We start from the raw sequence: 57,671 nt of genomic DNA, 5'->3' as shown, positions 1-57,671 counted from the left end.
TGTGATGTTACAAGCAGGGAATCGCTTGAGGAGCTGAAATACTGGATAAAGTCGATGGAGAGCATAACCGGCCACATACCGATGATTTTCATTGGCAACAAGTGCGATCTCACGGACAAGGCCACAGTGACAAAACAGGATCTGGAAAAGGTTGCAACTTCATATGGCTCGCCGGCAATGGTCACCAGTGCCAAAACGGGCGAAGGTGTGGAGAACGCGTTCATGCGGCTGGCTTCTATGCTGACATCAAGAAAGTAGGAATGGGCAATTGCTCCTTTGAATGGAATCCTTTGCTCCAACAAACGGCGGCGATTTAGGATGAGGTCTGGTCCAAATTTCAGAGGAATATCAATTGTGTTCATATCTCTCATCATTCTTCTCCCCGCATCATATTTCGTCGCGACCGCCACAGCCAAAGGATCGGTGCCTCAGCCGATTACCACGACATTCTACCTGCACGATGACCAGCATGGATCGGGTGATTATTCAAAGAGATTCGACTGGGCAAACACATCAGTGCCGTATAACCCGCCGAATCCCTACTTCATAAGCAACAGTTATCAGGGCATCGCCCTTAATGCGGACGCTCCTGACAACTCGTTTAAATGGATTGTTTTTCCGGCTGCCGGAGTGCCAATGGAACTGAGCGGGACAGTCAATGTAACCCTTTATCTGACACCATCAAACACATCAACAGGAAGTCCAGTGGATATCGCAATCAGTCTGCAGAATGTGACCAGTGGAAAATCTTACAATATATCTTCCGGCGCCACGGGGGATATTTCGCTTGTTCCGAACGAACGCGTCTATGTCGATTTGGCAAAAATTTCATCATATACTCTTGCGGCAGGGAGCAGCATTGTCCTGAATGCAACAAGAATCGACAGTAATGTTTTCACGAGCGTATATGTCGAGTTTGACTATAACAATGTCCCTTCGAACTTCAGATTAAACATTACACCGAGGATCTCCTCGCTGCAGGCTAATGTTAATGACGGAAACGCCGTGTATGATAATCAGAGTCTCCTGATTCAGGCAAATGTCACAGATGCGCTCGGTTACAGTGATATTGCGGGTGTTTCCCTCACCATAGTGAACAGTACGGGCTACGTGGTTGCTTCGGGCCTTATGACGAATTATTCAGCGGGAGGCTACTTCCGCATATTCAATTTCTCCTCAGCCCCCATCAGATACGGCAGCTACACCATCGAGTTCAGGGCGTTTACGGCGGCGAATCTGACGGGTTATCTGGAGTCTTATTACCTCAACAGCTCAATATACGTCAGACCGTCCCTGGAATATTTCTCTCTACCCGCAACAGTTAATGTGACTGCAGGAAGCACAGAAACTGTCAATTCCTACGCAGTTGCCGATAACGGTGCCGTAATGCAGTCATTTAATGGGACCGCTAACGTGATACTCCTGTCCGGGAACGGAAGCCGGGTCAGTGCTGCAGAATATGTTCCAGGAACAGCTATGTTCAGAAATGGCTATTCAGCCATGAATCTGACCATATACCTGTCAGGCAATTTCACGCTTCACATCGTATACGGTGCCGTTTACGGTTCGTCGTCCGTTGGCGTGGTCGCCTCTTACGTGAGCAGGATAGTGATCAGCCCGGGCAACTACTCTATGGTTGCGGGTGAAACTGAAACGTTCACTGCACAGGGATTTGACGTATACGGCAATCTGAACAACAGCTGGTCCCCGCAGTGGAATGTTACGGGGAATATAGGCAACATATCACGGACTGGCGTATTTCAGGCACTGAGAAACGGAACCGGAAGAGTGGTTGTTTCCGACACTGTCAGCGGTGCAAGCGGCTATGCGTCAGTCTCAGTGTCCTCGGCTCCGCTCTTCACACTTGAAATAAGTCCATCAAGCGAGACACTCATGGCCGGACAAACCTATTTCTTCAGTGCCATCGGGTACGATGCGTACGGCAATCAGGTGCAGGTTGAAAATGTACTCTGGACAACCAATGCCGGAACGCTTTATGTCAACGGGAGTTTTGCTGTGCTTAATGTATCGACGCAACCTCTCTCCTCAGGCTACTTAGAAGCAGCCTCTGCAGGCGTCACTGCTCAGGCGCGTCTTACGGTGGTGCCTTCAGCATTCAGTCCCCGTTTCATCTCAGCAATACCTGCAATGCAGGAGCCTTCTAACTACAGCTGGCAATTGAATCTGGCGCCCTATGTTCAGGATCCGAATGATCCGTACCTGGCAAATCTGCAGTGGTTTCTGTACGGCGGGAATAGCCTCTTCTATACATACGGCTCGGGTTCCTTCGGTGACGCAAATATTACATTCGTCTCATACCCCGGTGTCTACGGATTCGTCAATGCCACACTTGTGGTTGTAAACCGTGAGGGTTACTCTGCGTCAACCGAACTGCAGATAAAAGTGCTTCCCGTTCCGAAGTGGAACGCATCGATGCCGCATTATCTGGCAGTCCAGGACGGCGTTGCATTCTCATTGAATTTTACATATTTCCTGGGGTTCGCACCTTACGCGGTTAATGATATGAAAGTAACAACAACCTCCCCGTACGTTTCCAGGAACGCGGATATGCTGACATACCTTTTTCCATCCGCAGCAGTGCATCAGTCTTTTCCCGTGCTCATAACAGCGTCGGGACCGGACAACATGACTGCAGGTTTCATACAGATAGTGACGGTTTCACCGTCTGTCGCGCCTTCTGTCGATGTCAGGAACGCACCGCCTTCATTTATATCGATAGACAGGGGCGAGACTGAATCCCTTCCCTATACCCTCAACAGCTATTTCTACAGCACAACTTCCCTGTCCTACTCCGTCTATTCAACTGTCGTATCCGCGCATATTTCTAATTCAGGATCGCTAGAGCTGAGTGCACCTGCCATGCCTTCAACGCTTCAGGGCACACTCCTCATTGAGGCCAACAATACGCAGGGGGAGTTTGCCTTCCTTCTCATCAGAGTGGGAATTGCAGACATCGTTACACCGCCTGCCGTTGCGCCGATACCAGTAATCAGGGTCCATTATGCCACGGACGGCGGAACGAACTATGCTCTCTCACTGCTTCCCTATGTTTCGGACACATATGTTCCACTGGATCAGATATCAGTGCTCACGGGTTCGGACATGATTCTGTTCAGCAGGGGAAACTTCTCTCTGCTCTTCTCAATGCCGGCAAATTCAAGCGGCGGTTCGACCTATCTGGGTCCTTACTGGTACAACACTTCACTGCTCTTCATAGGAGGACCAATTTCACCGTCATCAAATGATTCGGTGAGCATCACCATCACAGTCTATGTATCATCGCTTGAACCGCCTGCGGTCATGGAAGGAGTTGTATTGCCGTCGATAATAAGCGTACCTGAAAACGGTGTTTCGCAATCCATCAATCTGTCTGCGCTCTTCTTCTCACCTCAGGGTGAACCGCTCAGTTTCTCAGGCAGCGCCTCCAATATTTCGATTACGATATCATCTGAAGGACTCGTGAACATTGCACCGTCAAAGTATTTTACCGGCAGCGTTAGGGCGGATTTTTTCATAAACTCAAGCGCAGGCTTCATCGACTACAGTGTTGTCATTTTTGTCTATCCGATCGAGATACCTCCTACAGTCTCCATTCCGGCATCCGTCTACACTAGGTCTTCTGTCTTCATCATCAATCTCTCACAATACATCAATAATCCCAATCATGAACCAATCTCGATCGCTGTTTCCGGCATGGGCGCTTCAGCAATAGGCAATGACATCCTGATATCGCTTCCGTCAGGTATTGACGAGGAAACAATCACGGTGTTCGTTTCAACTCTGCAGGGGCATGTGACGGTGAGCACAATATACGTTCATGTCAGGGCATCACCTGTTAACATCTATGCAGTCTCGTTCTATGCTCTGCTTTCGCTGGTTGCCGTCCTTGGTGCAGCGCTTTTGTATATGCGTTTCAAACCACATCTATTCCGGCTCGAGACCGTTCTTCTTATAAGCAACGACGGTCGGCTCATATCGTCACACAACAGGGAAGGGTACGAGGGAGTAGACCGTGACATCGTTGTAGGAATGTTTACGGCCATACAGGATTTTGTGTCAACTTCATTTTCCGGCACGGAAAATGCAGAATCCGTCAGGAGAATAGAACTCGGAAGATATTCCATTTCAATAGACAGGGGGAGGAACATATTCGCCATCTCCATTTATTCCGGTCAGGCACCAGGAGGGTGGAATGAAAGGATGAGTGCGTTCGTCTCTTCTGTTGAAAGGAGATATCAGTCGCTGGAAAACTGGGACGGCAGCCGCTCAAGTATCACGGGCATCGATGATATGATTTCTAAACTTTTTCAGTGAATCTTCTTCTAACGAGTGAAACCGTGCTCCTTCCGGGCATGTACTGCATATTATTTGCAATACTGATATTCTGGTTATATTGCTTTAATAGCCAATTCATGGATTAAGAAGCAAGGGACAGGCATGAGCAGTCAGGAATTGCTGATTGATACGGCGCTTCGTTTTCTTCGGGAACTCAATCGCGGAGAAATGGAAAGTGCGGTTAAGGTCGGATTTCTGCTGCTCGGACTTATGATGGGAAACACCTCAAAGAGCGACGCAACGAAGATGGTTTTGCCTACTCCTCCCCCTCGCAAGGCAGATAAATATCAAGTTGCCCCCTTTATCAGGTGATTTTCCCCGATAACCTGTCCCGTGATTTTTGCCTCAGGCAGTGCACGGCCAAACCGTGAAGAGCATAAAATATCGAGAGCGAATCAGTGGTATTATGTGTATACTCAGCGATTCACAGATCTTCCGGCTGGCTTCTGAAGGAAAACTCATTGCCGCCGGTTTCAGTGAGCAGTCCCTGACCCCCAACGGATACGACCTCCGCGTCTCTGAAGTCATGCTGCCTGACAGGTCAAAGGAATCCGCAGGGATCGCAAGAATTCCATCCCTCTCCAGATTTGCCGTATCGACGATTGAGAAGGTTCTTCTCCCGGCAGATATCACTGCTCAGCTCTGGCTGCGCAGCAGTTATGCGAGGAGAGGAATAATGGGCAGTTTCGGAAAGGTGGATGCCGGTTTCTCCGGCACTCTCACTCTTTCGTTCTTCAATTCTTCTTCGGAAGAGCTCATGCTTGAGCGGGGGGACAGGATAACCCAGATTGTATTCGAGAAGATGTGCGGTGAGGCGGAAAGAGGCTACGGCAGCCGCTCGGGACATTACCAGAACCAGAGTGAAATCAGACTCGAATAGCGCCGGCGGAGCTGTATTTCCTGAGAAGCAGATGATATATGCTCCCGCCGGCTGAATAAGTCTTTACCTTCCTGATATCCTCAACCCTGACGCCCATTAACCCTTCGAGTTCACCACATCTCTCATTAAGTGTGCTGTCTTCTATGAGTTCATAGTAGTCAATTACGCCGCCACCGGCAAGCATGGACAAAGCCTTCACCAGCATACCCGACGATCCCCTGGGCAGATTCATTATAACCCTGTCAAACTCTCCGACAGAGCTGATTTCGGCAGAATCCATCCTGTGCGCCGTTATGTTTGCAAGTTTGTTGATCCTGGCATTTTCCCTGAGGTAGGAAACAGCGTAATGATTGATGTCATACGCCTCTACGCTTCCGTCGACTGTTTTGGCCGCGGCATATATCGAAAACGGGCCCACGCCAGCAAACATGTCAAGTATTTTCTCATTTCTGCCTATCGTCGAGGCAACTCTATTTCGCTCAGATGCAAGGCGGGGGGAGAAGAATGTCTTCGAAACGTCAAGCCTGAACCTGAAGCCGTATTCTGTCAGCACTGTTTCGGTGCCGCCTTTTCCTGCGACAAGCTCTACAGTTCTTGTTCTGTATTTTCCACCTACTCCGTCATCCCTGAAAACACTGTCGACCGATCTGTGCATAGAAAGGAGGGCATTTCCTATATCGCTTTCAATGCCCCTGATTTCCCGAGGTATCTTTATCAGTATCTTCGTTCCTATGACGTCGTAGGAGGAAGGCAGCAGTTCCTCTCTGCCCTTATATCCGGTAATCAGTTCCCTGTAATCGCCGACAACCGGTCTCCTTTCCGAGAAATCGGCAAAGCATTTCTCCCACATCCCATCGGTATGCTTAGGGAATTCTGACACGGGAAATATCAGATACTCTCCATCCCTTACGATCTCGAGATTCCTCTGTATAAGTCCACTGCTGCGAAGAACATTCTTTGCCTTTTCAGCGTCCCTGAGCGATACTCTAATGCCCTTGTTGTACATCAACTGCCGGGAAAAATGGGAAGGCTTGTATTTGTAGGTGCAGGACTGAACGGAACGGGCAGCCTGACGGTTGACGCGCTTCAGGAGATATCGGAAGCCGACTGCATATTCATGGAAGCATATACGACTTTTATTCCGCGAGAATTCGAGGAAGAACTGTTCAGGCGGACGGGGAAAAGAGTAAAACGCCTTTCCAGAGGTGAAGTTGAACGAGGCAGTATCGTAATCGGGGCTGCGATGAAAAGCAGGTGTGTCTTTATCTCTGGCGGAGATCCGATGTCAGCAACGACACACGTTTCAATGAGGCTGTCTGCGAAGAAGCATGGCATCGACACAGTTATTATTCCTGCCCCATCCATCCTCACCGCCGCCGCATCATTCCTGGGTCTCCAGCATTACAGATTCGGCAGGATAGTCTCCATGCCGCAGTTCACCGCGTCCTTCAGACCGGCAAGTCCCATCAGAAATGTGGAATTCAACCTGAAAAACGGCCTGCATACACTCGTGCTGCTCGACGTCGACGAGTCAAGAAACTACTACATGCAGCCCGACGAATGCATGTCCCAGCTGCTGGAGCTGTCATCCAGGGAACGTTCGACAGCCTTCAGTGAGGAGCGTATAATTTGTGTGGTGTCGAGGGCCGGGATGAAAAGCATGGAGACAGTTGCAGGAACTGTTTCCTCAATGTTGAAAAGAGATTTCGGCGAACCGCCGCACTGCATTATTATACCATCGAAACTTCATTTTGAGGAAGCGGAAGCGCTTGTTGCATTTTCAGGTGCATCTATTGATGAACTGAGACATCTCATTGACTGATTAGCCATCAGTACAGTGCGATGGCTGAAACCCTGTTCCTTGATTCGCTGCCTTCCCTCCGGCTGAAGATCGTTATTTCCTCCGTTACCGCGAGTCTTTCAAACTCTTCTGCCAGCAGCATGCAGTTATCTGAGTGTCCGTCTGCACATTCCACGAACAGTCCTATCCTCTTCACATTTCTTGCTGATTCATGCATTTTTGAAAGGAGGCCGGCAACCGCCTTCCGCTCCCAGTTGCTGCCTATGATGTATTCAACCGAATAGCTGCCGCGGTAATGCCTCCCCTTCAGCGATCCCAGCCACTCCAGATCGGAGGCAATTGAAATGTCCTCAAGAGGGGAAACTATTATCCTGTTCATTATTGCAAGCGCCCTGGAGAGCGTCAGGTTCGGCGTGCCTTCCACCACCAAATTGTTGTCGAAAGAAATAGTTATATTTGCAGTTTTTTCTATCCTCAATAGCGCCCTTCGCGCTTCCCCCTTCCTCATTGCCCCCTCAACATTGAAAGGCATCGCTACGGATGCTATGGACGGAATCGAAAGGGCTGCTGCAATACGGGCAACCGACACACATGCTGCGCCTCCGGCGATCCCGCCGAGTCCAGCCACAATCATCAGACAGTCGTGTCCCTGGAGCGCACGCCTGAGTTCCCTGACAAAATGAAAATCAGCGAACTTTACGAATCTGTCATCCATGTCGCTGAGCGACAGGACTGCGGCATCAATCACAAGCTGCGCATCTTCTGTAACATCGACGCTCAGTTTTTCCGCATCTCCGAATGCCGACGCAATGTTTTTTCCGCCTCCTCCGCATGAAATCAAAAGCGGTCTGATTCTCCTCGCTTCAGGCGTACTTATCCTCACGACTGACAATATGCATCACTTTCAGGTTTCACTGTATTCAGCTTATCAGAAATGAAATTTTTGATATTACCTTTATAATGGAATATTTGGCTGGATGATCAGGTAGATCTTTGCCCTCTCTAGGATACGAAGGAATGGCCATACTCTTCACTGCAGCAGCAGTCGTCAGTATTCTGTTCAGGAAGCTGCGGCAGCCGCTCATTCTGGGATATATCGTAGCCGGCGTCTTTTCGGCATCCTTCCTGGTTTCCGACACAAACATCATTTCACTGATATCCGACCTCGGTATAACACTGCTTGCATTCACTATGGGAATGGAACTGAGCCTGAAGATTCTCAGAGAGATTGGCAAGAAAGTCATCATGGCAGGCATTATCGAGCTTACACTGATGATTCCTGCAGGTTACATCGTTTCCTATGTCATGGGATGGTCTCCAGCAACCGCAATATTCTTTGCGGCGGCTTTTGCGCTCACGAGCACAACGGTCGTCACGAAAACAATGAGGGACTGCAGACAGACAATAAAGTCTTACTCCGACCTTGTCCTGGGACTGCTTGTTGTCGAAGATCTGCTGACTGTTGTTATACTCGCATTCCTTTCGAGTGCCGGAACCCACAGGGCGATAAATCTCATACAGCTGCTGGAAGTAATGGGCGGAATGGCTTTCTTCGCGGCAGTCAGCATGATACTGGCAATAAATGTCATCCCGCGCATCATCAATCATATAGTAGATCTCGGGAGTGATGAGATCATAGTCATAACCTCACTTGGTCTGTGCTTTGCGCTCGCACTCTTTGCAAAGGAACTCGGCTTTTCCTTCGTAATCGGAGCATTCATCGTCGGAGTGGCTGTCGCAGAATCGGATCATAAGGACAGGATATATTCGAAAATGGTCCCTGTCAGAGACATATTTCTTGCTGTCTTCTTCGTATCTATAGGCACACTTATACAGACCTCCTACCTCATTTCCCTGATACCGGTCGCAGTTATCCTCGGCCTCTTTTTCGTATTCTGGAAATTTATTTCCGTCACATTTGGATTTTCGTCTATGGGTTACGGACTGCAGAATGCATCTTATGTCGGCATTGCAGCAGGCGCGATGGGCGAATTCTCATTTGTCATTGGCAGCCTCGGCCTGCAGTTCGGCGTATTCAGCGGAAAGATTTACACACTCATCGTTCTTATATCGACAGTCACAATAGTAATACTTCCACAGACAATCAGAAGAAATGAAAAGATATACGGCGCAATTAGAGGCAGAGTACCCAAATCCGTTGCGCTCTATACCCTTGCGATAAGAAATTTTTTTGACAGGGCACTCGGGCAGATCAGGAATCCTTTTAAGATGGACAGATCTTCGCGTGCAATGTTCGTCACGTTCCTTCTGAACATGATGGTTGTCATCGCGATACTGGTAATGACAAAGTATTTCGTCAGCTACACATCGAGTCTTTCCTTCAGGATCGGGGCGGATACGGTTCTCCTGTACCTGGGCTACGTGGTAGTTGTCGTCCTCCTTCTATACGCTTCGCTCAACACACTCATGAATGAGGCCGATTCATTCTTCGGAAGAGAGGAACTGAAATACAGTTTTGTATCCAGGCTCATCAAGAGGATACTGATGGCCCTCTACGTCATAATGGGATATATCGTGATTGCATCAGCGCTTTCAAACCTCTTTTACATCGAGCCGATGATTGCGGCAGTGTCTGTAATCGCCTCGGCACTGGTGATATTTCTCCTCTGGAAGGGTGTTTCGGATTTGCAGTTCTCCATACCCTCTGCCAGCGGCAAGCCGGCAGTCAACGGAAAGACGAAGACTGAACCCGTTACAATGAAGGGCGGAGAAAATGACATCCTCGAAATGCTGATGAGATAGCTGTTTTCCATCAGGTTCAGAACGATCCGAGTTTTACCTGATCAGTTATGTGTATTTCCTTGGGCTGGTGCGGGATGCCGAGCATGTCCATCAGTTCAAGGGCGTTCTTGGCAGCCTTGGCCCTTCCATGGTTGTTAAAGTAAATTCTTACAGTCCTGCAGCGCTCCGATGCCTCATCTATTCTGGGAATCCAGCTCTCCAGCTGTCCCCTTGAATAGAGGTAGTCGTATCTGTTGATTCTGCCGTCATCCTCGCCTGCCTTCCGGTACCAAATGTCCTGGTTTCTGCCATGAAATCGGAAATAAGCATGTTCCGCGGTTATTTCACTGGTCGGCATGAAGGCCGGGCTGTCTACAAACACCTGGCTGCATCGTAAATCCCTGAGAAGTTCGGTGATATCCGCCCTGAGTTCCGCTCTTTCCTCAGAGAGCCAGCTTCGGTCTCTGAATTCCACAGCCATGTCATAGTGTCCCTCGGCCATGCTTTCTGCTATCCTCCTCAATCCCTCGATATCGGCAGAGTCTTTCATTTTGAAATCAGGGGGAAGCTGGAGGAGCGCTGCGCCCATTCTCCCTGCAGACTGGAGCGGCACAATGCATGTTTCCTCAAACCTCCTCAGTTCTTCCCTCGCCTCCCCGATCTTTCCCGAGGGGAGGAGTTCATGCGATATCTTCTGCGGCAGCTTGAGTGAAAACTGGAAGCCGCTAAAATCGGATGTTCTGTCAATCCATGCGTTTACGGTGGTTCTTCCGGGAACTGAGTAGAATGTGCTGTTTACCTCTGTCGTCATGAAGAATGATGAATAATAACGCAACCACTCAGAGTGCCTGCCAGCTAAGCTGCGCGGGTAGAACGGGCCAATCCAGTCGGTATAGGACCAGCCGCTGCAACCTGTTAAAATATTCACGCTATATTATTCATCCTGTGCACTAATAAACCTTTACACCGCCGTTCCGAAAGCCATCTGTACTGCCATATATTAATAGGAACGGAACGGATCTGCGTACCGTCGCAAGCTCAATTCCGGATGACTCTTCGTGACTCCGGCAAAATAACCTGCGACTACAGTGCAGCGCTTAATGGGTCCCCTTTGGACTGGGACGTGCCGTCCCTGAGTGACACTGGGACAACCCCGCTGCACAACACCCCGGCATGGGTCAGATGCGGGAGTGCGCCGAGCGTTCCGTGAACGCAGCAGTTAATGCCGGGGAACACAGCTCATGAAAACACTGCCTGCGTCTGCTCCCTCATGAACTGCAGCAGATAGTAAAGGCCGCCTGCCCCCTTTCCGGTTGAACCGCTCATCTTCCAGCCTACAAACGGCTGGGCTCCGACCATTGCGGCAGTCGTTGCACCGCTACCCTTGTTTGCGTAACAAACTCCTGCCTCTATCTCATCGAAAAACTTTTTAATCTGGCTGCTGTCCTCGCTGAATATTCCGGCTGTCAGTCCGTAATCAAGCGAGTTTGCCATCCTGAGAGCCTCATCGAAATCGTTATATTCAACCGTGACAAGAACGGGCAGAAAAAGCTCTTCCTTCAGAAGCCAGGAATCAGGCGGAAGTTTATCAACAATCGTAGGCTCAATAAAATATCCTTTAGCCAGTTTCCCTTCCCGGATGACATTTCCGCCTGCCAGAATCTGTCCTCTTTCTCCTGCCTCAGCCATTGCTCTCTCAAACCGCGTGACCGCCTCCTCGCTTATCACGGGTCCAAGGTAAGTGCTCCTGTCAGAAGGATCGCCGATATTCAGCTTCTTTGTGAATGCTGCCAAATCCTTCAGGAATCTGTCTTTGACAGACGACTGTATAATTGCCCTTGACGCGGCGCTGCATTTCTGGCCCCCGAAGCCAAATGCCGCCTTCGCAGTGCCTTCCACTGCCTTTGGCAGATCGGCATTTTCCGTGACTATGACAGCATTCTTTCCTCCCATCTCGGATATGAAAGGCTTGAAGCTCCTCCTGTTAAACTTCCTTGCAGAGGAAAGGCCGACTTCTCTAGAGCCCGTAAACACAATACCCGAAACAGCCTCGTTTTCCATCAGTTCGGTGCCGACGGTATCTCCCGGACCTGTGACATAACTCAAAACACCGTCCGGAATGCCTGCCTTCACGTAAATCTCGTGTAATTTCAGGGAGAGAAGTGGAGTATAACTGCTGGGCTTCAGGACAGCAGTGTTTCCTGTAATAAGCGCGCCCGTGGTCATTCCACATGAAATCGCAAACGGAAAATTGAAAGGTGCAATAACACCCCACACTCCGTAGGGTCTTAGAACGCTCCTGTTTTCTTCAGCCTGCGATAAAGTGCCCATTGCTGTCATGTATCCTTTATTCACAGTCATCAGTTCGCTATAGTATCTCATGAAATCTATTGCCTCATCAACGTCTGCCACTGCTTCGAACCTGTTTTTCCCGTTCTCCAGTGTCATCATTGCTGCAAGTTCGAATTTCATCTCCGCCGCAATCTCTGCGGCCTTCATGACAATCGAAATCCGTCTCCTGTAATCGGTGCCGCTCCATTTATGGAATGCGTCGGCAGCAGCTCTAATCGCTATGCCCGTCTCTTCCCTGCTGCAGCTCTGGAACTTTCCGATGAGCATTTCTCTGTCCGAGGGGGAGCGCACCTCAAACGTGCCATTAACGGATATGTACCTGGAATTGCCAATATATGCAGGATAGGTGCCACCGATACCCTTCAGTGAAACCTGCAGAGCATCGTCATATCTGGAGTGAAAATCATTCTCACTGCCCGAAATCTTCATCTTCTGGTATGTTGCCTCATTCGTAAACGGCATCGATTCACCCTTCTTGTGATATCCAAAAGAATACTTACTATTTTGTCTCCACGAATTTTACTGTGCCGTCAAGATCACTGTTCCCGGGGGGGAGTGCAGATACGATTGAATCCCTCGTAACCCCCAGCGTTTCCGCCAGGACGGACGCTATCTGCTCTTTTGTCATTGATCCCGGAATTAACTTTACGAATTTCAGCGCATTTGCTTCCATTGCCCTCTGGGGTCCGCAGACAGTCCTGATTTCTCCTTCATATCTTACTGTGCCGATCGCAAGCTGTAACGGAAGCTTGGGGAAATAATTCCTCTTGCCTCTGATTACAAAAGCACCCCGCGGCAGAAATTCGCCGGTCTGCGGTGTCTTGCTGACCTGTTCCGGCATGACCCAGTAGGCAGAGGCGCTGCCAATTTTGGAGTTCCACGCCCTTGAGAAGCTCACGGCAAAAATACATGCCTCCTCAAGCGTAATATCCGTTGCCGTGGCGTTCCATTTCACGACAGTGCTCGGAGCTCCGTAGATATCTGCATGAGCGTACCTGTCGCCGGAGGACATGTGTTTTGATACGAGCCTGTCATTTGTCCTCGCATCCCTGCCGCCCACAACAAGACAGCCCTCGCTGCTGACAAACCACCTGTAATCCTCGAACCAGAATCTCTTCGAAGATTTCCTCATCACCAGGCCGCGTGGCATTTCCGCCTCCTTCGGCTTCTGTCTCTCTATTTCTTCAAGCGCTTCCCGGGCTCTCCTGAGTTTCCTCTCAATCTCCTTGACGCTGTCGTATATCGAAGAGACGACCGTATGAATGTCCTCGTTAGGATTGAAATCGAATTTCACACCATCCACGTCGAGGATTACCCTGTTCCTGTTCATACGTCTGTAGCTGTAATCAAGGGTTTTTCCTTCCCTGATGGCAGATACAATCTTCTCGAAGTCCGCATATTTTTCGTAAGTGGATTGTGCAAATTTTTTGGCTTTGTCTCTTTCTGACGTGAGCCTGTCTATTGCCTCCTTCTGTTTCTGTATTAATTTGCCGTGTCTATCCTCCTCGCCTCCCTTTTCCTCCTTTTTCCTTTTTGTTATGAATTCGACAATTGCCTCGCTTATGGAATTGAACGGTTTGCTCTCGAGGTCTGAAAATATGGTGAAGGGAACAGGCGTGAACTGGACAGCGCTTCCGTTCTGGTAGTAAACGCAAGGCGATGGATCCGTGTCTGTGGTGTGTATCATATCTCTGATGTTCTCCGACATTGCCCTCACTTCCCGGTCAGACAATTCAGACGGCTTTCTGTTTCTTTCCACTCCGGCTCTAGCACAGACCTCCTCCGACATGTCTGGGCCGAGGCCTGCCATCGTCGCAAGCGATCTGACGGTATCCCCCCTGGAAGCTTCAAGCAACCTGCCCAATGCATCAGCGTCTGATATCAGCGGGTCAAATCTGCTTTGAGGGAGTTCATAAATCATCCCTGCCTTTGTCTCAAATTTGCCTCTCCGGTCAAATTTAAGAGCAGAAGCCACTACGCCATTCTCGGCAATGATCGCGTTGCCTTTTCCAAAGAGTTCGAATACAATTTCAGATCCTTCAGGCCTTGAGAATTTAATCCTGATGACCCTGTCGAATCCTGCCTGTTCGATTCCTGTGACCCTCGAGTTGTCGAATTTCCTCCTCACCGCAGAAGCAAAGTCGCTCATCACTTCATTCTCATCATGCTCTATTCTGTCGGTCAGGCTGAGGAAGAGATCGTCTATCAGGAGGAGCTCCTTCTTTGAACCCTGCAGATTGAACCGCAACGAAAAGGGCGAAAGCCCGTAGGCCTTCTCCGCATAGGAGCCCTTGAGCACCTCCATCTCTTGCCGGATGAGCCTGACATCTAGTGAGGTCATTGAGTTTTTTGTTTTCAATCCTATCTGACTTCCGATTAACTTACTTATATAGGTTAATTTTCAAGTGGTGAGAAGCCATTTCACAAAAAATTAATACGGCGGTCAGTTCTCTGAGCGAATGCGCCACTGTAGCTTAGTGGTAGTGCACGGGCACCACTATATAGCGACGCCTTGGTATCACCGATACAAATAGGCGTAGGTCGAGGGTTCAATTCCCTCCAGTGGCTTATACCGGCATTTCTGACTTGCAGCCATACTTCTGTTATCAAAAGCTTATTGAAGTGCATATGATTCGATACTGTCTGGTATACCATGGCGGAATCTCTGGCGAGAAAGTCATTTTTCTCCACACTGATAAATCTCGTCGGCGCAGTCATTGCGTATGTTGGCATACTCACAATTTCGAAATATATGGGATCGAGCGCAGTTTTCACAATCGGTCTCATAGGCTTCACCTCAAGCTACGTTGGCGTCTATCTGCCTGTAAGCAGACTTGGCTTCCAGACAGCCCACATAAAAAAAGTGTCGGAAGGTGCCGATTTAGGGCAGTGCAACGGCTCATTTCTTCTCATCACTGCACTGTTGACAGGTCTGATGTCGCTTCTGGTTTTTGGAACTATATTCTTCTGGATATATGTTCTGGGCAAGGGATTCGAATCGCCGCTGGAGGTTCAGGGAATTTGGATAATGCTTGCCTATACCATAATAAGCACTCTTGCCACCGTGCCTGCATCAACTTTCAATGCAAGGAGGGAGACAGTAAAAGCGCAGATTGGTACATTTGCAGGTCATATCGTAAGGGTCATCGCAATTATATTTGTCGTTTTTTCTAAATTGTCCCCGATCGATGTGATATGGACGTACCTGCTGGGCGGCGTCGCATCTACTGCAGTCACATTCTATTATTTCCGTGGATATCCTGTCAGTAAACCGTCAAAGGAGCTCATCAGGGAGTACAGGAAATTTGCAGATCCGCTCCTTATACCTTCACTGATAGGCCTCCTGCCGACAAGCCTGTCTGTTGTTCTTGTGGAGCTTTTCTGGCATCTGGCAGGGGCCGGACAGTTTTATGCCAGTTACAGGATAGCGTCGGTGTTTGTCGTTCTCGGCGGAAGCGTCACTTCGGTCGTATTTCCCAGGATATCAGAACTGCACAGTATGGGGAAGCATCTGCAGATCAGGGAGAGTACGCTTACATCGGAATACTTTCTCTCATTTGTGCTCGCACCGCTTTCGCTATTTATGGTATTTTTTCCAATCGGAATACTGCATGTAATACTCTCCAACCATTTCTATGGCGCGGCAACCCCTCTCGCCATCCTTGCAGTCTGGCTTTATGTTACAAGCATCTCCGGTCCCAAGAACAGCGTAATTACAGGAATGAACAGGCCCAAGATTTCAGCCTGGATAACAATTGTGTCTACCCTTGTCTCTCTTGCCGTGATGGTAGTCGCGATACCTGTTTCAATATTCGGCATTCCATTACTGGGAATGGGACCTGCAGGAGCCGCCCTTGGACTTCTCGCAGGCGCTGTCGTACTGTATGCAATGTCTCAATACCACTCGAAGAAACTGGCCGACACGCACTTTGACTTCAGTGTCGTCTATTTTTTCATCATTGCTGTCATATCCGATCTGATGGTGATGCCGCTTACACTGCTCATTCCTCTCCAGCAGTGGAGGTGGTATGATGCCGTCTTCTTTGCGTTAGTCAGTGGCGCCGTATACCTGGTATTATGTCTTCTGTCAAGAATAGCCTCCATCGAGGATTTGAAAGTATATATCGATGCGCTTAACCCGCTGGCCATGCACCGTTATGTTTCAGACGAACTTTCCTCTGATTTCAAGGGTGACAGACGTTAGCCGATACGTCAGAAATACTCCCAAACGATATCTTCATCGAGTCCAAGTTTCTTTACCCACTCCACGACACTGTCCATGCATTCCGTAGGGACCAGCAATCTGTATTCATGCTCTTCTGCCTGAACCATGATGAGAGATGACAGGCGTTCCTCCGCCTCCGTGCTTCTGACAGTTTCACAGGTCTCTACCTGAACCACTACGCCGATGCCTTTTTCATTGAAACCGATTAAGTCAGGCTGAACACCGTTAATCTTGCCCGGCATGGTCTCTGCGTCGATGAGGGCGGCAACAGCATGGAATCCCTCATTCTTCAGGGTAATGAACATGCTTCTTCTCATTTCGGCGATCTTTTCATCATCCTTATGCATGAGATGATGGTATCGCGTACGGTAATAAAAGCAATCCATTGTTAGTTGGCTTGGAGTGTTGCAACTATGGAGTGTAGTCGGATCTGTTTACTTTGTTGAGCGGTTCCTCATGTCTGGCATATCGAAAAATGTTCTCAAAAGCCACACGGACTGAATAATCTCCCTGTTCTTCCACATTGCCTGAATTATGCGGGGATCCTATCACATTTGGCAAGGATAAAAAGTCATATCTGGGAGTATATATTCGATCATCACGTGGTTCATCCCACCAGGTATCAATTCCCGCGCAAAATTTCTTGTTATTCCTGAGGTGTTCGAACAGATCCCGCTCGACTATTATTTCACCTCTAGCGACATTGATGAGTATCGCGTCATCCTTCATTATCGACAGTTTTTCACTGTTAAATTTGTGCTTTGTCTCCCTGTTCAGCGGCGCTGAAATAACAATCACATCGGAGCTCATCAGCATTCTGTCGAGATCCGCCGGTTTGCCATACCAGTCAGGTCGCGGTTCGCTGTTTGGATTCCTCGAAATGGCATGAATCTGCATACCAAAGGCTCTGCCAATTTTTGCTACTTCCCTCCCGATCCCACCATAACCGTATATGCCGAGAATTCTACCCCTCAGTTCCCTGCTGATTTCACTTCTCTGAAAAATTCCATTCTTCATGGCAATTTCATTTTTCTTAAGGTTCTTTGACAGCGCGAGGATCATTGCAAAAACATGTTCTGCAATGGGTTTCGCAAATGCACCCGCGTTAGTGCAGACGAGTATGGTTTCCGGTATCTCTGAGAAGTTGAGATAATCCACCCCTGCTGACTGTGTTTGGATCATCCTGATACCGTTGCATTTTGCAATCGCATCCTTCAGCTTTTCCCTGGCGCCGAAACCGAGGAACATCACTTCACAGTCCGATAAATCCGCTTCTGCAGCACTCTCAAAGTAAATCAGCTGAATTTTGGAATTCCTGCAGGAATCATCAAGTTCTTTTTTTATCTCATTCCGTATGGAACCGAGAACAACTACCTTCAAAGCACCACTTCCTCTGACACTGCTCGCAGTCGAATACAACAGTTCAGTTTATTTCTATTTTGCCTGATGCGATCGCAGTCAGGTCCCATCCCATTGCGGCATTAATCATTTATATCATTTGTCTTTCTGGTTACCTAATCATGTCCAAATCGCTGTTTCCGGATGATTTTCAGGTTCAGGAAAACAATGCGGTTTTCGGACTTTTTTCATTCACCTTCCTGCCCTGCCGCCTGGCATTTTGCGATAATATTTCATTGTCACATGCGGGCTATCATATTTACGGCACAGTCAAAACGCGGCCGAACTCAACGGAGCTGTTGAACCGCACATGCTCTGTCACCGGGAACAAATTTATTGACAGCAGGTGATATTTATCGCACCGCTCTTACTTTTCTTATTTATATTTTTATCTGGAATTATCGCCGGATTCCTGGGTGCTTTGACCGGCCTCGGCGGGGGAACAATTCTTGTTCCCATACTCTCGCTCTATGTCGGCGTTCCTATTGCATATGCTACCGGTGCCAGCCTGATTTCCACAATTTCCACATCGAGCGGCGCAGCAAGCGCTTACGTCAAGGAGAGACTGACGAATGTCAAAATTGGCATCGGTCTTGAAATAGGAACAACATCCGGAGCAATAGTTGGTTCTCTGACTGCAACCTATATTTATGCCCACCATCTTTCAAGTTTCATATTTGTTCTGTTTGGGATAGTTTTGCTTCTATCCATATATCCCACGGCAAAGAAGATCACGGGTGATATTCCCAGCTCCAGGAAACCTGACTGGACAACACGTTTTTTCGGCCTTTCGGGCGAATATTATGACGAATCGTTGAAAAAAACAGTTCATTACAACGGCAGCAAATGGTTGCTTGGTCTGACAGTGATGTTTGCGGCCGGCTTCATTTCGGGTCTGCTAGGAATAGGATCTGGCGCTCTGAAGGTACTCGGAATGGATTATGCGATGGCGCTTCCGATTAAGGTCACGACGACAACAAGCAATTTCATGATCGGTGTGACGGCAGCTACAAGCAGCGGCATTTACTGGGCAGACGGTCTCCTGCAGGCGTTCATCATCGCTCCTACTGCTGTTGGCGTTCTCATCGGTGCATTGCTGGGCACGCGCGTTCTGGTAAGGATGAAGAACAAGCGGATACGTCTGGTATTTCTCGTTCTGCTTGCCATTTTGGGAATTCAGATGATTCTCAGGGGGCTTGGTATATTTTGAGGGACATTGAAGATATTATCAGCTATTCACTGATCACGGGTGTCGTCATAAGCGCACTGCTTATTACTTCGGGTGTCATCATGTTGTTCGTGCAGGGAGGAATACCGGGTTATTCGCTGGGAGCCATCGGGAATGTCCATTCAACCCTCAACACCAAGACGTATGGCTTCTTCGAGGCCTATTCGCACTTCAGCGGAATCACACTGATTTATACCGGTCTGGTCGTCCTGATATTCACACCGATTTCACGTGTGATCCTGCTCATAGGCAAGTTTGCAAGCGTTAAGGACAGACTCTATCTGTTGTTATCCATCATAGTAATAATCAATCTGTTTATTGCAATAGTCATAATTCCACACATCTGATCCATTTACCGCCCACGGCCAAAACGGAACATGCTTTTCTGAACTTCATCAATAGATGCCAAAATCCCGCTTCTTGCATTATGATCGGCTTTAAGTCGCTTGACACACAATCTGCTGGTCCATATCCGAAAAATTTGATTGCCAACGACCAGGAGCAGTCCTTCTGAAGAGTCGTGTGCTCAACCGATATCTTACCTAGAAGTGTTCAGTGCAGAGACGTTATTCTGAGTCAACAAGTGAAATTATCTTTTCCATCGTATGCTCATGTTTCCTCTCATCCTCATCAATCCATTCAAGGAGGAGTCTTGCAACGGGGTGCTCTATTTTGATGTTCCCTGTCAGACTGGACTCGGAAGCCCTGTCCTCGATAGACAGCATCATTTCGAGGAATGTCCTGTCAGGAAGGGAGAAATCCGCTCCTTTTCCAGATTCCATCCATGAAATGATCTGGGAAACCACATCACCATGCCTTATGCTGTCCGATGCAATCATTCTGAGCAGCAGTTTTGTATATTCGTCGTCCGTGCGGTTCGACATTTCAAGGTATTTTTCAGCGGCGGACAGCTCAAGCTGAAGTCTTTTCCTCAGCAGTGACAGCGACTCGTCGTTAATCTTCTCCCCGCTCTGAATAAAGTGTCTCCCTGTGCTGATTATTGTGAACTGCCTTGCAATTTCGAGCAGTTCTACCGTCTCAATCCTTCCTTCCTGCAATTTTATGAGACCCGCTGCCCTGGCAACAACAGGTTCTATCAGACTGTCAAGCACTTGCATGCCAGGAGTGCCCTTGCCCCTTCTGCCTTTCAGATATTGTATCACGGCCGGCTGTGTCGTGCCGACTACAACCGCTATATCCCTCACTCTGAATCCCATTGAATACAGTCTTGACGCAATTCTTGACCTGATGGCCGGCATCAGCTTTTCCTCACCTGTAGGTTTCGGAGAACTACCGATTTGTATTTTCAAGCAAATCGACTGTTAATAACACTGTTAACATAACTAGTTAACGCCGTTATCTATGAATATAAGCATATTACTGTGTTTAAAATCATGTTATCTTTCATCGAGGTTATCCTTCTATCAGCTGTCATGGGATTTTCTATTTACCTGTCGATACCCGTAGTCCTCAGGAGCGGAACCGGGGCAGAGATTTTGAAGCTTCTTAATGCAGGTGCTATCGGCATACTGATGTTCCTTCTTGCGGATATTTTCTCCAATGCCACTCCTGTCATCTACAATGGTGCACTTTACGGCTATGGCAGCAGTCCGGTTGCAGATGTTATTTTCATTCTTTCATTTGCCGCTGGCTTCGGCATACTCTATCTTATGGAGAACAGATCCAAGGAAGGACTGACGGCTTCAAGGACTGCCCTGCTTATGGCTCTCGGGATAGGTTTTCAGAATCTGACTGAAGGTCTTGTCTTTGGCTCCACGGGTGCACTCATAGGCCTCAGCGGCGCCGCTACGGTGATACTTCTCGGCTTCATATTGCAGAACATGACTGAAGGCTTTCCTATCTCATCTCCATTTCTCGGAAACCTGAAAAACAGAGAAAGGCAGATTATCGGGCTGCTTCTAATAGGCGGTGTGCCAGACATCATTGGAGGTGCGTTCGGCTATTACTTCAATTTGAAACTCATCGGGCTCTTGTTTGATGGTCTGGCAATGGGGACTATCATGTATGTCATTCTGCCTATGATAAAATCGCTTTTTTCTGACAGGGACAGAAAATTGCGCAATCTTGCGTACATCGGAATATTCGCCGGATTTTTGACAGGTTTTGCGGTAAATTTGATTTAATGCCAAAGACCGTCTGGCGGCATCATCTTTTCGGTAAACAGTCCGTACCTGCCTGAGGATAAGTGGGCTGAGGCGGAATTGAACCGCCGACCTCCGCGTTTCCTACCACAGGATGTAAGCGCGACGTCATAACCACTAGACCACCAGCCCTCGTTCTCCGGTCGCAAAAATGGCTACGTGCATTAATTGTTTTCTCTATATTGGTTTTTCTTATGATAGTTTTTTGAATGTGTTGAAGCTAACGGTGAACGGGGCTCGTAGGGTAGTCAGGATCATCCTGCTGGTCTTCGGAACCAGCGACCCGGGTTCGAATCCCGGCGAGCCCGCAGACAATTTTGTTGCGCCCCGCCGAGGATATGATTTGGTACTGCTGAAAACTGAACGTAGGCATAATCTCTGCGGCTCTGGAAACGCCCGAAACAGTTCAAATCGAATCAAAGCGGCTTTCGATATGCCCCTGCCAAATTAATAATATCTGAAAAATTACTCACTTGTCCGGCTCAGTTCAATGTTTCATCGAAAGCTGGAAGGCCGAGAGTTTTGTCGCTGTGACGGCAGAGGTAAGTGATGCACCTATGGTGAGGATGCTTCATACTTCAGACTGGCATATGGGTCTCAAGGCGGTACAGATAGGAGAGAAAGCAGGCGAGGTCAGAAAAAAGAGGTATCAGACAGCTTCGCTCATAGCAAATATCGCAAAGAGTGAAAAGGTCGACTTTGTAATTATTTCCGGTGATACGTTCGACAACCACAATGTCGACGACTCGGTCGTCAGATATACCATTGATATACTCAACGGATTTTCACCCGTCCCCGTTCTGATACTTCCGGGGAATCATGATCCCCTGTTGGCAGGAGGCGTTTGGGACAGGGGGGCGTGGAAGCACGCCGGAAAACATATCACGCTGATGGCAGAAGAGGCCGAGAAGGAGGTTGTTGAGGGCACTTTCGTCTATCCTTGCCCTGTTTCCCAGAAACTGAGCAGCAGGGATCCTACTTACTGGATACCAGAAAGGAAAAAGGATGAATGCATCAGAATAGGCATAGCGCATGGCTCCCTCAGGACAGTATCTGATTCAGTCAACTTTCCAATACCTGCCGACCGAGCTGACATCTCTGGTCTCGATTATCTTGCACTCGGCGACTGGCACAGTTTTCGGGCAAGCGGCAGGACAGTCTATTCCGGTACCCACGAGCAAACAACATTTGGAGAATCAGACGCAGGGAATATCGTCATTGTTGACATAGGAAAGGCTCAGGATCAGCCCAAAATTGAAAGAAGACGTGTGGGGCAGCTCAAATGGTTTGAGCATGATGTCTTCGTAAGTGATGAAACCGACGTGGAAAGGATGCGTTCCAGGATATTTTCCGATGCTCAATTAAGCTCACAGCTTCTTCGTATTTCTGTCAGACTTGACGAGAATATTCCAGACGATGCATTCCGTTCTCTCTCATCCCTGCGTTCGGAATTGATGGAAAACGCACTGTATGTAGACTGGCCGGAGGAATCAATGCTTCAGCCTGTAGGTTCAACTGATAATTTGCCGCCGGGCCTCATGTCCGATATGGCTGCTCTGCTCCACGCACTTTCTGAGGGAAAAACACCCGACGGTTATGTGAACTATGCCAACACAGACAAGCAGGCTGTTCTTGAGGCCATGTCTCTGCTGAAACGTCTTTCAAAGGAGGGAAATTTCTGATAATTGAGGAGATCGCTGTTTGCAACTGGCGTTCATACAGGAAGTTGCATACATTCCGATTCGACCCGAGAATTAATCTGATAGTAGGAAGAAATGAGGCCGGCAAATCCACACTTTTCGAAATTATGACCAGATTGATGTTTGACAGGCACAATACAAAGAGTGAGGAAATAAGACTTGCACAGCCGCTGGGCAGTTCCCTTGGCCCTGAAGCATGGATGATTTTCACATCAGGTCAGAAACGATACAGGATCCACAAACGCTTTTTGCAGGATCCCATCAGTGAGTTCTATACCGAAATCAATGGAACGTGGGTCATGAACGATGATGGCGACACTTCTGATATGAAACTAAGGAAGATACTTGGAGGTGAAACGTCTCTGAAAGGCACCGCAAAACCTGAAAATCGCGGTCTTGCACAGGCCCTCTGGTATCTTCAGTCAGACGGGGCAGTTCCACAGAGTGAATGGAATGAAGGAGTAAAGCATGGTATACAGGGGCTGGTTAATCTTGCTGTCAAATCTGATGCCGAAGAGACGTTTCTCAGGAGACTTGAAACCGAATACAGAAAATACTGGACCCCTGAAGGCAGAAAACCGGCTAAAGGCGAAATCGCATCTCTTGAGGCAGAGATTGATGTGATGGAGAAGGAGCTCTCGGAGTTCCGGGAAGCTGAGTTGAGGCTTAACGGCTTTCGCCAGGACCTTGAAAGTTTGCTGGAGCATAAAAGGTTAAAATCCGTGGAACTGGAGGCTCAGCAGGCTGAACTGAAAACCCTGTCGAAGAAACTCGATGATGCAGAAATATATGAAAATGAACTGGCAGCATTGGAGTCAAATGCTGCGGAACTTGAAAAGAACCTGAGGGATCTGCAAAAGGACAGGAGCCTTATACTGGAGAACCGGAAGGAGATTCAATCTCTTGCGGAAGAAATAGCAATTCTGGAACAGAATCTCTCGGATGAAAAGAGAGAACTCAGGACAGTTTTGGAAAACACCGAAAGGTACAATGCTGATATTAAAAACAGACTGGAGCCTTCTCTGCAGCTGATAGAAAGAGAACTGAAGGGACTCCAGTCTGCCAGAAACTTGAGGAATCTGGAAAAAAACAGGAATATACTTGAAGATCATCTCAGAAGAATCAAAGCGCTGAAAAATGAAATTGAACTGAAGCAGCAGGATCTTTCCGGGCTTTCAGCACCTGATATCAGGGAGATCAGGAAGTTTGAAAGACTCAATGAAGATTTTGCAAATCTGAATGCTAAGATCGAAGCAAGTGCAGTACGTGTTTACTTTAAATGGCTCGGAGAGAGAAGGGATGTAACTGCAACACCGCCTGCCACTGCTGTTAATGCAGATGAATTCGTTGTAAGAGAGGCAACAGAGTTCAATATTCGCGGAGTGGGGACAATTACAGTTCGCAGCGGTGCTGAGGAGCTTAAGGAACTTCTCTCCAGGCATGATGATCTTAAAAAGAAAATCGATGGGCTGTATTCCAGATTTGGAGTGAATACATCAGATGAACTTATGAATCTCTACGAACGGCGCAGGGAAATTGAGGGTGCAATTGTCAACCTGAAACAGCGCCTTGACGATGTTGAGAGAGCCAATCCGGATGCTGAGACAGAACTCGAACGCGTTCTCAAAGGCATAGCTGAGGAGAAACGTTTCTCCACATTCTTCGAACTGAGCCCGGAAGACAATAAAGGAAGCGTGATCCGTGAAATGATACTGGAGAGGGAAGAGAAGAAGGAGAAACTTATTGGTGATATATCACAGACGCAGAAAACTGCATCAGACGAGAGGAAAAGGTATGAAGATCTGCAGAACGGAGTCATCTCAATTGCCTCCAAGCTCTCTGACAGAAGGGCCAGAAAACAGAAGGATGAAAATGAAATTGAAAGGGTTTTGAGAAATTATGGCACGTTCGACAACCTCGATAATTTAATTGCCGCCGCCGAAAATGACAGGAAAGCCAAAAGCGAAAGACTTGAAACGCTTCGCAAAAACTACGGTGAGAAGGTAACTGCTCCTAAAGAGAAATACAGCAGGACGGAAGCACTCATCGGCAGGCTGAAGGAGCAGATGCATGGCATCGATATAGAAACAAGCAGGCTGAATGCACTGATAGAGGGAGATGTCAGCAGGAAAGGGTATACAGCTATGGCCGACCTCGAAATAAAGCTGAATGCGGCTAAAAAACGGGTCAGGATGCTTCAGTTGCGTTCAGAGGGCGTCAGACTGCTCAAAGAACTTGCAGAGCAATATGAAAGGAGCAAAACAGAAGCTCTTTCTGCACCCGTAAGCCGGAAGCTGGATCCGTGGCTGAAATTTCTTACCGATGGCAACTATGGCGCATTGAATCTCGACTTGGAGCTGAAGCCGTCTTCTGTCTCAGTTCCTGTATATGAAAGCTCGATGCCCGTTGAAAGTCTAAGTCACGGCATGCGTGAACAGATCATTGTTCTGCTTCGCCTTGCAATAGGCGTTATTGCAAGCACGGAGGAGCGAAATCTAATTGTTATTGACGACAGGCTGGTCAATGCCGATACTGTCAGGATGAAAAGATTCTGTGACATACTGTCAGATGCTGCAAGGAGTTGCCAGATCATCATTGCGACCTGCAATGACACTCCCTATTCATCCCTGGAATCTAATGTAATACACGTACCGGCCGACGGTGCATGATACCGCCGGATCGTCCCGGTCCATTGCAATCAGGTTATTAATCAGCCCGGGATTAGCGGATACATAAAACATATCCAACCGGAGGACAGCCTGTTGATTTCATGCGATGGTTTGACAAAGATTTACGGAAAGAGCGGCAGAAAAGCGCTCGATTCCGTCACCTTCACCACTTCAGGCAGAGGCATCTTCGTTCTCATAGGCAGGAACGGCTCAGGGAAGACGACTATGGTCAGAATATTTTCCACCGAGCTCGAGCCGACTGCCGGATCAGTGTCTATTGACGGTGTGGATGTTATCGGCAATCCCGCTGATATCAGGAAAAGGATTGCAATCGTTCCGCAGGAGGCAAGGACAGTTAACTGGATGACGCCGATGCAAACCGCTTTTTCATATCTTCTGTGGAGGGGATTCAGCAGATCGGAGGCGAAAGAAAGAGCAGCGCGCTCTCTTGAAGAGCTCGGCATGAATAAATTCGCAAACAGTCTGAACCGTACACTTTCAGGCGGCATGAAGAGGAAGGTACTTGTTGCAACCGTTCTTGCGTCTGAAGCAGACATTATTTTTCTGGACGAGCCTACAACTGGGCTTGATCCAATATCAAGAAAGGAATTCTGGGAAATTCTGCGCAGAACCTCAAAGGACCGATTTGTCTTCCTCACAACTCACTATCTGGAAGAAGCCGAAGCACTGGCTGATGAGATATGTATACTGGACAGCGGGAAGCTGATAAGAATTGGGACACTTCAGAGTTTGAGGAAAAGCATTGATTTCAATTTCAGTCTCAAAGTGCAAAAGGATCGGCCATTCCGCCTGCCTGAAATTGCGGAAGGAGAACTGTTTGACGGAACAGACGTTCTGCACATACTGACTGTTGAGGAAGAAGCATACAGCATTTCCCGGGATCTTGCCAAAATTGGCGTACGTTTTACTATAAATCCAGTCTCACTTGAAGACATATTCTTTTACCTTGTCGCCAAAACCGGAACAATCGCTGACGGGGGAAAGTAAAATGGGGAGAAACGCTGGCCAGATTAACCGTAACAGGTTCAATCAGTTTCTTGCGTCAGTATATGTCAACGCCATCTATGAAATGAAGAACTATCCTGTGGTACTTATCAACACGATGCTCTCACCACTATCATTTCTGATTCTGATTGTTTTCGTGAGTCACGGAAAACTGATTGGCGAGGCCATAGAGGGAGGACTGATAATGTCCATGTTCGGGGCAGGAACTTCCCTTCTCTCCGACATGTCTCATCTCAAGAACGATTTCAAGCTGCAGGATATGGTTGTCAGTTCGCCCGCATCGTGGCAGATTTATGTCTCAGGCATGGCTGTCTCGGAGATAGTTTATTCCCTTCCGGCTCTTGCTGTTCTCGGCATCATGGCGGTGTATTTCATTCATGGCACGTTTGTAAGCCTGCTGACGTTGATGGGTGTGTTACTCATGATGTTCGTGACATCTATAGCCATCGGCTATACGTTTGCCACATTTTCAAGCGACATAGTCCAGAGTTTTGCATTTTCAAGGCTGATATCGACCCTGTTTTCGACCATCCCTCCAGTCTATTATCCGATCACATATATACCGTTACCATACAGGTATTTCGCATATCTGTCCCCTACAACTTATGCCGCTGAACTTGCTCAGAATGCCGGAGGTTATATTCAGCTCTCCACACAGGCCGTTGTGATTGACTGGCTCGTGCTGCTTGGTGTAACACTCGCTCTCTTCCTGATAGCGAGGACAAAAGCCAGATGGAGAGAGAACTGACATTGTTTCATTTCACTCCACCTTCGTTTGCTTCAGATGACTGTCAAACCAACCGCAGATTGATTGCAACCTTTCAATTCTGTGATGCGGTTTGCCGCTCCTGGACAGCTCATGATTCTCTCCCGGAAACAGCTTCATCTCCACCTCCTTACCGAAGAATTTCAGTGCAGAATAGAACTGATAAGCCTGCTCTACAGGGCACCTGTAATCTTCCTCCGAGTGTATTATGAGCAATGGTGTTTTAACTTTCTCCGCAAATTTGAGCGGGGATTTATCCCAGTATGCCGCGATGTTTTCCCATGGGCTTCCACCTATCTGGTCCCCGTTAAACCACGGTCCGATATCCGATGTTCCGAAGAAGGAGATCTGATTGCTTATAGATCTTTGCGTTACGGCTGCCTTGAACAGGGATGTGTGGCCTATTATCCAGTTTGTCATGAACCCGCCGTAAGAGCCGCCTGTGACACCGAGTCTTGTAGCGTCAATGCTCCTGCATCTAAGCAGTGCGGCTTCCACCCCCTTCATCAGATCCTGGTAGTCGCCTTCTCCGAAATGCTCTCTGACAGCCTGGGAAAATGAATTTTCATAGCCGTCGCTTCCCCGCGGGTTGAAGTAAACCACAGCGTATCCACTCGATGACAAAAGTTGAAATTCAAACATGAACGCATTGCCGTATGCCGTCTTGGGTCCCCCATGTATTTCCAGTATTCCGGGTTTCTTCTTTCTGCCGTAAGACAGATACCAGCCGTCAATTGTTGCACCGTCAAACGAAGAGAAATTGAAATGCTCGGCCTTCCTGAGTCTCCTCGCCTCAATCTCCCTGTTCAAATTCGTCAACCTATCTGTTTTTCCTGATTCGAATGCATATAGTTCCGTCGGAAGTGATGAATCCTGTGCTATTATCGCGAACCCGTCTCCAAGGAAATCAAACGATTCTATGCTGCCCTCAAAATCGTCGACCTTCTTTGTTTTCCCGATGCAATATCTGTTACGTAGATATTGCACATTCCGCCGTCTGTGGCCGTATAATACAGGAGTCTGGCATCATCACTCCATTTCAGAAGCGTGTCTGCGGCTGTTCTGCTGTCTGAATTGACTGAATTGCCAGGATTCCTGTCAAGATCCGATATGTGTCTCATATCTTTCCCGGTAGCCGATATGATGCTTGTCAGGCTATGCCGGAACAGCCCATTTTTCAAATCCCTGTATAGAAATGCAATCTGCTTTCCGTCCGGCGAAAATGCGGGAAAGCTGTATCCGGCAGGCTTGCCCGTGATGCTCTTCAATCCCCCTCCGCCAGCATCACATGTGTAGAGATCTGTCGTATAGACATCCCAGGCATCCTTTCTCAACGTCATTACAATCTTTGAAGCTGCGAGCGAAACATCAAACTGGTTTACGGTTAACGGTCCGTGAGTGATCTGGACGACCTTTCCTTTCAGAGTTGTACGGTAGAGGTGCGTCTCCTTGTTGTCAAGAAACCCCTTTCCGTTGAAATAAAACGGAAACTTTCTTATTGTCCTGATATCGCTCTTATCTTTCCGATTCACTTTCTGCTCCTTTGTTCCCAGGAAAAATATGCTCTTCCCGTCAGCCGACCATACAGGAGAGGAAATTTTGCCGTCAAATTCGCAGACAGACTCCGCCTCTCCCCCCTCGGGACTGATAAGATAAATACCAGATCTCTTCTCCCTCCCCCTCTCGGAAACAAATGCAATGTTTTTCCCGTTCTTTGACCACCTCGGGCTGCTGTCCTTCGTTCCGCCAGTGAAACGCTTTGGCTTTCCGTCAAATAACCAGATGCTGGATTCGTAATCGTTTTTCTTGTCCTCAGGTTTTGTAACGACAAAGAGTATGCGGTTGCCGTTTCAGTGCACGTCACTGAGATATTTCACCCTGTAAAAATCCTTCAGTTTAAGTCCAGTCATGCCGTTGATTAACGCAATCGCTCAATTATTGCTTTCGTTTTCGGAAGGCGCCCAGGCTTTCTCCGGTAAACAATATCTATATCACTTTCCTCTCAATGCCTGTAATGGATGAGAAGGAAACCCCTGATTGGCATAACAATGTCCAGGCGTGATAAAGAAGGAACACGGGAATCGATAAACGTTTCCTACATTGAAGCGGTAGCAAAGGCTGGTGGTGTTCCGGTACCCTTGACCAACTCAGCATCAGGAGTAGAACTCGCAGGTTACTGTGACGGGATACTGCTTCCCGGAGGTGGTGACATAGATCCATCTCTGTATGGCGATAAACCCGATGGAACAGAGATGTCTTCAGTGGAAGCAGAGAGGGACAGAACTGAGAGGGAAATTGTCCTGAATCCCGAATTCGCCGAAAAACCTGTACTTGGAATATGCCGTGGCATCCAGGCGCTTTCTGTATTTCTTGGAGGGAAACTGATACAGGACATCCCCGCTTACCAGAAGTCTGCATCCTCCAACAGGACGTTGAATCACAGGCAGAAAGAGCACAGAAGCCAATTTTCGCATTACATAACAATAAACGAGGGCAGCAGACTTTACAGCATATTCGGCACAGGATCGAGGATGGTCAACTCCCTTCACCACCAGTCCGTCAAAACACCGCCTCCAGGCTGGAATGTCACTGCCTTCTCCGATGATGGAATAGTCGAAGCGATGGAGCTGCCGGGAAATGTTTTCAAGGTTGCAGTCCAGTGGCATCCGGAAGAACTGATCGGCCATTGCGAAATGGACATGAAGCTGTTCGAGTCTTTCGTCAGGAGTGCAGCAGAATACGCCGAATCGGCGGTTAACGGCAATAGGAAAAAATAACAGCGGGAAGCTCCTGTTAGAGCCCGATGTTTTTTATCAATTTCTGGACGTCGTCCTCCGACATCCATTCAACCCTGAGATATTCCCTGATCATTTCATCCGTGAAGCCAATCCTCTTTGCTTCATCCACTGTGATTTTGTACGCTTCAATCTCTATCGGGCTGTCGGCATAATCGTACCGCATGTCGAAGAGCACCCTTCCGTCCAGGAACTGCTTCACGTGGCAGAGTTCGTGCACAATATCAAGATAGACAGTCTCAAAATCACTGTTTTTCAGATGATGCGAACTTATGATGAGGTGGCCATCCACATCGCTAGTACTCATATATCCCCATTTAGACGAAAAAAACTCAACTTTTAGGCTGGATAGAACTCTTTCAGTTTCAGCACCGAAAACTTTCCTGACGACTTCCACCTTTTCAAAGCCTTGAAAATAATCCATAAAAGGGAAAAGCACTGGCTTTGCCTCTCTCCTGATACTTACGCCCAGTTTCTGTTCAATCTCTGAATCCATGTCTGGCCAATGGCTGCCATGATTAAACACTTTTCACAGCATGCCATTCTGCATTCTCAGTATTCAGAACGCTGATTCATCTGAGCGGGGCATTCCCCGTGACTTGAATTCGCTTCAAAGAAATGTTAGAACAAAGGCTTTTAAATAGCACCGTCAATCGGTAAACTTAAACAATGATAAAACTCAGAATCCTCATTGTATCGCTAATGCTTTTTGCACTCATTGCAGGCAGTGCCATAGCACCTAATTTACATTCCATGTTTCCCACGAAATCCGGTCTTCATGCCGGATCTCCCCACGCTTCCATTGCCGATGGCGGATCAAGCGTCGGTACACTGTATCTGACACCTGCAAAGTCCAGCATATACCAGCACGCGTGGAATCTCTCAAGTTCTCCGAATACAACGGTTCCTGCCAACCAGACAAGCGTATACCTTAACACAGTCAGCGAGTCAGGCTTTGCGCTTTTTTTCCCGGGTAAAAATGATTCAACTACTGTAAGTACAACTATTCCGGTTCCAACCAGCTCGCAGGCATACGGGTGGATATCTTCCAGCGCTATCAATGCGACTGTTCCGGAGGGCAGGTGGACCATAAGGGCAGCCGTCACATTACCTTCTTCCTCAGGACTGTCGCTCTCGGGAAGCATTTTACTTGGTGCGTCCATTTACTCATCGAATATCTCAAGTCGGACTTTCAGTAAGCTTATGAGCGTGCAAAACAACACTTTTCACATCGAAAGTGCATCTGCCGGAACTCATTATGTAAACATTTCTTTTAACGACACTTCGTTCATCTTTACACAGACAGATCATCTTTTCGTTGAACTTTATCTGAATCTTTCTTCATTTGCGAGCACCGGAGCATATATAATCACATTGGACGTTGGAGGCAATAACGATTCTTCATACTCCATCGAATATCCTGATTTTGGCTGGCTTAACGGAACCGTCTCCCCCGCGCGATCAGTCGTCACTGTGGACGGCTATCCTGTTACGGTTTCTTCGGCAGGCATTTTCAACATAACACTGGGCCCCGGAGATTACATCCTGAACGCGACGCTGGCAGGCTACTCGAATTTTACAAACTATATCGCGGTCAAATCGGGTTTTTCCTATGCGGTGGATATTGTTCTTGAAAAACTCTACGTCGTAGATATTCAGGAGCATGGTCTCAAAAAAGGAACTCAATGGGCTGTCTATTTGAATGGCAGTCGTGCCAGTCAATCGACGAGTTATTCTTTATTCACAATGATTAATGGAACCTATTCACTTTTTATTCCCTCTGTTCCGGGTTACAGAACCGGTTCATATCCTTCCTCGATATATGTGAATGGGAGCAATCAGACTATTCTGGTTAATTTTACAGTTGCAACCTTCAATGTGGCTTTTGAAGAGACCGGTCTTGCTAACGGTACCGCCTGGAGTTTGATTGTTTCCAACTCCACATTTTCGGTGAACTACACCATAAACTCAACATCCAGTAGCATGCTGTTGCCCAATGGCACTTACAATTACTCTGTAATGAAAGTCCCGGGCTACAGCTCTTCTCCGTCCAGGGGGATTTTCAGTGTAACAGGCAGTACAACGACTGTAAGCGTTACATTCGATCTTATCTTCTACAGAATAACATTCGTCGAAAATGGTCTCCATTCGGCTTCCAAGTGGTCTGTTACGCTGAATGGAGCCACAAAATCCAATAACAGCACTACGATAACTTTCTATGAGACTCTCGGCTCATACAATTATTCGATCGGAACCGTCAAAGGGTACAGTCTGTCGATATCATCCGGCACAATATCTGTTGTTTCAGGTAATCTCACCGTCGGTGTGACGTTCTCTCCAGCTTCAGCCAACGGGAATTCGCTGTTTTTCTCCAAACCGCTCAACCTGTTCTATTTCGCAGTAATACTGATTATACTTGTGCAGATTGAGATAATTGCCTCATTTTACTACTTCAGAAGGACCAGATCAAGGAGTGGCGAAGGAGGCGATAAAAACAGGCCGGGACCAAATGGCAAACCTGACCACTCCCTTAATAGGCAGAAACCGGTTTCAGAAATGGTTGAGGAAAATTCTTCCCAATCAGGCGGGGCCGTTGCATCCGCCGTCGTTTCCCCATCACTGCCGTTGAATGCCGGGCGAGATGCAGAAGACGGTCTGCCGTCGGACAAAAAAATTGCAGGTACGGCAGGCGTGCCGCAACTGTCTTCCATTCTTGAATACGGGAATTCATTTGCATTCTTTGAAGAAAAGGCTGAAAAATCAGTACAGCTGTTCGAAATTGGTTTAAAGAAGGGACTGAAGGGTCTCTGTTTTACGAGGGAATATCCCGAAAAGCTCAGACAGAGACATGACCTCAAGGACGCAGCGGTTGTATGGCTTTCGAACATCGGCAGCCAGGATACCATCAGACCCAAAGATCTGGAAAAGATCACGCTTCAGTGCAATGAGCTCCTTGCTTCATCCCAGAGTGTTATACTCATTGACGGACTGGAATATCTTATTACAAACAACGGCTTCATTAGCGTCCTCAAACTGCTTCAGTTCCTGCGTGATGCGACAGCGGTAAATCGTTCGGTCCTCATTATTTCGATTAACCAGCATGCGATAAAAGACAGTGAGGTCAGCCTCATAAAACGTGAAGTGGACAGAATAGTGGACTAGGCAGGCATCAGTCATTTTGATCAGCGCAGGAGGCGGCAGCATTCAAAATGGCCGAAACCGATTGTGCTTCCTGGTCGGATGTTATGGTCACGGCTCAGGCCAAGGCAAATTTTATGCCGGTAATGAGTATTGAAGACTCGGTGTCTTGAAACATGAATTTCAACGGATGTGTTTTCCCAGACAACCTTCTTTATTCCCCTGATGCGGATCTCTGGTTCACTCCCTCCGGAAACGGATTTGTCACAGGAATCAGCTCCGTCATACTCTGGACATGCGGCAAGGGCATCAGAATAAAAACCAGAAACACCGCTGAGATCATAGAGGAAGGGAAGAGCCTTGCATCCGTAGAAAGCGACAGGTATTTCGGGACCCTCAGACTGCCATTTTCTGCAAGAATTGTCGAAATAAACAAATCGCTCGGTGCATCAGGCATTTCTTCCGCATCCATATATGGCAGCGACTGGATTGCTGTCATTGAGCCTGTCAGCATTGAAAATGCATTGAGCTCCCTTCTCCCGTCTGGCAGCGCCGCTGGGATCATTGAAAAGAAGGTTTCAGAATTGAGGCTGACATGCTTTTCCGACCTGCCGGATGTTGAAATGATAGAGATCGGCAGCGAATGCAATGCAGTTCTCTCGAGGGTCAACCAGGAACTGGAGGGGAAAAAGGCTGGTTTCATCCTTCATCTGGTAACGGACGATCAGACCTCTCCGATCGAAATGGTAAGATGGTCTGATGAAACAGGCAACAGAATAATGGAGAGAAGGAAAATTGAAAACATTTTCCATTTCATTCTGAAAAAACAGTGACGCCTCATTTCTCAATCGGTATTCCAACGGAATTTCCCCATTCAGACCATGAACCGTCGTAATTCCAGACATTTCTGTAACCAAGCAGACGATGCAGAACAAACCATGTGTGCGATGACCTTTCGCCGATCCTGCAGTACGTTATAATGTTCTTGTCCGGCGTTATTCCCTTCTGCTCATAGAGTTTCTTCAGCTCATCGGCACTCTTGAATGTCCCGTCTTCGTTAACGGCCTGCGACCAGGGAATATTTGCCGCACCGGGAATGTGCCCGCCCCTCTGTGCGCCCTCGTTGGGGTATTCAGGCGGGGCTAGAATCTGTCCGGTGTACTCAGCCGGGCTTCTGACATCGACAAGTCTCCAGTCTTTCTGGCCCGCCGCCTTTTTCACATCACCGATAAATGCCCTTATCTTCGGATTGGGCTCCCTTGCCCGGAATGCCGTTTTACTGTAAGAAGGGACATCCCTGGTCACCGGTCTGTCTTCGGAAAGCCATTTTTTCCTTCCTCCGTTCATCAGCCTGACCCTTTCCACACCATAATACCTGAAATCCCAGAAAGCATATGCAGCGAACCAGTTATTGAAATCCCCATAAAGCACGATCGTGGTCTTTTCGTCGATTCCGCTGTTGCTGAAAAGATCTTCGAGCTGTTTCCTGGTGAGTATGTCTCTCGTAAGCTGGTTATTCAGATCCTTCTTCCAGTCAAAGAGTACCGCGCCGGGTATATGACCCTGGTTGTAGTTTGGAACGGGGTCGTAATCGACCTCTACGACTCTGATGTCCTTTTTATTCAGGTTATCGTGTACCCACTGCGTGCTTACCAGTACGTCCTTGTCAGCATAATCCATCTAACCACCCTGTCGTTGCTATAACGGCGTGATATTTCAAGTTTGTTTAATCCGCGGGCAATACCACACTGCTCTCACACATATTGCGGGAGCGGACCAGCATCGGCATCCCCCCGTTACACTGCCGGATAGACCGCAAAGGAATAATAACCTGGAGGACGATGTGATGAACGGTGTTATCGAATGCCGGATGATCCGCATGTAATGCACTGCTCCTATTGCGAATTGAGGATCGGATATAATCCTGAAGCTGCCAGGGTCAATGTTCCCCTCTTCTGTGATGACGACTGCTACAAGCACTATAAGGAAAAATATCCGGACAGGGTGAAGCAGGACTGGCCGTGATATCAGGCCGAAAAGGTTCAGCCGCTCCTTCTCTTCCGCAATAATCTTTTATCAATCTCTCTTCATATAACGACGGTGAAGGCATGAATTTCGAACTCAATGAGGAACAGAAGCTGCTGCTTTCAACTGTTCGTGATTTTGCTGAAAGAGAGGTAAGGCCCATCGCCTCCGATATCGAGGAAACAATGCACTTTCCCGTAGAGCTGATTCCTAAAATGTCTCAAATTGGTCTCATGGGAATGCAGGTCCCGCAGGAACTCGGCGGGAGCGATCTGGATACCGTTAGTTATGCACTTGCTATAGAGGAACTGGCAAGGATAAGTGCTTCCGTGTCGATAATCGTTTCAGTGCATAACTCGCTCGTCCTGCATCCCTTTCTGAAGTACGGCAACGGGGGACAGAAGATGAAGTATGTTACTGAGCTGGCGGCAGGCAGGAGGCTTGGTGCATACTGCATCACGGAGGCAACTGCAGGATCTGACGTTTCAAATGAGAGGTCGACTGCGGTAAAACACGGGAAGAGTTATATCCTCAATGGTGAGAAACTCTATATTACAAATGGTGAAAAGGCAGACACATTTTTTGTTATGGCAAGGACCGGGCATTCCGACAGGACACACAGCTTGAGTGCTTTCATAGTGGAAAGGGATTTTCCCGGTTTTAGAGTATCTGCCCCTGAGAAGAAAATGGGGCTCAATGCATCCGGCACGGTTTCTGTGAAGATGGACAACTGTGAGGTTCCTGAAGAGAATCTGCTTGGAACAGAGGGAATGGGAATGAAGATTGCCCTTTCCACGCTTGATGCCGGCAGGATAGGCGTGGCGGCACAAAGTCTGGGCATCGCTCAGGGATCGCTGGAGGCAGCGATAGATTATTCAAAACAGAGGGAGCAGTTCGGCAAACGGATTTCGGAATTTCAGGCAATCCAGTGGATGATTGCCGATATGGCTACAAGGATAGAAGCATCCAGACTCCTGCTTTACAAGGCCGCCTGCCTGAAGGATAAGGGAATGGATTTCTCCCTGCTCGCGTCCATGGCAAAACTATACGCTTCGGAAACAGCGAATATGGCGGCCGACAGGGCTGTTCAGATACATGGCGGCCTTGGCTATATAAGGGGAACACCGGTAGAGCGATTCTACCGTGACGCACGGGTGACGGAGATATATGAAGGCACAAGTGAGATACAGCGCCTTGTAATCTCAAGAAAAATGCTCCAGTGATCAGTCTACAACGGCACTAATCGACGAGTCGATTATTTCTGTTGCTGTATCAATCTGCTCTTTTGTAACGTTCAGAGAAGGTATCAGCCTGACGCCTGACTTGCCGCAGCCAAGCAGTATCAGTCCCCTCTTGAACGCTCCATTGATGATGTCGTCCCTCTCCTTGACAGCGAATTCCTTTGTCTTTCTGTTTCGGACAAATTCGACTGCTATCATCAGACCGAGGCCCCTGACATCACCTATTATTTCATGTTTCTCCTGAAGCTCAGCCAGTCTCTTCCTGAAATATTCGCCCATCTTTGCGGAATTCTCTACGAGCCTTTCGTCCTTAATTACATCGAGTGTTGCAAGAGACGCGGCACAGCCCACCAGATTTCCTCCGAAGGTGTTCGAATGAGATCCCTCCACACCGAAATCAAGTTCTTTCCTGAAGACGGTGGCGGCAATGGGTATCCCGGATCCCAGGGACTTCGACATTGACATTATATCCGGCTGTATGCCCCAGTTTTCTATTCCCCACATCCTCCCTGTTCTTCCAAGCCCCGCCTGGACCTCATCATCAGCAAAGAGAATTCCGTGTTTCTTGATGATTTTGTGTATGGTAGGGTAAAATTCCTTTGGCGGAACCACATATCCACCCTCCCCCTGGACGGGTTCGCCAAATAGCGCCGCAACCTCGTCTGGAGGTACAAATGTGCTGAAGTATGTCTCCTCAAGCGTTTTTGCACACCAAAGATCACAGGAAGGATACTCCAGATGGTATGGGCATCTGTAACAGTATGCGAAAGGGAGGTGTGTCACTCCCGGCACGCCAGGAAAAAACCTCTGCTGCTGAACGGGCTTGCTGGCTGTCAATGACAGCGAGCCCATTGTCCTTCCATGAAACGCACCGATAAATGCGATCATTCTAGATCTGCGGGTGGACCAGCGTGCGATTTTGATTGCCGCCTCTACGGATTCGGTCCCACTGTTGCTGAAAAACGTCTTCTTTTCATACGTGCCTGGAGTTACTTCCGAAAGTCTCTGGGCGAGTGAAGCCTGGATATCATAATAAAAATCCGTTCCTGCAAAATGCATCAGTTCCCCGGACTGCCTCTTGACTGCTTCTACAATCCTGGGATGACAGTGCCCTACGTTAAGCACACTTATTCCGCTGGAAAAGTCCAGGAACATATTTCCATCCACATCCTCGACATCAAGTCCCCTGGCCCGTTTGGCGACAATCTGCAGCGATTTGGTGGTGGTCGCAACATAGCTGTCGTCTTTGGCTATTATCTCCCTGGCGGCAGGGCCCGGGGGCTCAATTTTGATATCGGGAACCTTTGGCATAAATGACACCTGTCAGTCGAATGTATGGATCGTATATTTGAATGAACCAGATTGGAGCCAGATCGAGTCTCAGAGTGGAGAAGGAGAAATAATAATATTATTGTGCAAATTAATCTTATTGTTTATAAGTATCGATATGCTATTTCAAATTCTATAAGGCGAGTGTATAAAAATATAATATACTACGAATATCGTATTATAATGCAAGTTATTGAGCCGGAAGGCATCTCATGCTCAGGTTTATATCTGAAGAGCTCTCCTGTAAGCCAGCAAAACTGCCGAAATACTTATAAAATGAGCATATAATCGGTAAATCCCAAAACCAGAAGTGACTTTATGAATACCATGCAGTACACGAGATTTGAAAGAGCAAGAATAATCGGAGCAAGGGCACTTCAAATATCGATGGGCGCACCGATATTGATTGAGGTCCCCCGGGAGCTTATCGATCCTGTTGACATTTCAATGCTCGAGTTCAGCAAAAACTTAATACCGATGACAGTTAGACGGAAGAAGAACAATTAATGAGGACGGAATTAAATGATAGGTGAGCAGACCCAGATCGCAACAGATCTTCTGATACCTGAAGACGTCTACCTTACGTCAGGTGTTCACATTGGAACGCAGCAGAAGAGCGCGGATATGAAGTCGTTCATCTTCAAGATCAGGAGCGACGGTCTTTATGTTCTGGATGTAAAGCAGACTGACTCCAGGCTTAGGATCGCCTCTAAATTTCTTTCCAGATTCGAGCCTTCAAACATACTTGTGGTATCGGCACGGCAGTATGGCCAGAAGCCGTCAAAACTCTTTGGCGACAGGATTGGCGCAAAAACATTTCCGGGCAGGTTTGTACCCGGCACCATGACGAATCCCAATCTTCCCGAATTCACGGAACCCGAAGTGCTCTTCGTCACCGATCCTGCTGCCGATCAGCAGGCGCTGCATGAAGCGCTCAACATCGGCATACCCATCATGGGTTTGTGCGATGCAAACAACGAGACCAGAAACGTCGATATAGTCATTCCGACCAATAACAAGGGAAGGAGGGCGCTCGCGTGCATTTACTGGCTACTCACCAGGGAAGTGCTAAAGGCAAGAGGAACTGTAAAATCAGATGAGGAGTTCACTCCCACGATAGACGACTACGAAGCGACCATCTGATTAAGAAAAGCAAAGTTCTGTCTCCTTCTGCCCGAAATCCAGTTTTCGTTTTGGAATCATTTTTACGCCCGGCTGTCGTTATACATGCTATGAGATTTCCTGCAGTTTCCGGAACGTTTTATGATGCCGACCCTGCCAAATTGAGGAAAGACATCAGAAGGTGCTTTCTCTCGGGCCGGGGACCCGGCGAGCTTCCAGATGAGCATAACAGAGGCAGCAGCAGAAAGATCAGGGGAATGGTCGTTCCGCATGCCGGCTACGTGTACTCCGGGGAAATAGCTGCCCATGCATATCTTGAGCTCTGGAAGGATGGCATTCCTGAGACAATAGTCGTCATTGGTCCAAACCACTATTCGGACTGGCCGGCAACGGCACTGTCGAGCGAGAACTACCTTACGCCTTTTGGTGAGGTCGGAGTGGACATGCATACATCAAAAATGCTGGAAGGCGGGTATATTCAGTTCGATGACATATCCCAGGCATCCGAACATTCCATAGAGGTTCAGCTTCCGTTCCTGCAGTTTTTATCGGGCGATTTTGAATTTTTACCAGTATGCATGGGAGCGCAGAATGTGGACACCGCAATTTCGCTTGGGTCAAGAATTGCCGGAGTACTGAAAGGGAAGGATGCCGTAATCATTGCATCCAGTGATTTCTCTCACTATGTGCCTGCAGCCTCTGCTCAGGTGAAAGACATGAAGGCGATAGAATCGATACTTGCCCTCGATCCTGTCAGACTCGTCAAAACAGTCATCGGTGAAAGAATAACCATGTGTGGTTACGGTCCCGTTGCAGCAATGCTTTCAGCCGTGGATTCAACCAAGGGAACACTTCTCTCCTATGGCCATTCCGGCCAGGTCGAACCAATGGAAAATGTTGTCGGATACGGCGCAATAAAAATAGAGTGAGCCAACACTGGCTCACCTGCGGACACTTTTATTTCTGTTCCTGTTTGCCTGAATCCTGAGGGCTGTCATTCTTCTTTTCGGTTTCTTCCTTCTTCCCGCTTCTTCCAAGATCCCTGGGATGCATTTTCCTTCCGGTATAGGCCATGAATGCAACACCGAGTGCAATCAGTGTTATCAGTCCCCATAATACCGAGCCAAGACTTACTCCGCCTATTACGTTGTAGTTCCACACAGGCTGTGCATTCGAAATTGCCATGTTTTGAAGTGCAGAGCTGATAAGTCCATTGTCATCTATTGCCGTCACGGAAATAATATAATTGCCGTTTCCAATCGATGAGGGGACATTGTATCTGATGCTGCCCTGTGACGATGCGACAGTCAGCGTGACCGATGAATCCGGAACTCCGAGGATTGAAATCTGAAGCGTGTAAGTCGGCGATGCTGAAGACTGCTGGTATGTGTCGATACGGTAGTAGATGGTTATAGTGCTTCCCTGCGTGTATGTGTCGGTGACATAGCTGGAGCTGGATAGTGAAAAGAATATCTGGAATCCCGACTGGAGAAATATTGCGTCAGATGATGTTATTGTTCTGCCCGAGCTGCCGTTTGCCGCAACGACTGTTATGGTGTAACTGCCGGCTGGCACCTTTGGCACCTTGAATGTAAAGGAGGTTTTCAAGGTGCTTCCGCTCAACACCGTATAACCATTCCCGTCGGTCACCGTGTAGTAGTATTCAGGCGCATTAAATCCGTTTCCGACGATGTAGTATGATACCTGTACTGTCTGCGAGGGCAGGTAGAATGTTCCACCCGTGTTTATTACAAGCATGGCTTCGACGACAGGTACATTGATTACGGCTGAAGCACTGTTGCCATTCACATCGCCCGCCAGGACCGAAAGTGTCATTGTTCCGTAATCGCCTGCAGGTATCTGGAATTTAATCAGGCCGTTTGAACTTGTTCCCGCAGTTATCGCCCCGTTGTTGATTGTGGCTGAATATGAGGCTGAAGCTCCAGTCAATGCTGTTCCGTTGCTCACCAGCTCCCATGTTGCACTGAAGTCTGAGCCGCTGACATAAGCTTCCTCCGAGGGCACAAGGACGAGCGAGTACTGTGCCGTTTGTTTTACAAGTTCGAACGTTGTTTCCGCCAGACTCTGCCATCCATAGGCACTCACACTGACGTTGATGCTGTATGTCCCAAGCGTTGCGTTGCCCGGAAACAGCAGCACAAACGAGGCCTGCCCGTTTCCGTCCGTTGTCAGGCCCCTCTGGCTGAAACTGCCAAGAACAGTGCCCTGGAAGCTGATATTTGCATAAACCAGGGCGTCCGTGACAGGTGACGAGGGGAAGGCGCGGAATGGTGATACGAATGCGCCGACATAGACAGTGATGGGCTCACCGTGGTAATATGCTGAGGCGCCAGTATAGACGTAGCTCGCTAGGTCGTTGACTCCGACAACAACAGTTGTCGACGCAGTGTGGCCGAAACTGTCAATTGCATTAAGCGTTACGGTCACCTTTGACCTGAACTGTGCAGTAACGGGTATAATCACATTGAGCACTCCGCCGGTGACAACTCCGCTTTCACTCTGTTTTCCATTGCTTGTCGTGTAGTTCAGAGTATAGGTTACACTCACATTACTTGCAGGTGCATTGTTGGAGGTATTTGTAATGGTGTAGTCAATTACCGCAGGCTCACCGGGCAGATAGTTGAACTGGTTGGGGTACGCCTGGATTGAAATTGCCTGGAATGATATGACATTGGAGTAGAACAAGTACCCGTTTGATGTCTCAGTAACATTGAATATGTAGTGGCCGTCGGGTACGCTGTAATTAACATAGTAGGATGCATTCCAGTTGCCGCTGTAAACACGGCTCTGCGTCAAATCGAAATATCTCTGGCCCGTGCTGAGGCTCGTTATCGTTGCGTTTACATAACCATTGTATGGTTCAAACTGGCCGTAGAACTTCAGCAGCAGCCCCTGCCCGTATACATTGTTCGTGGAAGGAGGGGAGATCGTTATCTGATTGCTCATTATGAAATAGGTAGAATTTCCGGTCTGTGGATTATTCAGGGTCGAACCGCTCGGTGTTCCTGCAAAATAAGCTGTGAGATTATATGCACCATAGCCGCTGAATCCGTAGTATGCCGGAAAACTGATTAAAACGATGCCAAAATCGTCTGGTGAATATGTTCCGAGATTGAAAGTGTTGCCTGATCCGGACATCCCCATCGTGAAGAAAAGCTGAAGGCCGGCACTGGTGTTCCCGCTCATCGGATTGCCGAACTGATCAACGGATTTCGTGTGTGCATAAATGTAGCCGCTGTCAATGAAATACTGGTTTGGTGTCGAGAAGTTAGAGAGCGTGAATTCTACAGACGTCGTGTAAACAGGATTAAATACACTGAACGTAGTGCTTGCGACAACAGCTCCATTTATGGAGGCGTTCATCACATAGCTTCCGAGGCTGTATCCCGTCAGATCGAAGAAATTGAAATTTGAGGAAACCCAGGATTGATAAGCTCCACTGGAAGGTTCCGTAATTGACGTTGTAGCCACAATGTTTCCCGTGGACCTGTTCTGTATGGAAATTATTACGGCTGAATTGCCGGTTGTGTATACACCGTAGAACAGTGCGCCGTTTACGGTAAACCTGGATTGCAGATTTCCATATGCATTATTTGCCGTTATCGTGCTGGAGGACGCTGCAGCGTTCGAAGGCACAACCACCAGGACAGCGGAAACAATCATAATTGCGACTGCTAAGAGTATCATTATCCTGTTCATTTATGCACCCGTAGGTATTTCAAACTCCGAGGACAATTGTCCTTATCAGGATTTAATTAACTTTCTAGACAAAAATCGAATTTCATCATTCTATGCTTTTTTTTATCCTGCAGATGAACAAACCTAGCCAGAGCAGGGGGGTGGTGCGGAAAATTCCGTTAAGTCTGAAGACGGCCTTTCAAACAGGCAGCTCATAAGTTTCCTTCACAGTGTTAAGGACGACCTGTGTCAGCGTCCTCTCGATATACTCTGTTGTGAGTATTCTCTTTATGAAGGAATTCAGATCGTATCTGCTCGTAAACCTCGCAATTATGATGGAGTCCCATTCGCCTGTTACGTCATAAACCGCCGAAATATGCCTGTCGGCTGAAATCTTCTTCTGAACCTCCATCAGTTTACCCTTTGAAATCTGTATTCCGATTATTGCTGTCATGTCATAGCCGGCCTTCGAAGGATCAACAAGTGCTGAATACCCCCTTATTGTGCCCTGCTCTTCCATTTTCCTGATCCTCGATGAAACGGTATTAAGCGAAACACCAAGTTCCCTGGCTATATCCCTGTAACTCTTCCGTGCATTCTGTTGAAGCGAATGAAGTATAGAACGATCGAGTTTGTCAGGTCCTGTATCGTCCATTTCCCGCACCCTGAGAGTCAATACGCCGTTTGAATTTTAACTATTGCATTCGAATTGCCGGAGTCATCAGAGCCTGAGCCAGGAATCAATGAAGCTGTCGACAAGGTTATCCACAAAGGACGATCTGTATGTTATAAGCACTCTTATAATCTCATCCCTGTTGATTATCCCGTAAGTGGTGCCGCTTCCGGAGACATTCTCACTTACTATTCTGCTCCGAAGGAGCCTTTTCAGGTGGAATGAAAGTGCGCTCTTTGAAAAATCAAATTGTGAAAGGATATCTTCGAACGAGCTGTCTCCATTCTGGACAAGGAATAACACGATACGTCTTGGCGTCTTCAGTTTCAGAACGGAAAGCATCTCCCTGTCATATCTGCTCACTTCCCCGGAGACATAGTATCTCTTCCTGAAGCCGTCATCCACGGAGGTCAAAATCTTCATCTCTTCCAGGACACTCAGGTGATACTGTATCACGCCAAATTGAAGTGAAAGTTCTCTTTCGATTTCCCTTGCATAACTCCCCGGTTTTTGGCTTATAAGTTCGAATATTTTTCGTCTCGTGGCAAGAGACAGGGGATCTTTATCCATTCTGATACCGGTCTATTTCAGCACGGAAGCGTAAATGAAAAAGAGTATCGCAAGGTCGAGCACACTTGTTGTAATGAGTAATCCCTGATTCGAGAAATTTGTGAAAACCGTGAGATAAAGGACATAGAGGCCCTTGATGAAGAAGAACGCAAATGCGAGGGAAAGGAAAACTGTCTTCCAGCTCTTCATTCTCGTTGCACTCAGAAGTGATATGATGAAAAGGAGAAGCGAGAAGCCGACAACCAGGAATATTAAAAGCAGTACCAGATCATTCATTAAAACCCCTCACGGTGCACACTCTGCATTCAATAAGCTTCTTTAATCTTAATTACTTGATGCATCTGCCCAGAGATGCTCTCGTAACAATTCACCCGGTAACCTGGACGAAATCCGGGGGCAATTTTGGAGCGAACCGGCAATGGTCATCCGCATCGCTGTCAATTGACATCTGCGGATTCACTTCTCCGGGAGGGCAGAAATCTGTAAATCCTTATATAGTGTCTAGAGTGAATCAAAAGGCTGCAACGGACAAAGGTAATCATGTCTGATTCAACCGGTTCAAAGAGGAGAACAATTTACATCACTCTTGCCATCACAATTCTGCTTGCGGGAAGCACGTTGATACTTTCGGCCGGTGGAACCGGGCATTCAGCATCGGCGATGACATCATCGGGGGAAAACAGCCAGTCGGTCCTGAGCGCGACATCGATTATCAACAGCTCGTATGCCGGCAGTCCGGTCTCCGGTCCGCTGTTTTCTCCTTTTAATTATACCGGATCTTCCCCATTTTTTGTTTCCGGCAATTTTGTCAGTTTCGTTTTTGGCCCCGACAGCAGCAGCATTTCAGGCAAAAATGTTTCCGGTATCCAGATTCTTGACTTCAAGGTGGATCAGGAACCTGTTTCCAATTTTTCATCCCTCCTGTTCTCCCAGATGACATTTCAGTCGGCATCCTTGAACACGCTGAAAAGCGGGGTGCGCGGCTCGGTTTTCTACGCTTATTCGGACTCAATGCTTCTGCTCATACATGATGACCCTCAGGCAGTAATACAACTGTATTCATTCGGGCAGACGGTGTACAGCTCCGTTACCCTGAACCAGGACATCCAGCCCGCCAGCAAATTTATTTCACCCGATGTTCAGAGCAGTTTCATGGGAATGACTTATGATAACGGGAGCCTGGGTTTCACAGGTTACCTGATGTCATCCGATTCCAATTTGACAATAAATCAGTCAAACCTATTTGATTCCGTCGGCCCCTACCAGATACAAACTTCGCTGCCTCCGTCATCCTACCTGACCTCCTTTCAGGTTGCCGCTGGTGTAACCAATCTTAACTCGGCAATGAATCTTCTGGCAGAGGGTGTCTCAAAGGGGACGGTTTCATATTTTGCTTCGGCTGCATTGGTGTCCGGATCGTACGGATATGAAATGGATTATAACCTGAACGGGCAATCTGTCCTGCCTGTCAAACTTGTGCATAACGACATACGGCTTTCCTCTCCTGGCGGATTGACAGGATCAAACGGCACGACAGCAGTCTTTCTCTTCAGCGGAAATCTGCTGAATGCGACTTCGAAGCATCTTTCTCTCACACTTAACGGATTTGCTCTTAAAGACAAAGCATCTCTTGCGATGGTGTTATTCAAATCGTCCCTTTCCGGTTCCACTTTCAACATTACAGATATAGGTCATTACACAATGGTGGCTGTCTATACGCCGGGGACGATCACGAGCCTCAATATCACCGCCAATTCCGGTGCTCAGAGCGGGATCATCGGTCTGTTTTCGGCTACGGTGATACCTCTTTCTGCTGCCATAGCAATTGTTGCAATAGCCACTTTTGAAATGTACAGGCGAAAATCGACATAATCTCCAGGATTGTGCCTTATACCTTCGAGGAAGGGCTGCGCATTACCTTTACGCTTCCCGACTCAAGCGTCAACACTGCACCTGCCCTTCCTTCCGATTCACCTGATTTGATAATGGTCATCCCTCTCTCCACGAGCGCCAGCTCCCTCTTATCGAGTGTCTGAGGGTCCACTGATATCATCAGGACTGAATTATTGATGATTACCAGGTCCCTGATATGATTAAGGAAGCCTATCACGAGATCAAAATTGTTCTGATTGATGAGATATTCTATTCCGTCAAGCATTATTATGCAGGGCGCATTTTCCTTCATGAAGGCGGTGATCCTCTTGAGGATCAGATTTGTCTGGGTAGGTTCTATGTAATCTCTGCCGATAACATGGGTGAGCCAGATTATGGCCGAATTTCCGATGCTGTAATCTGCCCTGATCCTTTCAGGATAGACGCGTGTTATGAGCAATATCTTTGTTCCCTGGAGACCGGCTTCAGAACAGAATTCAAAAAAGAGTTTAGGCTTCTGCTCTTCAACCAGGTATACTTCCCCGGAAATGATTCTATGATTTTCAAATTCAAGCAACGGATCCTTGTTCGGCTGCACTATTACCGGCGATCGGGACACTGGCAATTGGTTTTATATTTAAAGCAGTCATTATCACTATTGATTTTCAGATGCGGATATGATTGCCGTTACAAATAAGTGCAGAGAGTATGATCCGCGTCGGAATCGGAGAATCAGTTCGTTTTTGAAGGGTGAATGGAAAATTGTCGGTTGCTCTTTTCAAAATCATCGCCGCAATCGTCATTGCAATTTCGATTGCACAGCCGGTCGCGCCTATGATGCCGCGCAGTACGATGTCAGCTGCAGTAAACCTGCAGCCCCGGCAGGCATATCAACTGACGGTGCCGGCCTCTCAGATGCACGGGCAAAACGGTGCTACCCCTGAAACGGCGGCAGCCGGATACCCGGCCGCGTCAGCTCAATCTTCTGCCCAGCCGGAAATGGTTTATATCAATTCCGATGCACCCGTGTCTACGCCGGGAAAAGTGAACTCCGTAGTGGTCATACCTGAGATTTACGGTCTTACCCCCTCAGCACCGATTCCTTCCAATTCAACCTCTGTTACGGACCACAGCGGCAATGTTCTGAACTGTTCAAATATCCCCTATAACATCTCCGCCAACGGAACGGTAGTCAATTTCAGTTTCACTTTGTCGGGCAATCTAACGGAAGGACCCTTCTCCCTCTCAATCCATGGCAGTGGAACAACTTATGAACTGGGTGATGCCGGTATAGTATCCGTTCCGGGAGTGAATCCGTCAATTTTTGCCTATCCTGCCAGCTCCTACAGCGGCGGACGAGTAACCATCCTTGCCGGTGGATTTTTTCAAAATGAAAGCCTGGGCAATGTGGTGATAGGTAACAGATCGTATGCAGGCACAAGCCTGCTGACGGATACGAATGGTGCCGGATACCTCAAACTTATTCTTCCTGCTCTTCCGTTCGGCAATTATTCCGTCAGGTTTATTGCGCAACCAGCTGAGATAGGCCATGGATCTGTTGTTCCACATCTCCTTCTCGGAGCGGATAACGGCAGCGTCGGAGAGGTGATCACCGGTTTTCTTTCCGGCTTCGCTGCAAACCAGAATGTAAATGTGGAATGGGAGGACTCATCAGTCAGCTATACAGGGGTTGCCAATATTACCGGGAGCCTTGTTGTTGCACTGGCCGTGCCTGTAATGTCATATGGCTACCATCAGGTAACTGCCAGTTCATCCGGCACGCCCAATGCATCGGCATTTTTCTTTGTAAACGTGCCCACTCTGGTAATAAAAAGCAAAAACGGCAGCCCGGGGCAGATGTTGCCAGTGCAGGGTTATGGTTTTTCTCCCGGCAGCAGCGTCAGTCTTTATATCGGCGGAAAAATTTTGCCGAATGAGACGGGAGAAGCAAACAGCAAAGGCCATGTGGAAATCAGCTTCTACATTCCCGGCGTTTTATCCGGCTACTACGAACTTATGCTTGCGTCGAATAATTCACTCGTTTCAAACACTGTTTCCTTTGTAATAATACCGGTCATCGACATCATCCACAGATCGATTGCTGTATCCTCTCAGTTACAAATTTACGGGATGTTTTTCATACCGAATTCACAGGTTGATATCGAACTGGACGGCAATGGCATAATAGGCACAATTATGACATCCAGCAACGGTACGCTGAACGGAGACCTGCGGCTGCCGCAGGTTCCCGGCGGTTTGACGCTCATTTCGGCATTACAGGCGAACGGCATCAATTCGGCCCCTGTGGGCATTATGGTCGTTCCATCACTCACATCAAACACCTATACCGGTTTTGCCGGTGAAAGAATAATCGTTAGCGGGACAGGCTTCAAACCGGGAGAAAGCTTATCCGTTCAGTGGAACCATCTGAATACTGACAGTTCATTAACAGTAAATTCCAGCGGCAGTTTCAGCATTCCTTTCACAATACCTTCAGCAACACCGGGTGTCTATCTGGTCACAGTGAACAGTACCGGTCCCTACATTGTCTTCACTGTCGCCCAGAACATCCCGTTCCTGTATTTTCTCCCTTCCTTCCTTATTCCGTTTTTCACCGGAGTTGTTTCATCTGTTTATATCTACCGGAAACTGAGAATCGGCAGAAAAAGATAGGCCGCTCATTTCAAATCTATTTCCTTCTCGCGACCGACCGTGCTTTCTCCTCTTCCTTTCAGTGAAAGTTTTTCCGCCAGAAGCACTGCTTTCAGCAGAAGCTCTGAATTGTCCCTGAGCTGCCTTTCCATTTCCTCCATCTTTGTATCTTTATCAGTCTTCACCTCATGCGATTCTATCCTTTGCTCCAGCACACGGACAAGTTCAATTTCCCGCTGTTTCAGTTTCTCCTCCAGTCTGCCGATCTCCTGCCTGATCACTTCCTTGGCATCCTCGAGCTCATTTATGCTGAGGATATGGTCTTCCGAACTTATCTGCGTTCCTGCCTTAACGGCCATAATCGCATTCTCGATCCTTGAAAGATATTCGTCCAGCCTGTCCTCAAGCTGCTGTCTTCTCACTGTTTCCTCTTTCAGCCTCTCCTCAATTTCGCCACCGGATTCTTCATCCTGCTCTGATGTATCCTGCCTGTAAATGGTTTCCGCACCCCTCTCAAACAGCGCAAGATGCATCGCATCAAGTGTCCTGGGATCTATCGAAACTACAACTGTTGTTCCGGTCGTTATTATCATGTCTTCAATCTTGTTTATGAACTTCAATACTGCATCAAAGCCGTTATTTGAAATCAGGTACTCTATGCCGTCAACCAGAATAATTCCCCTGATGCTTGAGTCAATGAAATGACCTATGGTATTCTGTATCGAGCCGAGGTGTGTCGGGTTCACGCACCTTCTTCCTACCAGTGTCGTAAGCCATAAAACCTGTTCATCCTCGATATCAATCATCCTGACGGATCGTACCCTCTCCGGCGGCTCCCTTCCTATTATCATGCAGGCAGTTCCTGCTCCGGCAAACTTCCTGATCAGTCCGTAGGAAAGGTCTGTCTTCCTTTCCTGTACAATGACAAGCGTCCCCGTCTGGAGCTTTTCGGTGTCAATAAGCCTGTCAATTTCATTTTCCACGCCTGCAGTTTCCATGCTGGACTTAAACTGCATTGCGTGCAGCCCCCTTCGCCTGTTTCTGAACATGTGTTCCGGAGGATTGTTTCCGCGGTACACCGCACCGACGATGTCTACTTCCCCAGCTATCACTGCGTTCTCTTTGAAATGCGCGGAACCCTTAACAAATGCAGAACCCAGGATCCTGGAATTCGCCTCCATGATGAGGTCTCCCTCAACCTGTATCCTGCCGCTTACGGTTGCATTTTTTCCCACCCAGAGATCACCCTTCGCGATAACATTGTCTTCAATCAACGAAGTCTCGAAAATGCTCACATTCCCTTCCCTGTCAACAAAAAGCCTGTCCGCCTTCGCTGTATGTTTTTCTGTATCAGCGCCATTCCCTGCGGTTTCACTCAGTGCCAGAATTTCAGATGCAAACTTCGGCCGGCCGGACCACTTTCCGGATTTTCTGAATATGCGCATGAAAGTATTCGGCCAGACTATAAATTAGGTAATCAATAAAGTTTGGGTATACTGCCCGCAGAAACAATGTGACATCGCGTAACCGGCGATGCTTGCCCGAACTGACGGACTCATTTATCTATTTGCTGGGTTTTCTGCATGAGATGGATTAAATGGAAATATACAACGCCGTTGCTCTCGCCATTCTTGTTCCATTCGTAGTTCTCCATGTAATGTACAGGATAGATCCTAGATATCTTGTTGCACTTTCTCTTGTCCTGCTTGTATCGTCGGCGGTAGAATCGTCAATAGGCAACACGAGTTCGGCCAACGACATCGCTATTGTCTTCTTTTACTGCCTGACTGCGGGTGTTTTCCTGATGATTATTGACGGCTATCTGGACAGGCCACGCCACAGATCGGGAAGACTCGGACGTTTCTTTTCATCTTTATACGTCTGGCTTTCGGACCAAGCTGCAAAACACCGGACACTGTTGTCCGAATATGCGATTCCAGCTGCAGTCTTCTCACTGCTGTCTCTACTGATCCTGGGTCCGCTGCTGAATGAAGGCTACATCCTTGTAACTGACATGGTCTTCGGCCCGCGCGTCCCGCTGTCCGGGGTTTATGGCCTGTCGCCATTTCTTGGCGGCGGAAACGCCCTTGCCGTGTTCGAATACCTGCTGTACGGCATCATTCCGGGATGGGCTGTTGAAAAGATTTTTCTCTTCCTGATTTTTTTCCTCTCAGGATTTACGATGTTTCGCTTCAGCCGGCATTTTGGACTGAATGGATTGTCCAGTTATTTTGCCTCAATACTTTATGTTGTAAATCCTTTTGTCTACGCAAGGATGCTTGCTGGAGCATGGGGCCTGCTCTTCGCCTATTCAATTTCACCTCTTGCCTTCCTTTATTTTATAGAACTTCTCGACAATGCGGAAAGCAAAGGTATGTGGAAGCACGCTGCAAAGACTTCGATTGTATTTTCTGTGGTTGTTGTCTTTGATATACACACCTTTGTGCTCGACGTGGCGCTCTCTGCCCTCTACTTTGTTACACAGCTCTTCTACATACGTCGCAATCGGTTCTCATCACGTCTGTTTGCTGAAGTGAAGGCGATTGCTCTTCTGGTATCTGTCCTCGCCGTCCTTAATGCCTACTGGCTTCTCTATTCTGCATACTCCACGCAGAAGATAATTGGGACGTTCAGTTTCCTGGATGCAATAGCGTTTGAGTCCACACCAACTGTATTAAACAACACAATGCTCAGTGTCGCCGCAATGTATGGATTTTTCCGCACAGGTTATCCATATCCAATATCAGCCTTTCCCTCTCTCCTGCTGGTTTTCCTTTTCTTCCTGCTCCTTTCTATTTATGGTCTCCTTTCCTATTACCAGGACAGCAGAAAAGGGCCTGTTTGCATATCGCTTTCAATTGCAGCAGTACTGTCTGTGGTTCTCGCTACAGGACTCTCCTCACCGCTTACCTCCGGCCTTTACACTTTCCTCTATGATAACGTCCCCCTCTTCAACGGCTTCAGGGAGCCTCAGAAATTTGTCGCACTGCTGGTGTTTGCCTACTCTTTTCTTGGCGGCCTTAGCGTTCTGCAGCTTCAGTCATTACTGGAAGGAAAGCATCTTCACTTCAATGCGAGCGGAATCAGGGGCCCGGCACGGGCGATCATCGTCCTCGTGATTGTCATGATACTCATTTCACCTTTCATTTATTCGTACATGGAGGTCGGCTCCTTTGACGGGCAGCTGACGTCTGTCCAGTATCCCGCATCATGGTATAAGGCGGAAGATATGATGAATCAGAACACTTCCGACTACTCAGTGCTGGTCCTTCCATGGCACGGCTACATGTACTATAACTGGAGCGGCACCAAATTTGCATCTCCTTTCAATCAATTTTTCAGCCAGAATCTGATCTACGGTGGTCAGGACACCTATCTCTCGGGTCAGGGAGAAAGCGGTCTCTTCTCGTCGCTGATGTCCTCAATTCTTAATGAGAGAAACAGCATCACACATCTTGGGAACTTACTGTCTCTCATGGACGTCAAATATGTCTTTCTGAGCAAAAGTGCAGATTACTGGAATTACTCATTCCTCTACGGGCAGAAGGATCTCAGGCTTGTTGAAAACAGTTCATCCTCCGCGCTGTTTGAGAACATGCATCCCGTATCAAGGGCTTACGTTGTCCACACCATTCAGATCGTAACAGGATATGAACAACTGATAAACCTGTCTGCAAGGCTTAACATGCTCGATTACGGCTGGGGTATTGCCCCGGGCCATACTGCTGCCACCAATGCGTCATACGGCAATGGTTCATATGTGCTCCTCAGCACAAAAAAGATCAGCGATGCAGACTATCGCATCTATTTGCCTGGAATGCTGGACTTCGGCTATCAGAACTACCTGATTTTCGTTCCGCCATCAGGCTCTAATTCAGGATGGCAAACGGCTCCGGACCTTGTATCATATGCGGCCAGCAATACAAGCATGTCCTACCGCTCCATAGGTGACCTGATGTATGAGATAAGCGGAGGAGGCCCGTCCGCCGTTTCAGTCTATTTCTCACCCTTCCAGGTGCTCACAATCGGATACATTGTTTCAGGATCGGGTCTGATTCTTCTGCTGCTCGCTCTGATCGTCATACCGCTCTATAATCAGGGCACAATCGCTCTTATCCGGAATTTCAGGGTATTCAGGAGGCGCAGTCAGTGAGGGGCCCCGTTCTTTGCAATCATCTGAATGAGAGGAGAGACGGGTGACCAGCCCTGCTGCAGGATCAGGAAAAAATGGCACAATCGGGCAGTATGAGGAACCCGAGGAAATACAGAAAGTGAACGCGCTGGATGCCACCGGAAAAACCTGGCGCGAATGGGTATACCGCGATTTCCTCCGTTATTTCATCTGGACACTGGCGCTGTTCGAAGCGCTCATTCTGATTGGCATTATAGCATATGCAACGGGCATTTCACAGTTCAATCCCTTCCTGATTTCCGGTATTACGTTGCTTTCCATCTTGCTCAACTACTTCTTAGTTTACAGAAGATTCTGGAAGAAGGAGCAGGAAAAACCGCCAAGGGAGCAGGAGGCAGATATATTTGAGAGGATCAAATGAGATGTTTCCGCTGCCTAAGACAAGTGAAAACAGGTAAAAGGTTTTCCGGCTGCACAGTCACTTGTCAGTTGCGTGAATCACTCGCTCCATACCTTGTGCATTCTGACACACTTTTCAAATCTTTTTGAAATCCTGTTCCAGTTTATGTTCTTGAAGAACGCCTCTACATACGGCTTTCTCGCTGTACCGTAGTCTATGAAATAAGCATGCTCGTAAACATCCATAAGGATCACGGGTACGACTGTTGCCGGAAAGCCGGCATTCTGAGCATCAAGAACAACATTGTGAAGGTGCCCATCATCAAGGCCATAGCAAAGCATTGCCCATCCTCTTGCTGCCATTCCGGTAGCTACAAAGTCTTCCTTCCACTTGTCAAATGAACCGAAATCCTCTGTCATCGCCATCTGCAGCCCGTCAGAGGGTTTTGTACCCCTTCCGTCTTCAAAGTCTCCAAAATAAAGCTTGTGATTCCACATTCCGCCGAGGGTGAATGAAAGCTGCCTCTTTGCCTCTCCATACTCACTGTATGTGCCTGCAGATTTTGACGGGTCTGCAAAATTTCCTGCTATCTTTTCATAAATCTCGTTTGTCTTGTTCACGTATCCTTCGTACAGTTTGAAATGTTCCGCGAATGTTTTTGCCGAAATGCCTTCTACTTCCTTGTATTTCAGAGGCACTGCTGCATATTTCTGTCTTGCCAATTAGCTCACCGTGTCTGCCATACCAGTTAATGTAATATAAGTTTTAGGTTTACTAATTTATTAAATACACTGACAGCAGCTCACGTGGAATGCAGCGTGTGAATACGGGTGGTTGATGAATGGCCGGCAGTAACAGGGAGACTCAACGGGTCCTGAGGAGACTCAGTTTCCTTGAAGGAGAATGGATTGGTGAGATAGGTAACAGGGATTCGAGAAGCAGGTACGAGGACAGGCTGCTATGCTCGATCGATGATGAGGGCAGGATTTACTGCAAATCCAGGATGTTCCACAATGATGAGGAGATAGGGAACAGATCCTTCGAAATATGGATGGAGGGAAATAATGTCTGCGGAAACTGGGAACTGGATGGAGAGAAGACTGGCAAATATGTATGTGAATACGAGGAAGAGAGAGATGAATTCCTCTTCAATTTGCTTGAGATGCCAACATCCATAGACTACAGAACGATAAGGCGCATTGATATGATGCACTTCATAACAATGGAGCAGCTTCCGAAGGAAGGCACTTCCGCAGTCGAAACACTGCAGGTGGAGTACAGGCGAACCATGTAGTCAGCCGCCATTCCACTCATACCGCTTCTTTATTACCTTCTCAAATCCGGAACCATACTGCATCGCCTTCTTCGGTGCATCCCAGGCATCCAGACACAGCGAGAAGGCAACTCTTCTGAGAACGATTTTTCTCTCTCCATTGCTTACTTTTTCACAGTCCCTAACCTGACGTGAAAATTCAACAACTTCATTTCCAAGGAATGGCATCAAGAGCCTCTTTCCGTATGCAGCCGCCACTGCGCTGTCTCTCTTCCTCCCTTCGTCAAGGAGCATTCTGAGATCTTCTTCCATTGCATGTCGGCGTTCTCCTGCTTTCATGCTCATATATCTGTTATATCCGCCGAATTCCTCATCGGCTCCCTGACCGGAGAGAACAGTTCCCTCTTCAATGTTCCTCATGGCCATAACCATCGGGGAAAAGATTGAAAGCTCGAGCCTGGTAGGCATCCTTTTCAGATATCTGTTGAAAATTGTGACCAGTTCATCGCAGCTTGAAATAACATCATTTTCTAGTGCAACAATCTGTCTCAGAGGGAGTCCCAGTTTGGCAGCACGGATCTCTGCAGCTTTGAGATCAAAACATCCTCTTGTCCCTACTGCATAGAGAACGACTTCGCCGAGCTCGGCACCCATGCAGGCGAGTATGCTGCTGTCAAGTCCACCGGAAAATAGAATTCCAAACCTTCTCTCTCCCGCCACATCCTGCTCAATAGACAGTCTGAGTCTTTTCCTGAGCTCCTCTGAAACATCGATTTGTTCGAATCTCATCCAATCCTGCAATTATGCTCCCGGGGATAAAAACAGTTGCATCATCTGCCTTTCCCGGCATGAGCAGTGTCAGCCTGCAGAGCATATGTGCTTTATACGCAGAAACTTTCATTGCCGATAAAACAGGATCGGCCAAATGCGGTGTTCAAATGGAAAAGGCAGACTGCGTGATAAGGGAGCTGAACTGGAACGACATGGATGACATTGTGGAAAACTACTATTCTTATTATGATGAACTGGAGCACAGTCCTGATTTAGGTCTCACCCTGTTCAATTCGAAACCCACCTATGAGGATGAGATAAAATGGTTCTCGGCCCTCTACTCTGACATAATCAAACGGGACGGTTTCGCATCGGTCGCAGAAAGAAATGGAAAGGTTGTCGGGCTGTGTGAGATTCGGGCGATGACTGTGAGGGAATGTGTATCGCACATCGGAACTCTTGGAATAGCCATCCACAGGGACAGCAGGGGAATAGGAATAGGTGAGAGGCTATTGAAAAGGACGATAGATTCCTCCCGGGATCGTTTTGAAATGATCATTCTTGACGTATTTACCACCAATGTAACAGCGAGGCGCCTTTACTCAAGGTTGGGTTTCAGAAGCATGGGCGTTCTGCCTAATGCAGTGAAACGAAACCAAAGATATTACGATGAGGAGAGAATGTACTTGTCACTGAAATAGGTCCTCCCCGGGAAATATAAATTTTGCTTCCTCAGATGCGGAACCGCATCTGCAGTCTTGAGGTACTGACCACCAGGCTCACAGAACGGCAAAAGGTTTATGCACTGCGAATATATTGTTGATAGAATTTCTTGATGAATAATGGTGTACTCTCATGCCGAAGGTCAATTTCAATAGGGGCCTGATACTTGCGCTGGATGAAACGGATTACAGGAAGGCCATGAATATTGTCAATACTGTTGGGAAATACGTTGATGCAATCAAGCTCAACTGGCCTATAATTCTGGCCAACGGACCACAGATAATCACTGAAATATCCAACCATTTCCGCGTAATCTGCGATTTCAAAGTATCTGATGTCCCGCATACAAATTCTATGGTGACATCGGCTGCCGTAAAACTCGGGGCGTCCGGCATTATTGTTCACGGTTTCACAGGCATTGATGCGGTGGAGGCATGCATAAACAGTGCGCATGGTGCGTCTGTATTCCTCGTTGTTGAAATGTCAAATCCCGGATCAGCAGATTTTGGCCAGCGCTTCGCGGATGAACTCGCCGGTATGGCCGTCCAGCTCAGGGTTGACGGTGTAGTCGCCCCTGCAACCAGACCGGAACGCATAAAGCATTTCAGGAGCCTTCTGGGGAAGATGCCCATACTTGCTCCCGGCGTTGGAGCGCAGGGCGGTGATGCGCGGGAGGCTATAACAAATGGAGCTGACGCACTTATAGTGGGAAGGAGCATTTACGGATCGTCAGAACCGCTGGATGTTGTAAATACTTATCTTTCAGAGATACAGTCGGGGAGGGAAGCCATCGCTAAAAACTAGTTGTGCGGACGCTACGCGGATCAGTCATTTGCCGCTTCCTGGTATCGTTCTTCCTTTTATGAAAAAACATATAACGCTTAAATAGCAATTGATACTACTGAGCAAAAATAATCGTTCGGTTGTGCTCCCACAGATGTCAAATAATGAAAACACTGTTAAAAAGAAAGATGTCACTGGAACTGAGGCGCCCAGTGGATCATCCCGGAGATTCCGCAGGTTCTACCAGGCGATGTCGGGCGTTGACTGGCGCATCGTTTCAGCGCTCGCTCTTTTCGTTCTGCTGGGCGCATATCTCCGCATCTATTTCGACTTTTCGCAGGCCATCGTTTCTGGATATCCAGGACTGTCCGGCGGATCTGATGCCGATTACTACTTCCGGGTTCTCAGGTACGCCCTTGTTACTGGCCATCAGCTCGAATTTGATCCGCTGCTGAATTATCCGTTGGGATCAAAGAATCCGTTTCTGCCGTTTTATGTCTGGACCACGGTGCTTGCCGCCTGGATAATCTCCTTCCTGTTCCACCTGCCTCTGATAACATCAATCTATTCGACAAAGCTCTCTGCTGGCGTGGTCGCATACGTCCTGATGTCTGCATTATCCGGCATCATTTCAATTATAGTCGCTTATTACATTGGAAAGGAGCTGTTCGACAGGCATACAGGTCTCCTTGCTGCGGGTCTGATGGCATTCATGCCGTCAATTGTTTCAGAGAGCACGGTTGGTTTCGGCGTCCATGATCCGTTCATTCTAATGATGGCCGGCTTTTTCTTCTTCTTTTACTTCCGTTCGCTTAACACGATAGCCGGCAACAGATGGGTGGAGAGATGGACTAAGAAACAATCATTCAGGCCGGATTTCGCGTCAATCAGGACAGGGATTGCAGGCTATGCCTCGACCAACAGGAAATCACTGATATATGCATTGATGGCCGGAATCGTGCTCGCATCTATAGCCAACGCCTGGGAAGGCTATTCATATCTCCTGGTAATTGTTTCACTCTTCTACCTTGTGCAGTCATTCATCTATAAGTTCAAGAACAGGGATACACTCGCGCTCACCGCAACCTGGACGGTCGTCGGTCTGTCGCTCCTTGTGTTTTCCCTTCCGATTTATTTCCTCGGTGGCCACATTTATCCCTGGTACATC

52 protein-coding genes, 3 tRNA genes and 1 pseudogene (2 of these 56 cut by a window edge) are annotated in these 57,671 nt (G+C 47.9%); 32 read left to right on the top strand and 24 right to left on the bottom strand.

Translation table 11 applies throughout. The annotated features are described in order from the left end of the window. From KIS29_00515 to KIS29_00500, 4 genes are all read left to right on the top strand, one after another. Positions 1 to 258, top strand: partial view of a GTP-binding protein gene (locus KIS29_00515; protein MBX8638805.1) — the end only. 282 nt of this gene lie to the left of the window's left edge; the window shows 258 of its 540 coding nt (coding positions 283-540); its start codon lies beyond the left edge, outside the window; the stop codon is at positions 256 to 258. Positions 259 to 318: 60 nt separating this feature from the next. After that, a complete protein-coding gene (locus KIS29_00510; GenBank protein ID MBX8638804.1) occupies positions 319 to 4,335 on the top strand; it encodes a hypothetical protein in 4,017 nt (1,338 codons plus the stop codon). Between the two features lie 123 nt (positions 4,336 to 4,458). After that, positions 4,459 to 4,668 (top strand): hypothetical protein, encoded by a 210-nt coding sequence (locus tag KIS29_00505; GenBank protein MBX8638803.1) that lies wholly within the window; start codon positions 4,459 to 4,461, stop codon positions 4,666 to 4,668. 94 nt (positions 4,669 to 4,762) lie between these two features. Next, on the top strand, positions 4,763 to 5,236 hold the full coding sequence (locus KIS29_00500) for a dCTP deaminase (GenBank protein MBX8638802.1): 474 nt from the start codon (positions 4,763 to 4,765) through the stop codon (positions 5,234 to 5,236). Here KIS29_00500 and KIS29_00495 read toward each other — a convergent pair. Further along, complete coding sequence (locus KIS29_00495) at positions 5,223 to 6,245, bottom strand: class I SAM-dependent methyltransferase family protein (GenBank protein ID MBX8638801.1); 1,023 nt, start codon at positions 6,243 to 6,245, stop codon at positions 5,223 to 5,225. The genes KIS29_00500 and KIS29_00495 overlap by 14 nt on opposite strands. Before the next feature lie 12 nt (positions 6,246 to 6,257). Between KIS29_00495 and dph5 the strand changes: the two genes are divergently transcribed. Continuing rightward, a complete protein-coding gene (dph5, locus tag KIS29_00490) occupies positions 6,258 to 7,058 on the top strand; it encodes a diphthine synthase (protein ID MBX8638800.1) in 801 nt (266 codons plus the stop codon). A 7-nt stretch (positions 7,059 to 7,065) separates the two neighbouring features. Here dph5 and KIS29_00485 read toward each other — a convergent pair whose 3' ends face one another. Further along, a complete protein-coding gene (locus KIS29_00485) occupies positions 7,066 to 7,929 on the bottom strand; it encodes a hypothetical protein (protein ID MBX8638799.1) in 864 nt (287 codons plus the stop codon). A gap of 101 nt (positions 7,930 to 8,030) precedes the next feature. Here KIS29_00485 and KIS29_00480 point away from each other — a divergent pair, with 101 nt between their 5' ends. Beyond that, complete coding sequence (locus tag KIS29_00480; protein MBX8638798.1) at positions 8,031 to 9,800, top strand: cation:proton antiporter; 1,770 nt, start codon at positions 8,031 to 8,033, stop codon at positions 9,798 to 9,800. Positions 9,801 to 9,816: 16 nt separating this feature from the next. On the opposite strand, the gene KIS29_00475 is transcribed toward KIS29_00480, so the two are convergent. From KIS29_00475 to KIS29_00465, 3 genes are all read right to left on the bottom strand, one after another. Beyond that, positions 9,817 to 10,707, bottom strand: coding sequence for a DUF72 domain-containing protein (locus KIS29_00475; GenBank protein ID MBX8638797.1), 891 nt, complete (start codon positions 10,705 to 10,707; stop codon positions 9,817 to 9,819). Positions 10,708 to 11,018: 311 nt separating this feature from the next. Further along, positions 11,019 to 12,560 (bottom strand): aldehyde dehydrogenase family protein, encoded by a 1,542-nt coding sequence (locus KIS29_00470; protein MBX8638796.1) that lies wholly within the window; start codon positions 12,558 to 12,560, stop codon positions 11,019 to 11,021. Positions 12,561 to 12,630: 70 nt separating this feature from the next. Next, a complete protein-coding gene (locus KIS29_00465) occupies positions 12,631 to 14,490 on the bottom strand; it encodes an NFACT family protein (protein MBX8638795.1) in 1,860 nt (619 codons plus the stop codon). A gap of 104 nt (positions 14,491 to 14,594) precedes the next feature. Here KIS29_00465 and KIS29_00460 point away from each other — a divergent pair. Together KIS29_00460 and KIS29_00455 are read left to right on the top strand one after the other, a co-directional pair. Then, positions 14,595 to 14,699, top strand: a tRNA-Thr gene (locus tag KIS29_00460). Between the two features lie 85 nt (positions 14,700 to 14,784). Continuing rightward, positions 14,785 to 16,335 carry an oligosaccharide flippase family protein gene (locus KIS29_00455; GenBank protein ID MBX8638794.1) on the top strand — a complete coding sequence of 517 codons (1,551 nt, stop codon included), beginning with the start codon at positions 14,785 to 14,787 and terminating at the stop codon, positions 16,333 to 16,335. 8 nt (positions 16,336 to 16,343) lie between these two features. Here the strand turns inward: KIS29_00455 and KIS29_00450 are convergent, their stop codons facing one another. Further along, positions 16,344 to 16,703 (bottom strand): hypothetical protein, encoded by a 360-nt coding sequence (locus tag KIS29_00450; GenBank protein MBX8638793.1) that lies wholly within the window; start codon positions 16,701 to 16,703, stop codon positions 16,344 to 16,346. A gap of 64 nt (positions 16,704 to 16,767) precedes the next feature. Next, on the bottom strand, positions 16,768 to 17,736 hold the full coding sequence (locus tag KIS29_00445) for a hydroxyacid dehydrogenase (protein MBX8638792.1): 969 nt from the start codon (positions 17,734 to 17,736) through the stop codon (positions 16,768 to 16,770). Positions 17,737 to 18,109: 373 nt separating this feature from the next. Here KIS29_00445 and KIS29_00440 point away from each other — a divergent pair, with 373 nt between their 5' ends. Together KIS29_00440 and KIS29_00435 are read left to right on the top strand one after the other, a co-directional pair. After that, the gene (locus KIS29_00440) at positions 18,110 to 18,964 is read left to right on the top strand and encodes a sulfite exporter TauE/SafE family protein (protein MBX8638791.1); all 855 of its coding nucleotides are present in this window, start codon (positions 18,110 to 18,112) and stop codon (positions 18,962 to 18,964) included. Beyond that, the gene (locus KIS29_00435) at positions 18,961 to 19,329 is read left to right on the top strand and encodes a DUF1634 domain-containing protein (GenBank protein MBX8638790.1); all 369 of its coding nucleotides are present in this window, start codon (positions 18,961 to 18,963) and stop codon (positions 19,327 to 19,329) included. The genes KIS29_00440 and KIS29_00435 overlap by 4 nt, the downstream gene beginning before the upstream one ends. A gap of 219 nt (positions 19,330 to 19,548) precedes the next feature. On the opposite strand, the gene KIS29_00430 is transcribed toward KIS29_00435, so the two are convergent. After that, positions 19,549 to 20,241, bottom strand: coding sequence for a hypothetical protein (locus KIS29_00430; protein ID MBX8638789.1), 693 nt, complete (start codon positions 20,239 to 20,241; stop codon positions 19,549 to 19,551). Between the two features lie 135 nt (positions 20,242 to 20,376). Here KIS29_00430 and KIS29_00425 point away from each other — a divergent pair, with 135 nt between their 5' ends. Continuing rightward, positions 20,377 to 21,126 (top strand): hypothetical protein, encoded by a 750-nt coding sequence (locus tag KIS29_00425; GenBank protein MBX8638788.1) that lies wholly within the window; start codon positions 20,377 to 20,379, stop codon positions 21,124 to 21,126. A 63-nt stretch (positions 21,127 to 21,189) separates the two neighbouring features. Here the strand turns inward: KIS29_00425 and KIS29_00420 are convergent. Next, a tRNA-Val gene (locus tag KIS29_00420) sits at positions 21,190 to 21,276 on the bottom strand. Positions 21,277 to 21,377: 101 nt separating this feature from the next. Here KIS29_00420 and KIS29_00415 point away from each other — a divergent pair. From KIS29_00415 to KIS29_00395, 5 genes are all read left to right on the top strand, one after another. Continuing rightward, positions 21,378 to 21,452, top strand: a tRNA-Arg gene (locus KIS29_00415). Positions 21,453 to 21,617: 165 nt separating this feature from the next. Continuing rightward, on the top strand, positions 21,618 to 22,826 hold the full coding sequence (locus KIS29_00410; protein MBX8638787.1) for a DNA repair exonuclease: 1,209 nt from the start codon (positions 21,618 to 21,620) through the stop codon (positions 22,824 to 22,826). Beyond that, positions 22,823 to 25,513 carry an AAA family ATPase gene (locus KIS29_00405; GenBank protein MBX8638786.1) on the top strand — a complete coding sequence of 897 codons (2,691 nt, stop codon included), beginning with the start codon at positions 22,823 to 22,825 and terminating at the stop codon, positions 25,511 to 25,513. The genes KIS29_00410 and KIS29_00405 overlap by 4 nt, the downstream gene beginning before the upstream one ends. A 111-nt stretch (positions 25,514 to 25,624) precedes the next feature. After that, positions 25,625 to 26,521: an ABC transporter ATP-binding protein gene (locus KIS29_00400; GenBank protein ID MBX8638785.1), complete on the top strand. Its 897-nt coding sequence runs from the start codon at positions 25,625 to 25,627 to the stop codon at positions 26,519 to 26,521. Between the two features lies 1 nt (position 26,522). Then, the gene (locus KIS29_00395; GenBank protein MBX8638784.1) at positions 26,523 to 27,287 is read left to right on the top strand and encodes an ABC transporter permease; all 765 of its coding nucleotides are present in this window, start codon (positions 26,523 to 26,525) and stop codon (positions 27,285 to 27,287) included. 12 nt (positions 27,288 to 27,299) lie between these two features. Here the strand turns inward: KIS29_00395 and KIS29_00390 are convergent, their stop codons facing one another. The 3 genes and pseudogenes from KIS29_00390 to KIS29_00380 all read right to left on the bottom strand — a co-directional run bounded on the left by KIS29_00390 (position 27,300) and on the right by KIS29_00380 (position 29,143). After that, complete coding sequence (locus KIS29_00390) at positions 27,300 to 28,292, bottom strand: S9 family peptidase (protein ID MBX8638783.1); 993 nt, start codon at positions 28,290 to 28,292, stop codon at positions 27,300 to 27,302. After that, positions 28,223 to 28,837 (bottom strand): PD40 domain-containing protein, encoded by a 615-nt coding sequence (locus tag KIS29_00385; GenBank protein MBX8638782.1) that lies wholly within the window; start codon positions 28,835 to 28,837, stop codon positions 28,223 to 28,225. Before KIS29_00385 ends, KIS29_00390 begins: the two co-directional genes overlap by 70 nt. Before the next feature lie 120 nt (positions 28,838 to 28,957). Next, a pseudogene (locus KIS29_00380) lies at positions 28,958 to 29,143 on the bottom strand (PD40 domain-containing protein). Positions 29,144 to 29,323: 180 nt separating this feature from the next. Between KIS29_00380 and KIS29_00375 the strand changes: the two are divergent. Next, a complete protein-coding gene (locus KIS29_00375) occupies positions 29,324 to 30,082 on the top strand; it encodes a gamma-glutamyl-gamma-aminobutyrate hydrolase family protein (GenBank protein ID MBX8638781.1) in 759 nt (252 codons plus the stop codon). A gap of 16 nt (positions 30,083 to 30,098) precedes the next feature. Here the strand turns inward: KIS29_00375 and KIS29_00370 are convergent, their stop codons facing one another. Together KIS29_00370 and KIS29_00365 are read right to left on the bottom strand one after the other, a co-directional pair. Beyond that, on the bottom strand, positions 30,099 to 30,596 hold the full coding sequence (locus KIS29_00370; protein ID MBX8638780.1) for a hypothetical protein: 498 nt from the start codon (positions 30,594 to 30,596) through the stop codon (positions 30,099 to 30,101). Positions 30,597 to 30,876: 280 nt separating this feature from the next. Next, positions 30,877 to 31,263: a hypothetical protein gene (locus KIS29_00365; protein ID MBX8638779.1), complete on the bottom strand. Its 387-nt coding sequence runs from the start codon at positions 31,261 to 31,263 to the stop codon at positions 30,877 to 30,879. Positions 31,264 to 31,474: 211 nt separating this feature from the next. Here KIS29_00365 and KIS29_00360 point away from each other — a divergent pair, with 211 nt between their 5' ends. Together KIS29_00360 and KIS29_00355 are read left to right on the top strand one after the other, a co-directional pair. After that, a complete protein-coding gene (locus KIS29_00360; protein ID MBX8638778.1) occupies positions 31,475 to 33,262 on the top strand; it encodes a DUF835 domain-containing protein in 1,788 nt (595 codons plus the stop codon). Positions 33,263 to 33,414: 152 nt separating this feature from the next. Beyond that, positions 33,415 to 34,071: a hypothetical protein gene (locus KIS29_00355; GenBank protein MBX8638777.1), complete on the top strand. Its 657-nt coding sequence runs from the start codon at positions 33,415 to 33,417 to the stop codon at positions 34,069 to 34,071. A gap of 4 nt (positions 34,072 to 34,075) precedes the next feature. On the opposite strand, the gene KIS29_00350 is transcribed toward KIS29_00355, so the two are convergent. Next, positions 34,076 to 34,918 (bottom strand): sulfurtransferase, encoded by an 843-nt coding sequence (locus KIS29_00350; protein ID MBX8638776.1) that lies wholly within the window; start codon positions 34,916 to 34,918, stop codon positions 34,076 to 34,078. Positions 34,919 to 35,101: 183 nt separating this feature from the next. On the opposite strand from KIS29_00350, the gene KIS29_00345 reads away from it, so the two are divergent. Continuing rightward, complete coding sequence (locus KIS29_00345; GenBank protein MBX8638775.1) at positions 35,102 to 35,263, top strand: hypothetical protein; 162 nt, start codon at positions 35,102 to 35,104, stop codon at positions 35,261 to 35,263. Between the two features lie 83 nt (positions 35,264 to 35,346). Beyond that, positions 35,347 to 36,486 carry an acyl-CoA dehydrogenase family protein gene (locus tag KIS29_00340; protein ID MBX8638774.1) on the top strand — a complete coding sequence of 380 codons (1,140 nt, stop codon included), beginning with the start codon at positions 35,347 to 35,349 and terminating at the stop codon, positions 36,484 to 36,486. On the opposite strand, the gene KIS29_00335 is transcribed toward KIS29_00340, so the two are convergent. After that, complete coding sequence (locus KIS29_00335; GenBank protein MBX8638773.1) at positions 36,487 to 37,815, bottom strand: acetyl ornithine aminotransferase family protein; 1,329 nt, start codon at positions 37,813 to 37,815, stop codon at positions 36,487 to 36,489. Positions 37,816 to 38,160: 345 nt separating this feature from the next. Here KIS29_00335 and KIS29_00330 point away from each other — a divergent pair, with 345 nt between their 5' ends. The 3 genes from KIS29_00330 (at position 38,161) to amrB (ending at position 39,884) form a co-directional block, all read left to right on the top strand. Beyond that, positions 38,161 to 38,340 carry a DNA-directed RNA polymerase subunit K gene (locus KIS29_00330; protein ID MBX8638772.1) on the top strand — a complete coding sequence of 60 codons (180 nt, stop codon included), beginning with the start codon at positions 38,161 to 38,163 and terminating at the stop codon, positions 38,338 to 38,340. Between the two features lie 15 nt (positions 38,341 to 38,355). Next, a complete protein-coding gene (gene rpsB, locus KIS29_00325; GenBank protein ID MBX8638771.1) occupies positions 38,356 to 38,976 on the top strand; it encodes a 30S ribosomal protein S2 in 621 nt (206 codons plus the stop codon). Positions 38,977 to 39,065: 89 nt separating this feature from the next. Next, a complete protein-coding gene (gene amrB / locus KIS29_00320; protein MBX8638770.1) occupies positions 39,066 to 39,884 on the top strand; it encodes an AmmeMemoRadiSam system protein B in 819 nt (272 codons plus the stop codon). Positions 39,885 to 39,912: 28 nt separating this feature from the next. Here amrB and KIS29_00315 read toward each other — a convergent pair whose 3' ends face one another. From KIS29_00315 to KIS29_00300, 4 genes are all read right to left on the bottom strand, one after another. Next, positions 39,913 to 42,675: a hypothetical protein gene (locus KIS29_00315; protein MBX8638769.1), complete on the bottom strand. Its 2,763-nt coding sequence runs from the start codon at positions 42,673 to 42,675 to the stop codon at positions 39,913 to 39,915. A 178-nt stretch (positions 42,676 to 42,853) separates the two neighbouring features. Then, a complete protein-coding gene (locus KIS29_00310; protein ID MBX8638768.1) occupies positions 42,854 to 43,309 on the bottom strand; it encodes an Lrp/AsnC family transcriptional regulator in 456 nt (151 codons plus the stop codon). A 66-nt stretch (positions 43,310 to 43,375) separates the two neighbouring features. Further along, positions 43,376 to 43,897, bottom strand: coding sequence for an ArsR family transcriptional regulator (locus KIS29_00305; protein MBX8638767.1), 522 nt, complete (start codon positions 43,895 to 43,897; stop codon positions 43,376 to 43,378). Between the two features lie 12 nt (positions 43,898 to 43,909). Next, a complete protein-coding gene (locus KIS29_00300) occupies positions 43,910 to 44,173 on the bottom strand; it encodes a hypothetical protein (GenBank protein ID MBX8638766.1) in 264 nt (87 codons plus the stop codon). 264 nt (positions 44,174 to 44,437) lie between these two features. On the opposite strand from KIS29_00300, the gene KIS29_00295 reads away from it, so the two are divergent. After that, complete coding sequence (locus KIS29_00295) at positions 44,438 to 45,769, top strand: hypothetical protein (protein MBX8638765.1); 1,332 nt, start codon at positions 44,438 to 44,440, stop codon at positions 45,767 to 45,769. Between the two features lie 16 nt (positions 45,770 to 45,785). On the opposite strand, the gene KIS29_00290 is transcribed toward KIS29_00295, so the two are convergent. After that, a complete protein-coding gene (locus KIS29_00290) occupies positions 45,786 to 46,394 on the bottom strand; it encodes a DUF835 domain-containing protein (GenBank protein MBX8638764.1) in 609 nt (202 codons plus the stop codon). A gap of 137 nt (positions 46,395 to 46,531) precedes the next feature. On the opposite strand from KIS29_00290, the gene KIS29_00285 reads away from it, so the two are divergent. Further along, entirely contained in the window at positions 46,532 to 48,442 is a 1,911-nt protein-coding gene (locus tag KIS29_00285; GenBank protein MBX8638763.1) for a hypothetical protein, read from the top strand. A 5-nt stretch (positions 48,443 to 48,447) separates the two neighbouring features. Here the strand turns inward: KIS29_00285 and KIS29_00280 are convergent, their stop codons facing one another. Next, positions 48,448 to 49,866 (bottom strand): DUF835 domain-containing protein, encoded by a 1,419-nt coding sequence (locus KIS29_00280; protein MBX8638762.1) that lies wholly within the window; start codon positions 49,864 to 49,866, stop codon positions 48,448 to 48,450. Positions 49,867 to 50,018: 152 nt separating this feature from the next. Between KIS29_00280 and KIS29_00275 the strand changes: the two genes are divergently transcribed. Both KIS29_00275 and KIS29_00270 read left to right on the top strand, forming a co-directional pair. After that, positions 50,019 to 52,574, top strand: a complete 2,556-nt coding sequence (locus tag KIS29_00275) for a hypothetical protein (GenBank protein MBX8638761.1) — start codon at positions 50,019 to 50,021, stop codon at positions 52,572 to 52,574. Positions 52,575 to 52,617: 43 nt separating this feature from the next. Further along, complete coding sequence (locus tag KIS29_00270) at positions 52,618 to 52,974, top strand: hypothetical protein (protein MBX8638760.1); 357 nt, start codon at positions 52,618 to 52,620, stop codon at positions 52,972 to 52,974. Positions 52,975 to 53,051: 77 nt separating this feature from the next. Here the strand turns inward: KIS29_00270 and KIS29_00265 are convergent, their stop codons facing one another. Next, on the bottom strand, positions 53,052 to 53,675 hold the full coding sequence (locus tag KIS29_00265; GenBank protein MBX8638759.1) for a superoxide dismutase: 624 nt from the start codon (positions 53,673 to 53,675) through the stop codon (positions 53,052 to 53,054). A 119-nt stretch (positions 53,676 to 53,794) separates the two neighbouring features. Between KIS29_00265 and KIS29_00260 the strand changes: the two genes are divergently transcribed. Continuing rightward, entirely contained in the window at positions 53,795 to 54,247 is a 453-nt protein-coding gene (locus KIS29_00260) for a hypothetical protein (protein ID MBX8638758.1), read from the top strand. On the opposite strand, the gene KIS29_00255 is transcribed toward KIS29_00260, so the two are convergent. After that, positions 54,248 to 55,015, bottom strand: coding sequence for a hypothetical protein (locus KIS29_00255; GenBank protein MBX8638757.1), 768 nt, complete (start codon positions 55,013 to 55,015; stop codon positions 54,248 to 54,250). 149 nt (positions 55,016 to 55,164) lie between these two features. Between KIS29_00255 and KIS29_00250 the strand changes: the two genes are divergently transcribed. The 3 genes from KIS29_00250 to KIS29_00240 form a co-directional block, all read left to right on the top strand. Then, positions 55,165 to 55,698 (top strand): GNAT family N-acetyltransferase, encoded by a 534-nt coding sequence (locus KIS29_00250; protein MBX8638756.1) that lies wholly within the window; start codon positions 55,165 to 55,167, stop codon positions 55,696 to 55,698. A 154-nt stretch (positions 55,699 to 55,852) separates the two neighbouring features. After that, positions 55,853 to 56,524 carry an orotidine-5'-phosphate decarboxylase gene (gene pyrF, locus KIS29_00245; protein ID MBX8638755.1) on the top strand — a complete coding sequence of 224 codons (672 nt, stop codon included), beginning with the start codon at positions 55,853 to 55,855 and terminating at the stop codon, positions 56,522 to 56,524. 133 nt (positions 56,525 to 56,657) lie between these two features. Next, positions 56,658 to 57,671, top strand: the 5' portion of a protein-coding gene (locus tag KIS29_00240; GenBank protein MBX8638754.1) for a carboxypeptidase regulatory-like domain-containing protein. 5,634 nt of this gene lie beyond the right edge of the window; the window shows 1,014 of its 6,648 coding nt (coding positions 1-1,014); its start codon is at positions 56,658 to 56,660; its stop codon lies beyond the right edge, outside the window.

The organism is Candidatus Sysuiplasma jiujiangense, assembly GCA_019721075.1.
GTDB lineage: Archaea > Thermoplasmatota > Thermoplasmata > Sysuiplasmatales > Sysuiplasmataceae > Sysuiplasma > Sysuiplasma jiujiangense.
The sequence above is the reverse complement of the archived record's forward strand: the minus strand, read 5'-3'. Positions and strand labels throughout refer to the sequence as shown.

What these genes read in the sequence shown, in the direction of transcription:
- KIS29_00335 (MBX8638773.1), bottom strand. Translation starts at nt 37,815, where the DNA reads ATGCCAAAGGTTCCCGATATCAAAATTGAGCCCCCGGGCCCTGCCGCC.
- KIS29_00370 (MBX8638780.1), bottom strand. Translation starts at nt 30,596, where the DNA reads ATGGATTCAGAGATTGAACAGAAACTGGGCGTAAGTATCAGGAGAGAG.
- KIS29_00300 (MBX8638766.1), bottom strand. Translation starts at nt 44,173, where the DNA reads ATGAATGATCTGGTACTGCTTTTAATATTCCTGGTTGTCGGCTTCTCG.
- KIS29_00310 (MBX8638768.1), bottom strand. Translation starts at nt 43,309, where the DNA reads ATGGACGATACAGGACCTGACAAACTCGATCGTTCTATACTTCATTCG.
- KIS29_00470 (MBX8638796.1), bottom strand. Translation starts at nt 12,560, where the DNA reads ATGAAGATTTCGGGCAGTGAGAATGATTTTCACTCCAGATATGACGAT.
- KIS29_00355 (MBX8638777.1), top strand. Translation starts at nt 33,415, where the DNA reads ATGAATTTCAACGGATGTGTTTTCCCAGACAACCTTCTTTATTCCCCT.
- KIS29_00305 (MBX8638767.1), bottom strand. Translation starts at nt 43,897, where the DNA reads ATGGATAAAGATCCCCTGTCTCTTGCCACGAGACGAAAAATATTCGAA.
- KIS29_00375 (MBX8638781.1), top strand. Translation starts at nt 29,324, where the DNA reads ATGAGAAGGAAACCCCTGATTGGCATAACAATGTCCAGGCGTGATAAA.
- KIS29_00430 (MBX8638789.1), bottom strand. Translation starts at nt 20,241, where the DNA reads ATGCCGGCCATCAGGTCAAGAATTGCGTCAAGACTGTATTCAATGGGA.
- amrB (MBX8638770.1), top strand. Translation starts at nt 39,066, where the DNA reads ATGAGATTTCCTGCAGTTTCCGGAACGTTTTATGATGCCGACCCTGCC.
- KIS29_00295 (MBX8638765.1), top strand. Translation starts at nt 44,438, where the DNA reads ATGTCTGATTCAACCGGTTCAAAGAGGAGAACAATTTACATCACTCTT.
- KIS29_00500 (MBX8638802.1), top strand. Translation starts at nt 4,763, where the DNA reads ATGTGTATACTCAGCGATTCACAGATCTTCCGGCTGGCTTCTGAAGGA.
- KIS29_00350 (MBX8638776.1), bottom strand. Translation starts at nt 34,918, where the DNA reads ATGGATTATGCTGACAAGGACGTACTGGTAAGCACGCAGTGGGTACAC.
- KIS29_00275 (MBX8638761.1), top strand. Translation starts at nt 50,019, where the DNA reads ATGGAAATATACAACGCCGTTGCTCTCGCCATTCTTGTTCCATTCGTA.
- KIS29_00315 (MBX8638769.1), bottom strand. Translation starts at nt 42,675, where the DNA reads ATGAACAGGATAATGATACTCTTAGCAGTCGCAATTATGATTGTTTCC.
- KIS29_00365 (MBX8638779.1), bottom strand. Translation starts at nt 31,263, where the DNA reads ATGGACGCACCAAGTAAAATGCTTCCCGAGAGCGACAGTCCTGAGGAA.
- dph5 (MBX8638800.1), top strand. Translation starts at nt 6,258, where the DNA reads ATGGGAAGGCTTGTATTTGTAGGTGCAGGACTGAACGGAACGGGCAGC.
- KIS29_00505 (MBX8638803.1), top strand. Translation starts at nt 4,459, where the DNA reads ATGAGCAGTCAGGAATTGCTGATTGATACGGCGCTTCGTTTTCTTCGG.
- KIS29_00425 (MBX8638788.1), top strand. Translation starts at nt 20,377, where the DNA reads ATGTTATCTTTCATCGAGGTTATCCTTCTATCAGCTGTCATGGGATTT.
- KIS29_00510 (MBX8638804.1), top strand. Translation starts at nt 319, where the DNA reads ATGAGGTCTGGTCCAAATTTCAGAGGAATATCAATTGTGTTCATATCT.
- rpsB (MBX8638771.1), top strand. Translation starts at nt 38,356, where the DNA reads ATGATAGGTGAGCAGACCCAGATCGCAACAGATCTTCTGATACCTGAA.
- KIS29_00250 (MBX8638756.1), top strand. Translation starts at nt 55,165, where the DNA reads ATGGAAAAGGCAGACTGCGTGATAAGGGAGCTGAACTGGAACGACATG.
- KIS29_00395 (MBX8638784.1), top strand. Translation starts at nt 26,523, where the DNA reads ATGGGGAGAAACGCTGGCCAGATTAACCGTAACAGGTTCAATCAGTTT.
- KIS29_00255 (MBX8638757.1), bottom strand. Translation starts at nt 55,015, where the DNA reads ATGAGATTCGAACAAATCGATGTTTCAGAGGAGCTCAGGAAAAGACTC.
- KIS29_00455 (MBX8638794.1), top strand. Translation starts at nt 14,785, where the DNA reads ATGGCGGAATCTCTGGCGAGAAAGTCATTTTTCTCCACACTGATAAAT.
- KIS29_00330 (MBX8638772.1), top strand. Translation starts at nt 38,161, where the DNA reads ATGCAGTACACGAGATTTGAAAGAGCAAGAATAATCGGAGCAAGGGCA.
- KIS29_00340 (MBX8638774.1), top strand. Translation starts at nt 35,347, where the DNA reads ATGAATTTCGAACTCAATGAGGAACAGAAGCTGCTGCTTTCAACTGTT.
- KIS29_00280 (MBX8638762.1), bottom strand. Translation starts at nt 49,866, where the DNA reads ATGCGCATATTCAGAAAATCCGGAAAGTGGTCCGGCCGGCCGAAGTTT.
- KIS29_00450 (MBX8638793.1), bottom strand. Translation starts at nt 16,703, where the DNA reads ATGCATAAGGATGATGAAAAGATCGCCGAAATGAGAAGAAGCATGTTC.
- KIS29_00345 (MBX8638775.1), top strand. Translation starts at nt 35,102, where the DNA reads ATGCCGGATGATCCGCATGTAATGCACTGCTCCTATTGCGAATTGAGG.
- KIS29_00260 (MBX8638758.1), top strand. Translation starts at nt 53,795, where the DNA reads ATGGCCGGCAGTAACAGGGAGACTCAACGGGTCCTGAGGAGACTCAGT.
- pyrF (MBX8638755.1), top strand. Translation starts at nt 55,853, where the DNA reads ATGCCGAAGGTCAATTTCAATAGGGGCCTGATACTTGCGCTGGATGAA.